General features: G+C 55.5%; 54 protein-coding genes, 2 pseudogenes and 1 riboswitch (2 of these 57 cut by a window edge). Of the genes and pseudogenes, 45 read left to right on the top strand and 11 right to left on the bottom strand.

Annotated features, from left to right (window positions below; genetic code table 11):
• The 5 genes from FPZ49_RS00505 to FPZ49_RS00520 all read left to right on the top strand — a co-directional run.
• Window positions 1-330, top strand: the 3' end of a protein-coding gene (locus tag FPZ49_RS00505; RefSeq protein WP_144842392.1) for a dihydrodipicolinate synthase family protein. Its footprint begins 834 nt before the window's first position; only the last 330 of its 1,164 coding nucleotides appear in the window; the start codon falls outside the window, past its left edge; the stop codon is at window positions 328-330.
• Between the two features lie 35 nt (window positions 331-365).
• Window positions 366-1,187, top strand: a complete 822-nt coding sequence (locus tag FPZ49_RS00510; RefSeq protein WP_144842393.1) for a sugar phosphate isomerase/epimerase family protein — start codon at window positions 366-368, stop codon at window positions 1,185-1,187.
• A gap of 40 nt (window positions 1,188-1,227) precedes the next feature.
• Window positions 1,228-1,362 carry a hypothetical protein gene (locus FPZ49_RS36555; protein ID WP_261381177.1) on the top strand — a complete coding sequence of 45 codons (135 nt, stop codon included), beginning with the start codon at window positions 1,228-1,230 and terminating at the stop codon, window positions 1,360-1,362.
• A 171-nt stretch (window positions 1,363-1,533) separates the two neighbouring features.
• The gene (locus FPZ49_RS00515; RefSeq protein WP_144842394.1) at window positions 1,534-2,352 is read left to right on the top strand and encodes an AraC family transcriptional regulator; all 819 of its coding nucleotides are present in this window, start codon (window positions 1,534-1,536) and stop codon (window positions 2,350-2,352) included.
• 88 nt (window positions 2,353-2,440) lie between these two features.
• Window positions 2,441-3,418: an aldo/keto reductase gene (locus tag FPZ49_RS00520; RefSeq protein WP_144842395.1), complete on the top strand. Its 978-nt coding sequence runs from the start codon at window positions 2,441-2,443 to the stop codon at window positions 3,416-3,418.
• Window positions 3,419-3,487: 69 nt separating this feature from the next.
• Here the strand turns inward: FPZ49_RS00520 and FPZ49_RS00525 are convergent, their stop codons facing one another.
• Complete coding sequence (locus tag FPZ49_RS00525) at window positions 3,488-3,829, bottom strand: cupin domain-containing protein (protein ID WP_144842396.1); 342 nt, start codon at window positions 3,827-3,829, stop codon at window positions 3,488-3,490.
• Entirely contained in the window at window positions 3,813-4,658 is an 846-nt protein-coding gene (locus FPZ49_RS00530; protein ID WP_144842397.1) for an EcsC family protein, read from the bottom strand. Before FPZ49_RS00530 ends, FPZ49_RS00525 begins: the two co-directional genes overlap by 17 nt.
• Window positions 4,659-4,979: 321 nt before the next feature.
• Between FPZ49_RS00530 and serC the strand changes: the two genes are divergently transcribed.
• From serC to FPZ49_RS00570, 8 genes are all read left to right on the top strand, one after another.
• Entirely contained in the window at window positions 4,980-6,071 is a 1,092-nt protein-coding gene (serC, locus tag FPZ49_RS00535; protein ID WP_144842398.1) for a 3-phosphoserine/phosphohydroxythreonine transaminase, read from the top strand.
• 165 nt (window positions 6,072-6,236) lie between these two features.
• Window positions 6,237-6,806 (top strand): DNA-3-methyladenine glycosylase I, encoded by a 570-nt coding sequence (locus tag FPZ49_RS00540; RefSeq protein ID WP_144842399.1) that lies wholly within the window; start codon window positions 6,237-6,239, stop codon window positions 6,804-6,806.
• A 702-nt stretch (window positions 6,807-7,508) separates the two neighbouring features.
• Window positions 7,509-12,143, top strand: coding sequence for a WIAG-tail domain (locus FPZ49_RS00545; RefSeq protein WP_186445527.1), 4,635 nt, complete (start codon window positions 7,509-7,511; stop codon window positions 12,141-12,143).
• 279 nt (window positions 12,144-12,422) lie between these two features.
• The gene (locus FPZ49_RS00550; protein WP_144842401.1) at window positions 12,423-13,145 is read left to right on the top strand and encodes a sugar phosphate nucleotidyltransferase; all 723 of its coding nucleotides are present in this window, start codon (window positions 12,423-12,425) and stop codon (window positions 13,143-13,145) included.
• Window positions 13,142-14,131, top strand: a complete 990-nt coding sequence (gene rfbB, locus FPZ49_RS00555; RefSeq protein WP_144842402.1) for a dTDP-glucose 4,6-dehydratase — start codon at window positions 13,142-13,144, stop codon at window positions 14,129-14,131. The genes FPZ49_RS00550 and rfbB overlap by 4 nt, the downstream gene beginning before the upstream one ends.
• Window positions 14,128-15,000 (top strand): dTDP-4-dehydrorhamnose reductase, encoded by an 873-nt coding sequence (rfbD, locus tag FPZ49_RS00560; RefSeq protein WP_144842403.1) that lies wholly within the window; start codon window positions 14,128-14,130, stop codon window positions 14,998-15,000. The genes rfbB and rfbD overlap by 4 nt, the downstream gene beginning before the upstream one ends.
• Complete coding sequence (locus FPZ49_RS00565) at window positions 14,987-15,457, top strand: dTDP-4-dehydrorhamnose 3,5-epimerase family protein (protein WP_144842404.1); 471 nt, start codon at window positions 14,987-14,989, stop codon at window positions 15,455-15,457. Before rfbD ends, FPZ49_RS00565 begins: the two co-directional genes overlap by 14 nt.
• A 27-nt stretch (window positions 15,458-15,484) precedes the next feature.
• Window positions 15,485-16,318 carry a sugar nucleotide-binding protein gene (locus FPZ49_RS00570; protein WP_144842405.1) on the top strand — a complete coding sequence of 278 codons (834 nt, stop codon included), beginning with the start codon at window positions 15,485-15,487 and terminating at the stop codon, window positions 16,316-16,318.
• A 185-nt stretch (window positions 16,319-16,503) separates the two neighbouring features.
• Here FPZ49_RS00570 and FPZ49_RS00575 read toward each other — a convergent pair whose 3' ends face one another.
• Window positions 16,504-17,748, bottom strand: coding sequence for a YheC/YheD family endospore coat-associated protein (locus FPZ49_RS00575; protein ID WP_186445528.1), 1,245 nt, complete (start codon window positions 17,746-17,748; stop codon window positions 16,504-16,506).
• A gap of 351 nt (window positions 17,749-18,099) precedes the next feature.
• Between FPZ49_RS00575 and FPZ49_RS00580 the strand changes: the two genes are divergently transcribed.
• The 12 genes from FPZ49_RS00580 (at window position 18,100) to FPZ49_RS00635 (ending at window position 32,321) form a co-directional block, all read left to right on the top strand.
• The gene (locus FPZ49_RS00580; protein WP_186445529.1) at window positions 18,100-19,002 is read left to right on the top strand and encodes an NAD-dependent epimerase/dehydratase family protein; all 903 of its coding nucleotides are present in this window, start codon (window positions 18,100-18,102) and stop codon (window positions 19,000-19,002) included.
• Between the two features lie 15 nt (window positions 19,003-19,017).
• Window positions 19,018-20,340, top strand: a complete 1,323-nt coding sequence (locus tag FPZ49_RS00585; protein WP_144842408.1) for a UDP-glucose dehydrogenase family protein — start codon at window positions 19,018-19,020, stop codon at window positions 20,338-20,340.
• 11 nt (window positions 20,341-20,351) lie between these two features.
• Complete coding sequence (locus FPZ49_RS00590; protein ID WP_144842620.1) at window positions 20,352-21,302, top strand: UDP-glucuronic acid decarboxylase family protein; 951 nt, start codon at window positions 20,352-20,354, stop codon at window positions 21,300-21,302.
• Window position 21,303: 1 nt separating this feature from the next.
• Window positions 21,304-22,188, top strand: a complete 885-nt coding sequence (galU, locus tag FPZ49_RS00595) for a UTP--glucose-1-phosphate uridylyltransferase GalU (protein ID WP_144842409.1) — start codon at window positions 21,304-21,306, stop codon at window positions 22,186-22,188.
• Window positions 22,189-22,248: 60 nt separating this feature from the next.
• Window positions 22,249-23,055 carry a hypothetical protein gene (locus FPZ49_RS00600; RefSeq protein WP_144842410.1) on the top strand — a complete coding sequence of 269 codons (807 nt, stop codon included), beginning with the start codon at window positions 22,249-22,251 and terminating at the stop codon, window positions 23,053-23,055.
• A 68-nt stretch (window positions 23,056-23,123) separates the two neighbouring features.
• Entirely contained in the window at window positions 23,124-25,151 is a 2,028-nt protein-coding gene (locus FPZ49_RS36560; protein WP_261381178.1) for a glycosyltransferase, read from the top strand.
• Window positions 25,152-25,214: 63 nt separating this feature from the next.
• Window positions 25,215-26,150 (top strand): DUF707 domain-containing protein, encoded by a 936-nt coding sequence (locus FPZ49_RS00610; RefSeq protein ID WP_186445531.1) that lies wholly within the window; start codon window positions 25,215-25,217, stop codon window positions 26,148-26,150.
• Between the two features lie 13 nt (window positions 26,151-26,163).
• The gene (locus FPZ49_RS00615; RefSeq protein WP_144842412.1) at window positions 26,164-27,060 is read left to right on the top strand and encodes a hypothetical protein; all 897 of its coding nucleotides are present in this window, start codon (window positions 26,164-26,166) and stop codon (window positions 27,058-27,060) included.
• Window positions 27,061-27,083: 23 nt separating this feature from the next.
• On the top strand, window positions 27,084-27,989 hold the full coding sequence (locus tag FPZ49_RS00620) for a DUF707 domain-containing protein (protein WP_144842413.1): 906 nt from the start codon (window positions 27,084-27,086) through the stop codon (window positions 27,987-27,989).
• A 209-nt stretch (window positions 27,990-28,198) separates the two neighbouring features.
• Window positions 28,199-29,299, top strand: coding sequence for a glycosyltransferase family 61 protein (locus tag FPZ49_RS00625; protein WP_186445532.1), 1,101 nt, complete (start codon window positions 28,199-28,201; stop codon window positions 29,297-29,299).
• Between the two features lie 49 nt (window positions 29,300-29,348).
• A complete protein-coding gene (locus FPZ49_RS00630; protein WP_144842415.1) occupies window positions 29,349-31,448 on the top strand; it encodes a glycosyltransferase in 2,100 nt (699 codons plus the stop codon).
• A gap of 15 nt (window positions 31,449-31,463) precedes the next feature.
• On the top strand, window positions 31,464-32,321 hold the full coding sequence (locus FPZ49_RS00635; protein WP_144842416.1) for a class I SAM-dependent methyltransferase: 858 nt from the start codon (window positions 31,464-31,466) through the stop codon (window positions 32,319-32,321).
• Between the two features lie 108 nt (window positions 32,322-32,429).
• On the opposite strand, the gene FPZ49_RS00640 is transcribed toward FPZ49_RS00635, so the two are convergent.
• Both FPZ49_RS00640 and FPZ49_RS00645 read right to left on the bottom strand, forming a co-directional pair.
• Window positions 32,430-33,638, bottom strand: coding sequence for a glycosyltransferase family 61 protein (locus FPZ49_RS00640; RefSeq protein WP_144842417.1), 1,209 nt, complete (start codon window positions 33,636-33,638; stop codon window positions 32,430-32,432).
• A gap of 18 nt (window positions 33,639-33,656) precedes the next feature.
• A complete protein-coding gene (locus tag FPZ49_RS00645) occupies window positions 33,657-34,256 on the bottom strand; it encodes a class I SAM-dependent methyltransferase (protein WP_186445533.1) in 600 nt (199 codons plus the stop codon).
• A gap of 249 nt (window positions 34,257-34,505) precedes the next feature.
• Between FPZ49_RS00645 and FPZ49_RS00650 the strand changes: the two genes are divergently transcribed.
• The 3 genes from FPZ49_RS00650 (at window position 34,506) to FPZ49_RS00660 (ending at window position 38,013) form a co-directional block, all read left to right on the top strand.
• Window positions 34,506-35,453, top strand: coding sequence for a GDP-mannose 4,6-dehydratase (locus FPZ49_RS00650; protein WP_144842419.1), 948 nt, complete (start codon window positions 34,506-34,508; stop codon window positions 35,451-35,453).
• Between the two features lie 134 nt (window positions 35,454-35,587).
• Window positions 35,588-36,664, top strand: coding sequence for a GDP-mannose 4,6-dehydratase (gene gmd / locus FPZ49_RS00655; RefSeq protein ID WP_144842420.1), 1,077 nt, complete (start codon window positions 35,588-35,590; stop codon window positions 36,662-36,664).
• Entirely contained in the window at window positions 36,661-38,013 is a 1,353-nt protein-coding gene (locus FPZ49_RS00660; RefSeq protein ID WP_144842421.1) for a sugar phosphate nucleotidyltransferase, read from the top strand. Before gmd ends, FPZ49_RS00660 begins: the two co-directional genes overlap by 4 nt.
• 37 nt (window positions 38,014-38,050) lie before the next feature.
• Here the strand turns inward: FPZ49_RS00660 and FPZ49_RS00665 are convergent, their stop codons facing one another.
• The 3 genes from FPZ49_RS00665 to FPZ49_RS00675 all read right to left on the bottom strand — a co-directional run bounded on the left by FPZ49_RS00665 (window position 38,051) and on the right by FPZ49_RS00675 (window position 39,004).
• Window positions 38,051-38,338, bottom strand: coding sequence for a hypothetical protein (locus FPZ49_RS00665; RefSeq protein ID WP_144842422.1), 288 nt, complete (start codon window positions 38,336-38,338; stop codon window positions 38,051-38,053).
• Window positions 38,339-38,340: 2 nt separating this feature from the next.
• Window positions 38,341-38,640 carry a hypothetical protein gene (locus tag FPZ49_RS00670; RefSeq protein ID WP_261381180.1) on the bottom strand — a complete coding sequence of 100 codons (300 nt, stop codon included), beginning with the start codon at window positions 38,638-38,640 and terminating at the stop codon, window positions 38,341-38,343.
• A gap of 73 nt (window positions 38,641-38,713) precedes the next feature.
• Window positions 38,714-39,004: a nucleoside-diphosphate sugar epimerase gene (locus tag FPZ49_RS00675; protein WP_144842424.1), complete on the bottom strand. Its 291-nt coding sequence runs from the start codon at window positions 39,002-39,004 to the stop codon at window positions 38,714-38,716.
• Window positions 39,005-39,201: 197 nt separating this feature from the next.
• On the opposite strand from FPZ49_RS00675, the gene FPZ49_RS00680 reads away from it, so the two are divergent.
• Window positions 39,202-39,672, top strand: coding sequence for a ferritin-like domain-containing protein (locus FPZ49_RS00680; RefSeq protein ID WP_144842425.1), 471 nt, complete (start codon window positions 39,202-39,204; stop codon window positions 39,670-39,672).
• A 48-nt stretch (window positions 39,673-39,720) separates the two neighbouring features.
• Here the strand turns inward: FPZ49_RS00680 and FPZ49_RS00685 are convergent, their stop codons facing one another.
• Window positions 39,721-40,758, bottom strand: a complete 1,038-nt coding sequence (locus FPZ49_RS00685) for a ketoacyl-ACP synthase III (protein WP_261381181.1) — start codon at window positions 40,756-40,758, stop codon at window positions 39,721-39,723.
• 248 nt (window positions 40,759-41,006) lie between these two features.
• Here FPZ49_RS00685 and FPZ49_RS00690 point away from each other — a divergent pair, with 248 nt between their 5' ends.
• On the top strand, window positions 41,007-43,058 hold the full coding sequence (locus tag FPZ49_RS00690) for a Na+/H+ antiporter (protein ID WP_144842426.1): 2,052 nt from the start codon (window positions 41,007-41,009) through the stop codon (window positions 43,056-43,058).
• Window positions 43,059-43,134: 76 nt separating this feature from the next.
• Here the strand turns inward: FPZ49_RS00690 and FPZ49_RS00695 are convergent, their stop codons facing one another.
• Window positions 43,135-43,707 (bottom strand): Uma2 family endonuclease, encoded by a 573-nt coding sequence (locus FPZ49_RS00695; RefSeq protein WP_186445534.1) that lies wholly within the window; start codon window positions 43,705-43,707, stop codon window positions 43,135-43,137.
• A 125-nt stretch (window positions 43,708-43,832) separates the two neighbouring features.
• Here FPZ49_RS00695 and FPZ49_RS00700 point away from each other — a divergent pair, with 125 nt between their 5' ends.
• The 14 genes and pseudogenes from FPZ49_RS00700 (at window position 43,833) to FPZ49_RS00760 (ending at window position 54,698) form a co-directional block, all read left to right on the top strand.
• On the top strand, window positions 43,833-44,648 hold the full coding sequence (locus FPZ49_RS00700; RefSeq protein WP_144842428.1) for a sensor histidine kinase: 816 nt from the start codon (window positions 43,833-43,835) through the stop codon (window positions 44,646-44,648).
• On the top strand, window positions 44,645-45,316 hold the full coding sequence (locus FPZ49_RS00705) for a response regulator (protein ID WP_144842429.1): 672 nt from the start codon (window positions 44,645-44,647) through the stop codon (window positions 45,314-45,316). The genes FPZ49_RS00700 and FPZ49_RS00705 overlap by 4 nt, the downstream gene beginning before the upstream one ends.
• A gap of 82 nt (window positions 45,317-45,398) precedes the next feature.
• Window positions 45,399-46,025 carry a YcnI family copper-binding membrane protein gene (locus FPZ49_RS00710; protein ID WP_144842430.1) on the top strand — a complete coding sequence of 209 codons (627 nt, stop codon included), beginning with the start codon at window positions 45,399-45,401 and terminating at the stop codon, window positions 46,023-46,025.
• Window positions 46,026-46,174: 149 nt separating this feature from the next.
• Entirely contained in the window at window positions 46,175-46,957 is a 783-nt protein-coding gene (locus tag FPZ49_RS00715; RefSeq protein ID WP_144842431.1) for a CAP domain-containing protein, read from the top strand.
• Between the two features lie 158 nt (window positions 46,958-47,115).
• On the top strand, window positions 47,116-47,577 hold the full coding sequence (mscL, locus tag FPZ49_RS00720; protein ID WP_186445550.1) for a large conductance mechanosensitive channel protein MscL: 462 nt from the start codon (window positions 47,116-47,118) through the stop codon (window positions 47,575-47,577).
• 91 nt (window positions 47,578-47,668) lie between these two features.
• Entirely contained in the window at window positions 47,669-49,486 is a 1,818-nt protein-coding gene (locus FPZ49_RS00725) for an APC family permease (protein WP_144842433.1), read from the top strand.
• Window positions 49,487-49,693: 207 nt separating this feature from the next.
• A complete protein-coding gene (locus FPZ49_RS00730; protein WP_010493958.1) occupies window positions 49,694-49,918 on the top strand; it encodes a helix-turn-helix domain-containing protein in 225 nt (74 codons plus the stop codon).
• Between the two features lie 180 nt (window positions 49,919-50,098).
• On the top strand, window positions 50,099-50,455 hold the full coding sequence (locus FPZ49_RS00735) for a nucleotidyltransferase domain-containing protein (RefSeq protein WP_144842434.1): 357 nt from the start codon (window positions 50,099-50,101) through the stop codon (window positions 50,453-50,455).
• Complete coding sequence (locus FPZ49_RS00740; RefSeq protein ID WP_144842435.1) at window positions 50,445-50,849, top strand: HEPN domain-containing protein; 405 nt, start codon at window positions 50,445-50,447, stop codon at window positions 50,847-50,849. The genes FPZ49_RS00735 and FPZ49_RS00740 overlap by 11 nt, the downstream gene beginning before the upstream one ends.
• 195 nt (window positions 50,850-51,044) lie before the next feature.
• Window positions 51,045-51,125, top strand: a riboswitch (ZMP/ZTP riboswitch).
• 62 nt (window positions 51,126-51,187) lie between these two features.
• Window positions 51,188-52,015 (top strand): annotated as a pseudogene (locus FPZ49_RS37375) (bifunctional 5,10-methylenetetrahydrofolate dehydrogenase/5,10-methenyltetrahydrofolate cyclohydrolase); the annotation flags it as partial.
• A 63-nt stretch (window positions 52,016-52,078) separates the two neighbouring features.
• Window positions 52,079-52,672: pseudogene (locus FPZ49_RS37380) on the top strand (cyclodeaminase/cyclohydrolase family protein); the annotation flags it as partial.
• Between the two features lie 20 nt (window positions 52,673-52,692).
• Complete coding sequence (locus tag FPZ49_RS00750) at window positions 52,693-53,208, top strand: GNAT family N-acetyltransferase (RefSeq protein WP_144842436.1); 516 nt, start codon at window positions 52,693-52,695, stop codon at window positions 53,206-53,208.
• A gap of 15 nt (window positions 53,209-53,223) precedes the next feature.
• The gene (locus FPZ49_RS00755; protein WP_144842437.1) at window positions 53,224-54,108 is read left to right on the top strand and encodes an alpha/beta hydrolase family protein; all 885 of its coding nucleotides are present in this window, start codon (window positions 53,224-53,226) and stop codon (window positions 54,106-54,108) included.
• Entirely contained in the window at window positions 54,105-54,698 is a 594-nt protein-coding gene (locus tag FPZ49_RS00760; RefSeq protein ID WP_261381182.1) for a glycerol-3-phosphate responsive antiterminator, read from the top strand. Before FPZ49_RS00755 ends, FPZ49_RS00760 begins: the two co-directional genes overlap by 4 nt.
• Here the strand turns inward: FPZ49_RS00760 and FPZ49_RS00765 are convergent.
• Window positions 54,695-56,371: a glycerol-3-phosphate dehydrogenase/oxidase gene (locus FPZ49_RS00765; RefSeq protein ID WP_144842438.1), complete on the bottom strand. Its 1,677-nt coding sequence runs from the start codon at window positions 56,369-56,371 to the stop codon at window positions 54,695-54,697. The genes FPZ49_RS00760 and FPZ49_RS00765 overlap by 4 nt on opposite strands.
• Before the next feature lie 296 nt (window positions 56,372-56,667).
• On the opposite strand from FPZ49_RS00765, the gene glpK reads away from it, so the two are divergent.
• Window positions 56,668-57,182, top strand: the start of a protein-coding gene (gene glpK / locus FPZ49_RS00770; protein WP_144842439.1) for a glycerol kinase GlpK. Its footprint extends 964 nt past the window's final position; 515 of the gene's 1,479 nt are visible here — the first part of the coding sequence; its start codon is at window positions 56,668-56,670; its stop codon lies beyond the right edge, outside the window.

Raw genomic sequence — 57,182 nt, forward strand, 5'->3', positions numbered from 1 at the left:
AGCGCGATCGGACCTGTCGCTTCGGAAGCGCTGCACCAGCTGGATGCAGGGAACATCAGCCGCTACCATGAGCTGATGGATAAGACGCTGCCGTTGTCGCGCCATATTTTCCAAACGCCAACGTTCGCCTACAAGACCGGTATTGTGTTCATGGCCTATCTGAACGGGCATCAATCCCACTTCCGGATGCTGGGCGGAGCCGAGGGCGCGAGAAGCGCCATCCACTTGTCCGATCTGTTCGTGCTGGCAGATCAAGCCGGGTTGTTAGTGGATCCGGAGCTCGCGGCGAAGCGGATGAACCTCATATTGTCCTTGTCCGGCATGGAATAACCTTATTTTAGCTAGCGTAAAGGAGATTGGCTGCTATGGAAATGATCGGATCTACGGATCGGTTAAGCTTAAATCAGATCACCACGGAGCGCTGGACGCTGCAGGAGGCGGTCGAGGGCTGCGCGAGAGCGGGCATCGGCTGGATCGCGCCTTGGCGCAACCGCGTAGCGGAAGCGGGGCTGGCTCGAAGCCGGCAGCTGATCCAGGATGCGGGGCTGCGCGTGTCCAGTCTGTGCCGCGGCGGGATGTTCCCGGCGGCGACGGCGAGCGAGCGCGAAGCGCGCATCGAGGACAACCGCCGCGCGATCGAAGAAGCGGCCGAGCTGGGCGCGGAGGTGCTGGTGCTCGTCTGCGGCCCGTCCGGGACGAAGGATATCGCCGAAGCGCGCAAGCAGGTGCAGGAGGGCATCGAGCGACTCGTTCCTTACGCTAGGGAGCACGGCGTGAAGCTTGGCATCGAGCCGCTGCACCCGATGTACGCAGCGGAGCGCTCGGTTATCTCCACGCTGAGCCAAGCGAACACGCTGGCTGAGCAGTTCGACCGGCAGGATGTAGGCGTCGTCGTCGACGTGTTCCACGTCTGGTGGGACCCTCAGCTGTATCCGGAAATCGAGCGCGCAGGTGAGCGCATTCTGGGCTTCCACGTCTCCGACTGGATCGTGCCGACGCCGGATATGCTGCTGGGCCGCGGAATGATGGGCGATGGCGTGATTGAAATTCGCAAAATCCGCCATGCCGTAGAAGCTGCAGGGTATCGCGGGCCGATTGAGGTGGAAATTTTTAACCGTCAGATTTGGGATCAGCCTGGAGACGACGTCATTGCCTTAATGAAAAACCGATATTTAGAGCACGTTTAAGAAGCTTAAGCCAAGTCCGACTAAAGGATGGTGGAGCGGGTTGCTCGACACGGAATTTGTTTGCCAGTATTTGTTTTGGCCCGAGGAAGGACAGGACAGCGATGCGCAGAGGGATGCCGTGGAGCCGCAAGCCGCTCGATTCCCGGATGCAGAAGCTGAAGACGAATCTAACTAACGTTAGAAAATGATTTCCCCAGCCCACCCTTCGGCCATAGTTCGCTGAGTTGTGGGCTGGTCGGCGTGTCGCTCGAATTCTACAATTTAAAAACTCACCCTTCGTAGCAATTTGCTACATTGAGGAGTACAATGGTACTTGTACCATTGAAGTGCCTTGGGGGAGTTAAGGATGGAGCTCAAGATGATTGATCTGCCGGAGAATGGAATCCTGCTCTATGAAAGCAAGCATAGTGACGGCAACGTAGTGAATGAGCATCGGCATCAAATTCATCAGATTTTATATGTGATTGACGGCAACGGCACGCTCAAGCTGGATGGGGAGCATTCGGAGCTCAGGCCCGACCGGCTCGTGATGATTGTGCCGAATTCGAACCACGCGATTACCGCCGAGGAGAAGCTGACGATTCTCGTGCTGGCCTTCGATGAGCAGTCGCTGGGGCCAGTTGTGCAAAGCGAGATTTTGAGCAAACGGTTTCAGAGCTCGTCGGTACTTGCCATGAACCCGTTTATTGCGACCGAGCTGCGGCAGCTGCTGCGCAAAATGATGTTCGAGCAGGGGAGCAGCGATTCGCTCGGCGCGTGGGCGCTGCGGATTTACTTGCAGGAAATTTTGCTGCTGCTGTCGCGGCAGAAGCCGCATGTGCCGATCACCGATTCCAACGGAATTCGGGCAGAGCGGATGCGTAAGTATATTGACGAGCACTATTTTGAGCAGGTCACGGCCGGGGAGATCGCCTCCAGTATGGGCATCAGCGCCCGGTATGTGAATAATATTTTCAAAGATTCGTATGGGACGACGCCGACGCAATATTTGACCGAGGTGCGGATTGGGGTGGCGAAGAAGCTGCTCTCCGAGACGGACAAGGATATTGTCACCGTCTGCTTTGAGGTCGGGTATGAGAATTTGCCTACCTTTTACCGGGCGTTTCGGAATATGGTCAAGCTGTCGCCCATGAAGTTCCGGAAACAGCAGCAGAATCAATTATAGGATGGATGCAGAAGCAGGAGGGCCTGAGAAGCGGCTCTTTTTGCTTTTTTGGCGAAAATGGATCTGATCTGATGAGGGAGGGCTTCTTGTGAGAAAACGAAGCATACCAGGTACGGCGTTGACTCCGTCGGTCATTTGTTTGGGGTCATCGCATTTTGGCGATACGATCTCCCGCGAGCTGGCGTTTGAGCTGATGGATCGGTTTGTGGATTGGGGCGGCACGTTTCTTGATACGGCCAAGGTGTACTGCGATTGGGTGCCGGGAGAGCGGAGCCGGAGCGAAAAGATCATCGGCGAGTGGCTGAGCGCCAGAGGCAGCCGCAGTGAGGTCGTGCTGGCGACCAAAGGGGCGCATCCCGAGCTGGAGTCGATGCAGATCAGCCGTCTGAGCCGTGCAGACATTCAGTCTGACGTGGAGCAGAGCCTGCGGAATCTTCAGACGGACTACATCGACCTGTACTGGCTGCATCGCGATGATCCGGAGCGTCCGGTGGAGGACGTGATCGAGACGATGAACGAGCTGGTACGGGAGGGAAAAATCCGCTATTTCGGCTGCTCGAACTGGCGCTCACAACGGATTGAGGCGGCTCAGCAGGCGGCTGTGCGGATGGGTCTGCAGGGCTTCGTCGCCAGCCAGACCAAGTGGAGCCTCGCGTCCTACCCTCCGGCCAGCGATCCGACGCTGGTTTCCATGGACGCGAAGGAGCTCGCGTATCACCGCGAGACGGGCTTGACCGCGATCCCTTACAACGCGCAGGCGTCGGGCTTTTTCAGCGGGCGGTACCGGAGCGAGATGCTTCAGGAGCCGACGGCGGCGAACCAGAAGGTGTGGAAAATGTGCAGCGAGGACAATCTGCGGAAGCTGCGTGCGGTCGAAGCGCTCTCGGAGGAGCTGGACTTGTCGATGACGCAGGTGGCGCTGGGCTATTTGCTCTCGCAGCCGTTCCCGGTGTTCCCGATTAGCGGCTGCAAGACGGTCGCCCAGCTGGACGATTCCTGCGCCGCCGGCGATGTGGTGCTGGATCGCGCAGCGCTGGCGGCGCTGGAGGGGAGTGCAGCGCGGTAGAGCCGCGTTAAATCGCCCTCGCGGTGCCGGGAGTGGCGAGTAAAGCGGAAAAAGCGCTAACTAGAGCACCTAGGCCTCATATCGATCGCCGCGTGTGGGCGGATCGGAGATGACTAGAAATTCCACCTCGGCTTCCGAGGTGTTTTTCATTTGGTGCGGAACTTCGGGCGGCACCTCGCAGCCCTCGTGCGGCAAAAGATGGTGCGTCTGCCCGTCGACCTCCAGCTCTGCGGTGCCGGACAGCACGAAGAAAAACTGCCGGGCCTGCTTATGGTAATGCCGCACCTCCTCCGTTCCCGGCGGCATGCGTTCATGGATGACGCTGAGCCCCGGCTGCTTCACGAGATACCAGCCGTCGCACTGCGCTCCCCAAAGGTAATGCTCGGCGGTCGCTTTACTGATTTTGGTCATGAGGTGGCGCCTCTCCTTCGGGATGTGATGTCGATGCGGGCTTCAGCCAGCCGCCGTCTTCGGTCACCGCGTGCTCTCGCTGCTTGGCATGGTAGAGCCAGCGCAGCCGGAAGCAGTTCATCCCAACGCGTCCCAGCTCCTCCAGCAGGCCGTAGTTCGCCCAAGCGCCGATGACGGCCCCGATTCCGGGGACGAGCTGCAGCATTTTGCGGAGGTCGATCGTATCGCGGTATTCCTGCTGCAGCTGCCGCCAGTCGATGTGCTGCGCGTATTTGTCGGCCGGCGGAAGGGACGGCGCGGTCTCCTCCCACTCGGCGATGGTGCGAAGCAGGGCAGGACGTTTGGTTTGCCCGGAGAAGGCCAACTGAAACACATACAGAATAAACAGCCGTTCCCGGTAATCGAGCGTGGAATGGCCGTAGACGTGCGCCAGCTCGAACAGGAACTTCATTTTGATGCCGATCAGGATCGGAAAATCAGCCAATCCCAGCAGGATGCCTCCGGCTCCAGTTCCAGCTCCTTCGGCGGCGGCCAGCTTTTTATAAAAGGAAAGAAGCTCCTCTGCCCGGTGATCTCGCAATGCAAGCGTCATTGTGGTGAGCGGCTCATTTTTCGGGATATAATCCATGCTGAACAACGCGGTCTGAACGATGCCCTTGACGGTGGCGGTGATCGTGGCATGCACCTTGTCCGGGATGACGTTGTTGATGCGGCTTTGTACGGCTTTGGAGGTCTTCTCAAGAAGGCCGGGGGGCTTCAGCAGCTCCTTCTCCCAGCGGATCAGTGCTTTGGCGACTTGCTGCTCGTAAACGGTGAGCCGCTCATTCATAGGGTTAATCACCTCTTGTACGGCATTCGATCTTGCTATATAATCATAACATAATTTCAGACCGTGACTATGCCGATGACGAGCATCCAACTCCGAGGCGTTTTCGTCAAGCGCATCCTGCTGTAATCGTTGCTGCGTGGGATGTGACCTAAGCTAACCGGCCCCGCCCGTTACCGCGGAACCAAGAGGATTGAGCCTGTACGGGCTCGGTCAAGTTGGGTGGCACCGCGAGCAAACGCTCCTCGTCCCAAACGGATGAGGGCGTTTTTTGTTTTTTTCCGTGTTGCAGTAGGGCCAACCCACTTGAAAGGATGAAGAAGCATGAGCATGGTGAGAACGTACAATTTTAACCCGGGTCCGGCGGCATTGCCTTTGGAGGTGCTGGAGCAAGCGAAGGAGGAGCTGGTGGAATATGAGGGGCGCGGCATGTCGATCACGGAAATGTCGCATCGCAGCCCGGTGTATGAGCGGGTTCACGAGGAGACGCAGGAGCTACTCCGGGAGCTGCTCCAGCTGCCGTCGACGTATCGGGTGCTGCTGATGGGCGGGGGCGCGAGTGCGCAGTTTGCGCTGCTGCCGATGAATTTTTTGACGCCGGATCGAGCTGGGGCTTATGTGCTGACTGGGAGCTTTTCGGAAAAAGCTTACGAGGAGGCTCGCACGGTAGGGACAGCGGTGGCAGTGGCCAGCACGAAGCTGCAACAATGGGCATGTCTCCCGCAGCCGGAGGACATCGTAGTGCCGCCGGATGCCGCATATGTGCATCTGACCACGAACAACACGATCGAGGGCTCGCAATTTACGGCGTTTCCCGAGACGGGCGAGGTGCCGCTGATCGGCGATATGACAAGCGATCTGCTGAGCCGGGACATCGAACTGAGCCCGTTTTCCATGATGTATGCGGGCGCGCAGAAAAATCTCGGTCCTGCCGGGGTGACGGTGGTGCTCCTCCGCGAGGAGCTGCTGGAGCAGGCTTCGGAGCAGATTCCGGCGATTTTGCGCTATAAGACGTTTGCTGCGAACAACTCGCTGTACAATACGCCGCCGGTGCATGCCGTCTACATGATGCGGCTCGTGCTGCAGTGGGCGAAGCGGCAGGGAGGGGTAGCGGCGCTGGAGCAGCGTAACCGGGAGAAGGCGCGACGGATTTACGAGGTGATCGATGGGAGCGGCGGCTTTTATCAGGGTGTGATCGAGACGCCGTACCGGTCGATGATGAACATCACTTGGCGGATGGCGAGTGAGGAGCTGGAGCAGCGGTTTGTGGCCGAGTCCGAGCAGCACGGGTTCGACGGCTTAGCCGGGCACCGGAGCGTGGGCGGCCTGCGCGCTTCGGCGTATAATGCGGTGCCGCTTGCGGCATGCGAGGCGCTGGCGGATTTTATGCGCGCGTTTCAAGAGCGGCATGGGTAGGGTGAGTGGGGCGTGAAGGCTGAACGGCTGAATGGGACGAACGGTGAACCGATTGACACTAAGTCGTAAGGTGTGGTTGGTGGGTGCATTTTTGCGGGTAATGGGGTATAATACAGGAACTAATGTTCTTGTTTTAGCATCGCACCAAACCACAGGAGGACGAGCATGGACACGATAACGATTTGCCGCTGCGGCTGGCTGAATGAGGATCCGCTCTATATCAACTATCACGATGAGGAATGGGGCTTTCCGGTCCATGACGACCGGCAGCTGTTTGAGATGCTGACGCTGGAAGGGGCGCAGGCGGGCTTAAGCTGGTACACGGTGCTCAAGAAGCGGGACCACTACCTCGAAGCGTTCGACGGCTTCGATCCCGAGCTGGTGGCAGCCTATGGCGAGGACAAGATTCAAGAGCTGCTGGCCAACCCCGGGCTCATCCGCAATCGGTTAAAAATCCGCGGGACGGTGACCAATGCGTGGGCATTTCTTCGGGTGCAGCAGGAGTTCGGGAGCTTTGACCAGTACATTTGGGGGTTCGTGGGAGGTAAGCCGATTCAGAACCACTGGCAGACCCTCAAGGACGTTCCGGCCAGCACCCCCCAGTCGGACGCGATGAGCAAGGCGCTGAAAAAAAGGGGCTTCACCTTTGTCGGCACGACTATCTGCTATGCGTTTATGCAGGCGACCGGCATGGTCAGGGATCATACAATGGATTGCTTCAAATATGAGGCGTGACCAATCACAGCCTAAAAACAACAGGAGCTCTCATCGGCTAGATGAGGGCTTTTTGGCACCCCACTCGGCAGCATGATAGCGCGTTTTAACATTGAAGATGTCCAATATAATATTTTTTCAAGTACTAACATAAGATCTGTAGAGTTCAACGAATCCTCCTAACGAGAGTGTGATGCAGGATGAAATCCCTTAAAACAAAGTTGATTTTGCTTGCTGCATGTTTTAGCTTAATGGCTCCGAGCGCCATAAGCGCGAGACTGGGAATCCACCGCCTTACACGGAGATCGACGGATTGATTCACACCAATGTCCAAGGCATTTATGTTCCTGGCAGGTAAACCATTGACGAAAATACAAGGGCAGCTTATATCCCCGGGGTGGGAGTCGTTGCGGTCAATAAGAATGCGGTTCTACCGAAAGGCTCTATCTTCTTAAAATAGATCTTCCAGGACCTCATTTGAGCATCGGCAGAGCCCGATGCTCTTTTGGTGTTTTCTTCGGCATCCTAGGACAAGTACTCGAGGTATTCACTACTCCAGCCGCTTTCTTTCTCTTGACCTCCCGTCTGTGCAGCCGCCTATTTTTGGGTAGACGGATGACCTCCTTATGGGTGAATGCATATGTTACAAGTGACTAGATGGATTCTTTTTCGAGCTTGTTAGATATTCAAACAAGGTCATTATTGAACATAGGAGGCCCCATCATGAAAAAGGAGTTTCGCCGGGATTCCGGTAAGAAGAGCAAAGACCTGCACAGCAGACGCATCGGTTCGTTTGTCAACGAGCTACGCTGGCTGGATGAAAAGACTGAAACGGAAAGACCGCGCCCCTCGCTCAAAGACAATATAAACATAAGCCACACTTCCACTGCGGAAGCCAAATCCGAAGCCGCACCGATACCGGAACGGCCGGTCGAAGCTCCGCCGGTAAAGCCGCTGCTGAATGAACGCAAAGCTGCTGCTCTAGCGCCGGGAGCGTCGGTTTATACGGATGATCTGGCTGCCGAGTCCGTTACGAATGAGAAAATCGCGCGCTACTCCATCGACGGAACCAAAATCAAACGCGGCAGCATCATCAAGGACAACTTGGCCGATTATGCGGTCGACTCTTCGAAGCTCGAGGACCGCAGTGTGACGCAGCAGAAGCTGGCCCCCCGCTCTGTCACGGAAGAGCATCTTGCCCCCAACTCGATTACCACGGAGAAAATTCAGGACCGTGCGATCACCGGAGAGAAGATACTGGATAACAGCATTACCTCCGACAAGCTGGCCGACAAAACGATCGATGCGATGAAAATTGCGGAAGGCTCCATTCATACGAAGCATTTTGCCGAAGAAGTCATCACGGGCGATTTGATTCAGAATCAATCGATCACGACGGAAAAAATCAAAAGCGGCGCCATCCAAACGACTAGTTTAGCCAACTACTCGATCAATACGGCGAAGCTGGCCGAAAGCTCCGTCACGACGGAGAAGCTGCGGGATTTGTCCGTGACTTCCGCTAAGATAGCGGATGAAGGCGTGACGACGGAGAAGCTGGCCAACCAAGCGGTCACGGACGATAAGCTGGCTCCATGGAGCATCACTTCGGAGCATATCAAGCTCAAATCCATCGTGCACGAACACTTGACGGCGGGACTGATTCGGGGCGTTAATATTTCGCCGAAGCAGATCGAGGCGCTGCATCTGACGGACGATGCGATTCAAAGCCTCCATTTGAAGGACGGCATCATCACGACCGAGAAGCTGGCCAAAAGCACCGTGCAAGGCGCTCATCTGCAGGAGGGAATTATTGAAAACAAACATCTCCAAGCCGGCATTGTGGAGAGCCGCCACCTGGCACAGCGCTCCGTGACGGCTGAGAAGCTAGCGGCGGCGAGCATCAGTGCGCTGCACCTGACGGATGCGGCGGTGACGGCGGAAAAGCTGGCGGAGCAGGCGATCACCTCCCGCAGTATAGCGAAGAAGGCGATCCAAGGTGAGCATTTGGCTCCCGGTTCGGTAAGCATAGGACATCTCGCGGACAAAACGGTACAGTCCGGACACATCGCCCCCAAAACCGTGCTGACCGAGCATTTGCAAGACCGGTCCGTGACGACCGATAAGCTGCTGGATCGGTCCATCACGTCCGAGAAGCTGGCGAACAGCGTAGTACAGCAGCAGCATTTGCAGGAAGGATCCGTGCTCACCGGACACCTTGCGAATCACAGCGTGACCACCTCGAAGCTGTCCGCGGAGTCTGTATCCACCGACAAGCTGACCAATATGTCGGTCACAACAGCGAAGCTGGTGCATGCCAGCGTGACCTCCGAGAAGCTGGCGAAGGATGCGGTGCAGGCCGAGCACATCTCGCAAGGTGCAGTACAGAGCGTGCATTTGGCCAACGCATCGGTAAAATCGGCGCACATCGCCACCGGCTCCGTGACGAACGATAAGCTCGTGGAAGGCGCCGTCACCTCCGAGAAGCTGGGCGAAGGCGCGGTGACCTCGCTGCATCTGTCCTCGGGTCTGATTCGCAGCACGCACTTGACCGAAGGCGTAGTCGGCAGCCCGCAGCTGGCGGACGGCGCAGTGACGACCGGGCATCTGTCGCCGGGAGCAGTAGGCGCAGGACAGCTTGCAACAGGCGCAGTCACGGAAGAGAAGCTGGCGAACGAAGCGGTCATCACCGATAAGCTTGCCACCGGCGCGGTGACGAAGGAGAAGCTGGCCGACACATCCGTGACCACGGAGAAGCTGGCGGCTGGCGCGGTCACCTCCGAGAAGCTGGCGGAGGAATCCGTGTCCACCGGTAAGCTCATCACCGGAGCGGTGACCGAGGAGAAGCTGTCGCCGGAAGCGGTCACGACCGACAAGCTCGCCTGGGGCGCGGTGACCACAGAGCGGCTGGCCGAGGAATCGGTCACCACAGTGAAGCTGGCGATTGGTGCCGTGACGGAGGAGAAGCTGGCTGAGAAAGCCGTGACGAACGGCAAGCTCGCAGAGGGCGTGGTAACGGCAGAGAAGCTGGCTGAGGAGTCGGTGACGACCGGTAAGCTCGCGATTGGCGCCGTGACCGAGGAGAGACTGTCCGAGGAAGCGGTCACAACGGAGAAGCTGAGAGCTTGGGCAGTCACGACTCAGAAACTCGCGGACGACTCGGTATCCACCAGCAAGCTTTCTACTGGTTCGGTGACGATGGAGAAGCTCGCGGAAGCGTCCGTGACGAGCGAGAAGCTCGCCGACTGGTCTGTGACGACGGAGAAGCTGGTTGATGAAGCGGTCACGACCGATCAGCTGGCGCTGGATGCGGTGACGACGGAGAAGCTTGCGGACGATGCCGTGACGATGGAGAAGCTGGCAGCTTGGTCGGTGACGACGGAGAAGCTGGTGGATGACACGGTCACCTCGGAGAAGCTCGCCGCCTGGTCGGTGACGACGGAGAAGCTAGCGGACGATGCCGTGACGATGGAGAAGCTGGCAGCTTGGTCGGTGACGACGGAGAAGCTGGTGGATGACTCGGTCACCTCGGAGAAGCTCGCCGCCTGGTCGGTGACGACGGAGAAGCTGGCGGAGCAGTCCGTCACCTCCGGCAAGCTGACGACAGGTGCCGTCACCTCGCAGAAGCTAGCGGAAGATGCGGTCACCAGCGAGAAGCTCGCTGCGGGCTCGATTATCGAGGAGAAGCTGGCGGACGGTGCGGTAACCACGGATAAACTGGCGGCCTGGTCGGTCACTTCCGAGAAGCTGGCGGATGACGCGGTCTCGAACGGCAAGCTGGCGGCCGAATCCGTTACGGAGAAGAAGCTGGCGGACGAAGCGGTGACGACCAGCAAGCTGGCCCAGGGCGCAGTGACGACGGAGAAGCTGGCGTATAAATCGGTGTCCGCCAATAAGCTCGCCGGCGATTCGGTGACGACGGAGAAGCTGACGGACGGCGCGGTCACGACTGCGAAGCTGGCATCGGGTGCAATCACGACGGAGAAGCTGGCGGACCAATCGGTGTCGACCGGTAAGCTGGATAAAGGCGTGGTCACGACCGAGAAGCTGGCGGACGAAGCGGTTACGTTAGGGAAGCTCGCTACCGCCTCGGTGACGAAGGAGAAGCTGGCGGACGGCGCCGTGACGGCCGAGAAGCTCGCCTCAGGCATCGTGACGGAAGCGAAGCTGGCGGATGGAGCGGTAACCGAAAGCAAGCTGGCCGCTGGCTCGGTGACGGAGGAAAAGCTTGGCGACGCGTCCATCACGACGGAGAAGCTGGCCGAAGGGGCGGTCACCTCGGAGAAGCTGGCTCAGGGAGCCATCGCCGCCGATAAGCTGGCTGCTGGCACCGTGACGGAGGAGAAGCTGGCGGACGAAGCGGTCACCGGCAGCAAGCTGGCGCCTCAAGCGGTAACGGAAGAGAAGCTGGCGGAAGGCTCAGTATCCACCTCGAAGCTGACAGCTGGAGCAGTCACGACTGTGAAGCTGGCGGACGAAGCGGTGTCGACCGGCAAGCTGGCTACCGGCGCGGTCAATGGCAAGAAGCTGGCCGATGACTCGGTGTCGACTAGCAAGTTGTCAGCCGGGGCCGTAACGGCGGAGAAGCTGGCGGACGAAGCGGTGTCGACCGGCAAGCTGGCCACCGGCGCGGTCACCGGTAAGAAGCTGGCCGACGAGTCGATTACCGGCAGCAAGCTGGCGAACGGTGCGGTGACGGCGGAGAAGCTGGCATTGCAGTCCGTCACGGGCGACCATCTCTGCAATGAAACGATTGACGGCCTCCACGTGAAGCAGGAATCGCTCTCGGGGTATCACTTGGTGCCGGGAAGCATTTCCGCCCTGCATTTGGAGCCTGTGCTTCAGTCGCTGCTGACCGAGCTGCAAGCCGGGCTCCGCGCGGCAAGCGTTGCGGCAGCCGAAGCCGAAGCGAAAGCCGACGCGCTGGCTGAAGCTATCGCTGAAACGGCGGCGAAGTCGGAGCCGGAGCTGGAATCGGAGCCGGAAATCGTGCAAGAAGTGGAGCCCGCACCGGAGGCAGCCATTGAGGAGCTGGAGCAGCTTGCGCCAGTGATCCGGGCGGCGGTCGCAACAACTGTACAGCTGTTCGGACTGGATGCTTTCGTTGTGGGTGAAGAGGAAGAGGAGATTACGATTACGCTGACCTTCAGCCAACCTTTTGCGAACACCAATTACGCGCTTGTAGCTACGGCGGATCAAGCCGGAGCTTACGCGGTCATCAAAGAGAAGCATACAAACGGGGCTGTGCTCGAATTGATTCGCAGGGAGAAAGGCGGAGCCAAGCGTTACCGCAAATCCGCGTCTCCTACCGGCGAGCTTCAAGGAACGGTCAACTGGATCGCCATCGGCGTTGTAGAATAATCTCATTTTGGTTGCAACTGGTACGTTCATGCTTCGTATCAGTTGCAGCTATTGCAACTGCCCTGTAGGCGCTTGAAGCTCTCGGCTTCCCCTGCAGGGCTCTTTTTTTACAAGACATACGGCGCTGCCAGGCTGACTGGCCCAATTTTTCTCTCCCATGGTAACCGTCCACTAGACGAGCGGAGCCCTTGCATATCATATCACCATGGCATTCATTGTACTTTGTTGCAAGCTGGCCGAAGAGGCGAAGCACCAGTTGCAACTGGAAGGAGTCGCGTGATGAAGGGGATTATTTTGGCTGGAGGGACTGGGACCAGGCTGCGGCCGATGACGCTGATTATGAATAAGCACTTGCTGCCGGTGGGGAAGTACCCGATGATTCATTACGCCATCAGTAAAATGGCCGCGGTAGGCATTGAGGAGATTATGCTGGTGACGAGCAAGCAGTCAGCGGGACTGTTTACGGAGTACATCGGAGACGGCCGGACGTGGAACGTGAGCGTGACCTATAAAACCCAAGAGACAGCCGGCGGCATCGCCCAGGCACTCGGATTGACGGAATCGTTCGTAAAACCCAGTGAGAAGCTGATGGTGTTGCTTGGCGATAATTTGTTTGAGGATACGTTAAAAGAAGCGGTGGACGCGTTCCGTCTACAGGGGCAAGGCGCGCACGTGTTTCTGAAAAAGGTGGACGATCCGCAGCGGTACGGCGTTCCCGAGCTGCTGAACGGGCGGATTGTCCGCATTGTGGAAAAGCCGAAGGTAGCTCCTACCAGCTTCGCGGTGACGGGGATTTATTTATACGACGGGGGCGTGTATGACGTTATCCGCAGCGTAAGGCCTTCGGCACGCGGGGAGCTGGAGATTACCGACGTCAACAACGCGTATGCGGAGCAGGAAAAGCTTTCCTACAATTTGCTCACTGGGTGGTGGACGGATGCGGGTACGCATCGGTCGCTGCTGGAAGCGGGCATTCGGCTGATGGAGCGTGACGGGACATGACTACGCTGCTGATTACCGGAGGCATGGGGTTCATAGGCAGCAACTTTATCCAGTATTGGATGAGCCGTCATCCGATGGATCGTGTGATCAATCTGGATTGGCTGACGTATGCCGGAAATGAGGACAATGTCGAGGCGGTTCGTCAGCTATCGGGCTATCGGTTTGTGCATGGCAATATCTCGGACGGGGCGACTGTCCGGCGGGTATTTGCTGAGGAGCCGATTGAGGTGGTTGTGCATTTTGCCGCCGAATCGCATGTGGACCGCAGCATTCTGAACCCCCAGGCATTTATTCAGACCAATGTCCTTGGAACGCAGCATTTGCTGGAGGCCTCCCGGCAAAAGAACGGGTTTCGCTGCTTCGTTAATGTGTCCACAGATGAAGTGTATGGTACGCTGGGGGCGGACGGGTTATTCACCGAATCGACGCCGCTGGCGCCCAACAGCCCTTATTCGGCCAGCAAGGCCGGTTCGGATCTAATCGCCCGCGCTTACTATGAAACGTTCGGTCTGCCGGTCCTGATCACCCGCTGCTCCAACAACTACGGCCCGCACCAGCATCCGGAGAAGCTGATTCCTACCGTGATCACCCGGGCGATGGCGGACCAGCCGATTCCCGTGTACGGGGATGGCATGAATGTCCGCGATTGGCTGCATGTGGAGGATCACTGCGCCGCCTTGGCGCTGGTCATCGACCGAGGTGTGCCGGGAGAGGTATACAACGTCGGTGGAAAAAACGAGCGGACGAATCTGCATCTCGTTCGGACGATCCTGACCGAGCTGGGCAAGCCAGAGTCGCTCATTCACTATGTCCCGGACCGTCTGGGGCATGACCGGCGGTATGCGATCGATCCGGCTAAAATCAGCCGTGAGCTTGGTTGGCAGCCGCAGTATCGGCTGGAGGATGGATTGAAGCGGACGGTCGCCTGGTATTTGAGCCATGAGGCCTGGTGGCGGAAGTTGATGCAAAGGGGCGGCGGTGTATGAAAATTCTTATTACGGGCGCCGGCGGACAGCTGGGCCGTGATCTCATCCGCGTGCTGGGGCAGGCGCATGAATGCATTCCGATGACGCGCGCTTCCCTGGATGTGGGGGACGAGGCTGCCGTGCGGGCTTGCTTCGAGTCGGTTCGCCCGGATGCAGTCGTGCACGCTGCCGCCTTCACACAGGTCGACCTGGCGGAGAGTCACTTGGAAGAGGCGTACCGGGTGAATGCGCTAGGTTCGTATTATGTGGGGCTCGCTGCGGAGGCCTTTGGCGCGAAGCTGGTCTGTGTGAGCACGGATTATGTGTTTGACGGGATGAAGGGCTCGCCGTACCACGAGGAGGACCGGACGAATCCGCTCAGCGTGTATGGCCGATCCAAGCTGCTGGGGGAGCAGTTTGTTCAAAAGGTTTGCCCGCATCACTTTATCGTCCGCACCTCGTGGCTGTATGGACGGGGCGGGAACAATTTTGTCACGAAGGTGCTCGCTTTGGCGGATCGGCAGCAGGAGCTGACCGTGGTGGATGATCAGTTCGGCTCTCCCACGTATACGTACGATCTAGCGGAATGCATCGGGCGGATGCTCGCGACGGAGCGCTATGATACCTACCATGTCGCTAATTCGGGCTATTGCTCCCGATGGGATTTTGCCCGGGCGATTCTCGAGCTGGCGGGGCGGACGGATGTCACGGCTCGGCCGATCACTTCCCAAGGGTTCGTCTTGCCGGCGCCACGGCCGCAGCACTCGGCCTTTGACGACCGCGGGCTGCGCAAGAACGGGTTTCCGCCTATGCGGCATTGGCGAAGCGCGTTGGGAGCTTTTATTCACACAGACTGGAAGCTGGAGGAAACGGAACATGAAACGAATTGAGGGAGTCCTGACCAAAATGCTCGTCAAGCATTGCGACGACCGGGGATTTTTTATGGAAATTTTGAGGGAGGACGATGTGCTGTTCGGCCAGTCGGGCCACTTCGGGCAAGCCTCCATTTCCTTATCGTATCCCGGGGTCATCAAGGCGTTCCATTATCATAAATTGCAGGATGACATCTGGTTTTTTCCAAACGGCAGCGCGCAGGTTGTCCTGCACGATCTTCGCGAGCATTCCCCGTCGTATGGGGAAACGAATGTCTTTTATATGGGCGAGGGCGCTCCCTATCTCCTGTTTATCCCGCGTGGCGTGGCCCATGGCTATCGTGTGCTGGGGGCGCAGCCGGCGACGATCGTGTATTTCACGAATTTAGCGTATGATCCGAAGCAGCCCGATGAGTACCGCTTGGCGTATGACGATCCGGAGATCGGCTTTGACTGGAACACCAAGTTCCGTTAATCGCTAATCGCTAGAGGGGAACCTATTATGCGAATTGTTGTCATTGGTGGTTTATCGCTTGCCGGACATCTGATCTGCCGTTATTTAGCTGAAGAGACGCCGCATGAGCTTCTCTACACCCATCAGGAGCGCGCCAATCGGCCACGCAGTCTCTACCTCGATGCTGGCGACCCGGTAATGGTGGAGCAGCTGATGCGGGCGGTTCGTCCGGAGCTGATTATTAACTGCCACAGCATCATGAACGATGCGGCCCGGCTGCGGGAGCGGGAGGCGTATCGGGTCAACGGCCTGTTCCCTCATCAATTGGCGGAGCTGGCCGACCAGCAGGGCGCCAAGCTGATTCAGATCAGCACGGACAGCGTATTTTTCGGCGACCGCGGGATGTATACGGAACGCCACGTGCCCGACGGCACGACCGTGTACGCTCGAACCAAAGCGCTAGGGGAGGTGCTTCGGCCCCCGCATCTAACGCTGCGGACCTCGCTTTTAGGGCCGGATCTGGAGGCAAGCGGACTGCTCAGCTGGTTTTTGGCTAAAAGGGGATCCGTCAAGGGCTTCGTGAACGTCGCCTGGAATGGCATCACGACGCTGGAGCTGGCGAAGTTCATTCGGTTTGTCCTCACCGAGGCGTTCTCTCTCAGCGGCGTCGTGCATTTGACTGCGAAGGAAACGACGGATAAGTGCAGGCTGCTCGAGCTGGTGCGAACCGTGTTCGAAAAGGACGATATCGTCATTCAGCCGGACGATGCCATCACACTGGACCGGACGCTGCGCTGCACCCGCACGGATGTGGAGTATCGGATCCCGACTTATATCGATATGCTGACGGAGCTGCGAGAATGGATGATCAGTCACCGATAGAAGGACGCTGAGCTTGCTCGGCGTCTTATTTATTTGAAAAAATAAAACGCCGCCCGCTCCAAAGGAACGGACGGCGTAAACTTGCATAGCGTTCGAGCGCCTCGGCGACGCGCGGACAGGGCTGCAACGCGGAAAACCTGCGTCTGAGCGTCCCGGCGTCGCCGAGAGTGGCGTGCATCGCGTGTTTACCGCGTCCGAGCGCCCCGGCGCCGTCGAGAGCGGCCAGCAACGCGGGTTTTCCGCGTCCGAGCGCCCCCTGCGCGGCGCGGAGAATCGCCAACGGCCCCCCTTTTTACACCTGCTGCCTCCGGTGCCGGTGGAGGGACAGGCTCCTCCACACTGCTCCTGTTCAACAAAAAGTGCGCGTAAGCCATCGGGTTCTCGTACGAGGCCTTCCACTCGCCCAGCATGCCCGCTTCACGGAAGCTGTAGCGCTGGTCCTTGCTGTTGCACTCGATGAACAAAGGCACGCCCTCGGTTGTGATGCCGATGTCGAGTCCGAGATCGGCCATCAGCGGCAGCTTTTGCTCCAACTGGACGGCCACCTTGATCGCAAACTCGTGGATGCCTCGAAGCACGTTCTCCAGGTCTAGGTACGAATATTCCTCACGTAAAATGTGCTCCAGCCGGTTCACGGTTCCCCCTTGGGCGACGTTGGTGATAAAGCTGCGGCCGGATGCCACCTTGGCGACGATGCCTGTAATCTGCCACTGACCCGTGCCCGCGCGCTGCACGGAGACACGCAGATCAAAGGGACGCCCTTGATAGGTGGCTAGCGGCAGGTATGGCTGGACAATGTACGGGATTTGCGCCAATCGGGCACGGAGCAGGCAGGGGAGGGAAGGGCCCTTGAAGCGGCGCGTCCGCCACCGCTTGTTATGAATGCTGAAGGTGACGGGATAGGTGAGCTGCCAAAAGCGCTGTTTTCGTTCCAGCTTCATGACGCCTCGTCCGATGCTGCTTTTGTCCGGCTTCAGGATGAGTGCCGGGTGCCGCTTCATCATGGCTTGGAGCTGAGCCGTCGTAGCCCGGACGGTTTCGGGCACCTGAGCTTGCAGCTCGGAATTGTCGCGCAGCACCGTTTGGATATGCAACTTGCTGTAGCGGTTCCAATGGTTGAACAGCGTGCGTCCTTCCCGCACCCATGCGTCCAGCTTGCGATGATCCTTAACGCTGGCATATATCGCCCGGTTATGAATGATCAGCGGAGAGGGGATGCGCTTCAAGGCGAAGTCCTTATCTTGCTTGACATACGCTTTCACATGGTTTCGCTGCACGCCTAAATCTTGAATGCGGAAAAAGGCCGGCGTAAACCCGTATTTCTGGCCTGCTTCAATATAAAACTCAATCGCCTCGTATTTGGTTTTCCCTACGGGGATGCTGCGGTGCATGCGATCATTTACTAGGATGCCCACAAAAGGAGGCAGCATCGCACTCTCTCCTTTTTTCATCTCAATTCTCGTGACTAGTACAGCATATGTGAGGAAGTTACGTCACGTATGGACAGGTGTCGTAGGCATGTTCAGCAGCATTCCATATGCCTATTTAGGCTGGTGGAATGCGGGTTAGTCATGAGCCAATTTTATACTCGGGATGTTATTAGTCTATGTCCATAGGAAGGACGGCGCATATCATTAATAGGAGTAGCTGTCGTGTACTGATTCATGAACCTAGTTTTTTTCGAGAAAACTTTAGTGAGAGTTCTTGTAAAACCGCACAGCGGATGCCCGCAAAGAAGCAAGTTATTAACTTCAGTCTAAAGCTTGGAGGAGGTAAGCACCTTGAAGATTGTCGTAACCGGTGGCTTAGGCTTTATCGGGTCGCATGTGGTGGACCGCTATGTGGCACTGGGGCACGAGGTGGTGGTGATCGACAATTTGTCCACCGGCTCGCTGCTCAACATGAACCCCGAGGCGCGGCTCACCGTGATGGATTTGCTCGATGACGAGCTGGAAGCATGGTTGTGCCGGGAGAAGCCGGATCTGCTGAACCATCATGCCGCCCAGGTGAACGTCCGTGCCTCGGTGGCCGATCCCGCGCTGGATCTGCGCATCAACCTGCTCGGTACCGCCAGGCTGCTGCATGCGGCAGGGCACGCCGGAGTGAAGCGGGTCCTCTTCTCCTCCTCCGGCGGGACGGTATACGGGCACACGCCGAGTATGGCCATCCCGGAGACATATCACGGCATGCCGATCTCGCCGTACGGCATTCATAAATTGGCCTGCGAGCAATATGTGGATTTTTACTCCCGGGTGTTCGGCTATGAATGGGTCATTTTGAGATATGCCAATGTGTATGGTCCAAGGCAAAATCCGCATGGCGAGTCCGGCGTCATTTCGATTTTTATGGAGCGGCTGCGTCAAGGGCTTCCTCCCCGGGTCAATGGTGACGGGACACAGGTGCGCGATTATGTGCACGTCAGCGATGTTGCGGAGGCGAATATGCTGCTTAGCGCTCCGGGAGCGCCGAGCCGGGATGTGTACAACGTGGGCACGGGGCACGGCACCACGCTGCTTCAGCTATTGGAGCTGCTGAGCAAGCACTTCCCGAACGCTCCGGCGCCGGTATTCGGCAGCCCGCAGCTGGGGGATCTGTCGTGGAACGTGCTGCGGACGGACAAATTGAAGGCACAGGGTTGGAAGCCAATGGTTGGCTTGGAGAAAGGGCTTTACGAGTTGGCTTAACGAAGGGTGGGTCTCATGAAAATTTGTATGGTCGGTGTAGGGTATGTAGGACTGGTTGTCGGTGCGTGTCTATCCGAGATGGGGCACGATGTCGTTTGCGTCGATAACCAAGAAACCAAGATTACCGCGTTGCAAAATGGACAAGTGCCCATTTATGAGCCGGGAATCGAAGAGCTTCTTCATCGTAATATACACGCAGGGCGGCTGCAGTTTACAACGCAGCTTCAAGAGGCGCTGGTCTCCAGCCTGCTCATCTTTATTGCCGTCGGCACTCCGCCCGCGCAGGACGGCTCTGCTGATCTGACCTACGTGCTGCAGGTGGCTGAGAGCATCGGTCAAGCGATGGAGGACTATACCATCGTCATTACCAAATCGACGGTGCCGATCGGCAGCGGCGAGAAAATCCGAGCTGTGATCCAGAAGCAGCTGCTTCACCGAGGGCGGCCGGAGCTTGCCTTCGATATCGTCTCCAATCCCGAATTTTTGCGGGAGGGCAGCGCTATCGACGATTTCCTGCACCCCGACCGGATCATCGTAGGAACGAGCGACGCCCGCGCCGTGCCGTACATGGAAGAGCTCTATGAGCCGCTCACGAGCCAGGGCTACCCGCTGCTCTTGATGGACATCGTCTCAGCCGAGCTTGCCAAATACGCATCCAATGCCATGCTGGCGGCACGCATCAGCTTCATGAACGAGATGGCCCGGCTGTGCGAAGCGACCGGCGCCGACATCGAGGCCGTAAAACAAGGCATGGGGCGGGATCGCCGCATCGGCCCTCATTTCTTATCTGCGGGGGTGGGGTACGGCGGCTCCTGCTTTCCCAAGGATGTTCGAGCGCTCATTCGGACCGCATCGGATCATCGGATGCTTGTAAGCATGCTGCAGGCGGTGGACCGGGTGAATCGGGAGCAGAAAACGCTGCTGCTGCAAAAGCTGATCGGTCATTTCGGCAAAACGCTGACCCGGCGGACATTCGCAATCTGGGGGCTGGCGTTCAAGCCGGGCACCGACGATATTCGCGAGGCGCCGGCCATCGAGACGATACGGGCGCTGCGGAGCAAGCACGCACGGATCCAGGCACATGATCCCGTGGCCATCGACAATGCGAAGCGGGCGCTGCAGGATCCGTTGATCCAGTACTGCGAGGACCCGTACGAGGCATTGGAGGGGGCGGACGCACTTCTTATTTTTACCGAATGGAACGAGTACCGCACACCGGATTTGGAGCGGATGAGGAAGCTGATGAACGGCGGCGTCATCTTCGATGGGCGCAATCTGTACTCGCCGGAGCGGATGCGTGAAGCGGGATTTGTCTATTACGGCATTGGGAGGAGATAGGATTGCAGCAGATGAAAACCATACTTGTGACGGGCGGTGCGGGATTTTTAGGTTCCTTTTTGTGCGAGCGTCTGCTGGGGGAAGGGCACCATGTGGTTTGTCTGGATAATTTGCAAACCGGCAGCTTGCGCAATATCGACACGTTGCTCCCGAACGGCCGCTTCACCTTCATGCCGCATGACATCGTACAGCCGGTATATCTCAACTTTGCGGTGGATGAAATTTATCATCTGGCCTGTCCGGCTTCGCCTCCGCAGTACCAGGCCGATCCGATCCGGACCCTCAAGACGAGCGTGCTCGGATCAATGAATATGTTGGGGCTGGCGAAGCAATGGAACGCCCGAATTATGCTCGCGTCCACCAGCGAAGTGTACGGCGACCCGCTCGTTCACCCGCAATCGGAGAGCTACCACGGCAATGTGAACCCCACTGGGCCCAGAGCTTGCTACGACGAAGGGAAACGATGCGCGGAGACGCTGTTTTTCGATTATTACCGCCAGCATGGCGTCAGAATCAAGGTAGTGCGCATCTTTAATACGTACGGACCGCGAATGCATGAGCAGGACGGCAGGGTGGTGAGCAATTTCATTACGCAGGCGCTCAAGGGCCACAATCTAACGGTGTACGGAGACGGCTCGCAGACGAGGTCGTTTTGCTACGTTGACGATTTAATTGAAGGCTTTATCCGGATGATGCATAGCCCCGACGATTTCGTCGGTCCGCTCAATTTGGGCAACCCTGGGGAGTTTACCGTCCAGGCACTGGCCGATAAAGTGATTCGGCAGACGGGCAGCACGTCGCAAATTACGAGAAAGCCACTGCCCAAGGACGATCCGGCCAGACGCAGACCCGATATAACGCTTGCGGGGGAGAAGCTGGGCTGGAAGCCGACTGTCCCCCTGGAAGAGGGACTCAAACGAACAATAGCATATTTCCAAACGCTTTTAAAAGAGGGTGGCTGATTTGAAGGTTCGTAAAGCAATCATTCCGGCGGCCGGTTTAGGTACGCGGTTTTTACCGGCTACCAAAGCGATGCCTAAAGAAATGCTGCCGATTATCGATAAACCGACGATTCAATTTATTGTGGAAGAAGCGGTGGAATCCGGCATTCAGGACATCATCATTGTGACAGGCAAAGGGAAACGGGCGATTGAGGACCATTTCGACGCCGCCTTCGAGCTGGAGTACCATTTGCTGCAAAAGGGGAAGCTGGAGCTGTACCAGAAGGTGCAGGAGCCGACCCAGATGTCCGACATTCACTACATTCGGCAAAAGGAGCCGAAGGGTCTCGGGCATGCCATATGGTGCGCGCGCAAGTTCATCAAGAACGAGCCGTTCGCCGTGCTTTTGGGGGATACGTTCCTGAGCGCCGATCCGCCTTGCCTGAAGCAAATGATGGATTATTACGACCGGTACAAAACGTCGATAATCGGCGTCCAGCCCGTGGCGAAGCACGCCGTATCCAGCTATGGCATCATCGATGCCAAAGCGATGCAGGATCAGTTCTACACAATTAAGAAGCTGGTGGAAAAGCCGAAGCCCGAGGATGCGCCGTCCAATCTGGCGATGATTGGAAGGTACATTCTCACCCCCGCGATCTTCGACATCCTGGAGCATACGCAGGCGGGGGTCAATCAAGAGATACAGCTCACCGACGCCATCTCGAGGCTCAATGAGATTGAAGCGGTGTATGCCTGCGAAATCAATGGAGTTTGGCATGACGTCGGCGACCAGATGGGATATATCAAAGCCATGCTGGCGCTTGCCGCTGAGCGGGAGGATTTGAAGGTCCCGCTGATGGATTATTTACAAAACGGCTTTAATAAGGCGTCCGACCATACAAAGTAAGAAAATGGGACATATGCTATACCAATGGGTATACATGCTTACCAGGAGGAGTGAACAGCAATGATTTTTTGCACCATGGCAGGAAAGGAGCAGCTTGCTCACGCCGTTGTGCTCGCCAAATCGGTGAAGGCGCATCATCCTGGGGCGCAGATGCACCTTTGCTTGGTCGAGTCCCATATCCCTGCGGAAAAAACTCAAGATTTTGATGAGATTGTGCTTGTCACTAATCAGGGGGCGGCTGTAGGGTCGCCGGACAGCTTTTGCGCCGCCAGAGCGTTTTTCATTAGGCATCTGCTCCATGCGGGATACGATAAGCTAATCTATTTGGATCCCGAGACCAATGTTTACAGCTCCTTGAATGAAATCGAGGAGCTGTTAAATCATCATGAGATTATTGCCTGTCCTTACCATTTGGAGCCATGCCATTGGGATGATTTCAAGCCGGAAATCGAATGCCTACGCAACGGGTTTCTTCACGCGGGCTTTCTCGCGCTTCGTAACTCGGATCACAGCAGACGGTTCGCATCATGGTGGTGCGAACGGATTGAAGCCAGCTTTTTCGGTCCGGAGAAGGATGCAATGGCGGGCCATAAGTGGTTGAGCCTCGCGATGGTGCCGTTTCAAATCTATTTGCTCAAGAATCCGGCTTACCACATTGCCGCTTGGAATTTGCGTGCTACCGGGCGGAGCATTGCCTGGGGGACAGAGGGAGGGTATGCGGTCGACGGAGTCAGCTTAAAAACCTTCTGCTTTTCGAATCCGAACGGACTGCTTGATCATAATGCAAGCTTATTTCTCTCCGACCCGAGCAGCGCAGGCCACGCCTTGATTCAAAGCTACAAACGGGAGCTCGAGGCGGTGAGGTAGCTTGGCTCCGGCATATTCTGGCTTCTGCACTCGAAGTCCATCTTTAGGAGTTTAGGAGGGGACGATCATTGATCATCTGCACCATGACCACGGCCAGTTATTTGCACCGGGCGAAGATTATGGCCAGGTCTGCCAAGCAGCATCATCCGGATGCCGTCATCGTCGTTTGTTTAGTTGAAAAGTCAATGCATCCCGCCGCCCGGAACGTCCCGCACGTTGATCACATCGTACTGGCGAAAGACCTCGGCATCCCCGAGTTTCCGAAATTTATGTTTAAACGCAACGTCCACGAAGCCGCCTACGCACTAAAAGCCCATTGTTTAAGTTATTTGTTTCAGCTGTATCCTCAGGAGAACCAGTTGATCTATCTGGATACGGATATCCTGGTGCTGGGGCCTTTCGAAGAAGTCTTACAGGCGCTTCAGACACATTCGATTGTTCTTACTCCGCACGAGGTGTCGGGAACCAAAGAGGGCTATCTTTTTCACGGGGTGTTTAATACCGGCTTTTGCGCACTTCGCCGATCGGATAACACAAGCCGATTCTTGGAATGGTGGCGCAGCAGGGTGGATCGATATGGATATGACGAATATAAGGCCCAGCAGCTTTTTTATGAACAGACTTGGATGAACCTGGCAGCTTGTTTTTTCGATGTGCACATTTTACATCACGCGGGATACAACGTTGCCTACTGGAATTTAAATGAAAGAGGTCACTCTCTCCAGCGGCTTCCTGATAGAACGTACCGTGTGCTTGGTTTGCCGCTTCGCTGCTTTCATTTCTCTAACGTGTCGGTCGGACTCCGTACAGCGCTGAAGAAATATTCGAGCAAAGCGCTTCATCAGTTATACCGTCTGTATGTGGCAGAGCTTCGCAGGATGGGGGAGTTTAAGCTAAAACGGACGCGCTGGAGCTACAATCATTATTCAAACGGAGCTTTGATCGGGCAGGGGATCCGAGTCAGCTACCGGTACAGCGAGAAGCTGCAGAAGGAGCATTCCGATCCGTTTGAACAAACCAATCAAGGAATGGTTCAGAAAGGCGTACTCAGGGTCGCGCAGATCATTTCGAACGCCCCTGCTGCTTATCCGCTTCCTCCGGTAAACCAAGGCGGTACGGAAAAGGTGGTCTATGAGCTCACCGAGGAGCTCGTCAGAAGAGGAATCGAGGTGTATCTGTATGCGGCCAGGGGCAGCAGCAGCCATGCCAAGACGATCTGGTATCCTACCCATTTGAAGGAGGCCGGCATTCGAAGGTTCGTAGCCCGCACCCTGCCTAAAGGGGTCAATCTGGTCCATGATCATACATTCAGCTCTGCCATAGCCCGAAGAAGGTTCAAGGTGCCGACGCTCTGTACACAGCACATCGTCCGAAATAACGGAGCGAAAAATTCGGTTTACGTCAGCAAACGCGCGCTTCAGATCGTCGGGAAAAACAAAGGGGATTTTGTATACAACGGGATTAATATCAACGAGTACGAATTTAGCGCAAAGAAAGGCGACTACCTGCTGTTTATGGGAAGAATCGTCAAGGAAAAGGGAATCCTGAAAGCCATCGAGGTGGCCGAAAAAACCGGGCTGAAGCTCTTGATTGCCGGCCCGATTAAAGATCATGGATTATTTGAAAGGGAAATTAAGCCTCGACTTCAATCCAACATCGAATATGTGGGCGCCGTCGGCGGGGCACATAAGCAGCATTTATTAAAGCATGCCCGGTGTCTCCTGTTCCCTTCGCTTTGGGAGGAGCCGTTCGGACTGGTGATGATTGAAGCGATGGCTTGCGGGACGCCGGTTCTTGCCCTGAGAAACGGCTCCGTACCGGAAGTGCTTGGCGGATTTCCGAATTTGATTTGCGACTCGATGGAAGAAATGGCTCGCAAAGTCTTGTCTGAGCCGCTCCCTTCTCCAGAAAAGCTTCGAAGCTACGTGGAGAGTCATTTTACCAATCTAATAATGACTGATCGATATCTCGAAATTTACCATCGGGTCCGAAGCCAGTCAGGACGATCGAAGCGGGCCGGCAGACGGAAAGGGAGGAATGGAGGTCGTGCCAAGATCCCGAGAAGGCTAAGGCGAAATGCTCCGGCCAGAGCGTAACGAGTGAAAGGCAAGGGTATGCCGGGCTCCTGCGGAGTGGAAAAACGCTTGGGAGGAAAGGGAATGGGAAATCATCGCTATTTAGTGATCGCGCGGGTAGGTGACGGATCTCTTCACCGGGAATGGCTGCAGCCTGCAGAGCATAAAAACTTCGACCTTTGTCTCAGCTATTACGGTAACGAGCCTGGGCGCTACGCGAACGAATGTGATTATTATGTCGAGAGTAAAGGACCTAAGTTTATCAAGCTTCACGAACTGATTCAGTCACTTGGAAGCCTAGTTTTCCAATACGATGCCATATGGCTGCCAGACGATGACATCAGTACCAATGCCTATAACATTAGCCGAATGTTTCAAATTTTTAGTGAGCAGAACCTGCAGCTCGCCCAGCCTGCGCTCACGAAACATGCGTTCTTCCAGGTCACGGTCCGTCACATAGACTATAAGCTGCGATACACCAAGTTTGTGGAGGTCATGGTACCTATCTTTTCGAGAGAAGCTTTGCAAATTTGCTGGCCTACGTTTAACAAAAGCTTGACAGGCTGGGGGCTTGAGCATGTATGGGCCAAGCTGCTGGGCTATCCGAATAAAAAAATGGCCATTATCGACGAAACGCCGGTGAAGCATACTCGGCCGGCGGGGGGCGGGGAGCTTTACCGCAATATTGAAGCCGAGTACGGAATCAATGTATGGCAGAACACGGAGAATTTGCTGAATGAATACGGCATTGTAGCGCCGCCGCCTCACGAAATTACCTTTTACGGTGGAATCAAGCTATGGAATCCCATAGGGGCTAAGCGTGCCCCGGCGAAGAAGGTGCGCGGCCGCAGATCGAAAAGGCGGGGCAGGCCGCTGCGAAGAAAAGGAAGCGCGGGCAGAAAGCGTCGTCTTTATCGGCCCGGGAGGGCGATTTCCCGGAGGTCCGGTCTGAAATTCGGCGGAAGAGGGAAAGCGGCGGCACGCTCGAAACGGATGAACACGAAATTTAAAGCGGCATGAGGAGAGGAATCCGATGATCCTATGTACGATGACCACGGCCGGCCATTTATACCGTGCTAAGGTGATGGCCCAATCTGCCAAGCGTCACCACCCCCAAGCCAGAGTCGTTGTATGTTTGGTTGAGGCTCAAATGCACTCCGCAGCCGCAAGCGACTACTTCGACCAGGTTGTGCTTGCCGGGGAGCTTGGTATTCCCCGCTTTAGGCAGCTCGTCGGCAGCCGTAATGTCCACGAAGCCTCGTTTGTATTAAAAGGCCACTTCCTGAAGTATTTATTGCGCACTTATCCTGAGGAAAACCAATTCATCTTTTTAGATACGGATACGCTGGTACTGAGCGCCTTCGATGAGATCGAGGAGGTACTGCAGACACACGCTGTCGTGTTGACCCCTCATGAGCTCTTCGACCAAAAGAAAGTGTACCTGTTTCACGGCATTTTTAACATTGGATTTATTGCCCTGAACCGATCAGAGGAAGCCGCCCGGTTTTTGGAGTGGTGGACGGCGAGGGGAGACCGGTATTGCTATGACCGGTACTTGTCGGGGGGGATATTCTTTGAGCAAAATTGGCTGAACCTCGCCCCCGCTTATTTTCAGGTCCACATCCTGCGGCATCCGGGCTATAATGTGGCCTTCTGGAATTTTGGGGAACGGGGACGGTCGATCGTGCGAGCCGGCGACGGGAGATATTACGCGAATGATGTGCCGATCCGATTTTTTCATTTCTCCAAATTATCGGGTGCGCTGGTGAAGGCCATAAAGAGACACACGCTAAGAGGAAATCGGGCATTGTCCATTCTGCGCAGCGCCTATATCAGGGAATTAAACGCAATGGGGAGAAAGGGCGCAGCCAGGTTTCGTTGGAGCTTTGGTAAATCCAGAACCGGCAGAAGAAAAGCTGCCGGCCGGTAGACTTCCGGTAAGGGGCGTTCAGCATGTATGGATTCGGTGAAACGAGCGATAAGCGGTATTTGGTCATCGCCAACGTCGGGGACGATTCCCTTCATCATGAATGGCTGGTGCCGGGAGAGCACAAAAATTTCGACTTGTGCCTATGGTATTTCGGCCAACAGCCGGGACGCTATGAGACGGAATGCGACTATTACTTTGCTGCTCCGGGATACAAATACCCCACTTTAAAGCGATTGGTGGAGTCGTATGGAGAGCAAATATTCCGCTATGACGCGATCTGGCTTCCAGATGAAGATATCAGCGCAAGCGCAACGACGATCAACCGCATGTTCGAGCTTTTTCGAGAGCAGGGCTTTCAACTGGCTCAGCCGGCTTTGACCCGGGACTCGTATTATTCCCACCAGGTCACAGTCGTCAATGAAGCTTACCGCTTTCGCTACAGCCACTTTGTGGAGGTCATGGCTCCGATCTTTTCAAGAGAGTCGTTTATGCTATGCTGGCCGTCGTTTGACTGGTGCGAATCGGGCTGGGGTCTCGACCTGATCTGGCCCATGGTGATCAGCCATCCTCACCGGATGATCGGAGTGCTCGATGAAACCCCGGTTAGACACACCAGACCGATTGGTGGCGGAATGCTGTATAAGAAGCTGGCCCGGTCGCCGGTGGAGGAAATGAACGAGCTCTCCCGGCGGTTCGGCTTTGCGATTTCCACTTATGGGCTGCCCCATTATGACGGCGTTCCGAGCGGGCTTCCTGCGGCGGCTCCGGCGGGTGGGCCAAGTCGCAAACGCAGGAGGAAGGGAAAGAAGATCCGTAAGAACCTAAGAAGGAAATACCCACGCCTCCTTCGTAATGGAAAAGCCAAGGCTAGAAAGGGCCGCCGGAAGCGGCGCAAACGTGAGCTTAAACGAAAGGAGTGGAGAGGGTGAAGCGCAGAGCAAGACGGCGAGCCGGGAAAGTCCTCCGTCCCCGTTCACGCAAAAAAAACAAATTTTTGGGCAGTGGGAAGAAGGTTCGGCGCCGGTTAGCCAGAGGGATCTCCAGAAGACGGCCTATGAGGGCAAAGAAGGGTCAACATCGCCCGCGCTTGCGGTTGATCCGGAGAGCTCGAAGACGGGGGCTGCGAGAGGAAAATCCCATGGGCATCCATCCGCCAAAGGGGCACTACGAGCTCGCCAGAGATTGTATCGCCCGACTGGAAAAGCGCCGATTTCACGAGTTTTACAAGGAATTTTATACGGGAGAGCTGCTGTCCTGCACCGAAGCGAAAACATGGAACCAACCACTGCAAAGCCAATTCCAGGCCGTCTCTATCCCTCAGCCGCCTAGCTTTACCGCAGTCGTTCGAAAGGGCCGGGTCTGGGGCGGGGGAGGAGCGATTGTCGCGCGGGATAACCGCCTAATCTCCGATGTCTCGATCGAATGGGACGGCGATTTGAAAATGGGCAGAGACCATCCCATTTTTAAAGCGTGGTCGCCTTATCCGCTGGTCACGACGAACGAAACGATCGGCGTGCTGGCCTTCTGCGGAAGCAACAATTATTTTCACTGGATGTACGATGTGCTGCCCCGGCTTGATTTGCTCCAGCGAACCGGCGTCTCCATCGACCGGTATTTGATCAAGCATTGCGATGCCCCGTATCAAACGGAAACGCTTGCGGCGCTGGGCATACCCAAGGAAAAGCTGCTGCCGGTTCACGATGAAACCCATCTGAAGGCCAGGAGGCTCGTCGTTCCTTCCTCCAATGTGAAGCAGGGCTATGCGCGATGGAGCTGCGACTATTTGCGCCATGCGCTGTTACCGCATGGCAGCACGGCGAATATCGAAACCTTTGAGCGCATTTACGTCAGCAGGGCAAGCTCTCAGTACCGAAGGGTTACTAACGAGCAGGAGCTCTGCGAGCTGCTTTCCCAGCACGGCTTCAGGACGATTCAGCTGGAGACGTTGACGGTTGCCGAACAAATTCGGCTGTTCGCTGTGGCCAAAGCGATTGTCTCGCCTCACGGCGCGGGACTGACGAACCTGACGTTTTGCAGTCCGGGCACGAAGGTGATTGAGCTGTTTTCGCCCGATTATGCCCCCAGCTTATATTGGCTCATTAGCAACCATGTGAATCTGGATTATTATTGTTTGTTCAGCGATCAGTTTGAGCCGGGGCCTGCATGGGCCGGAGCATCCAATCTCACCGTCGACGTGGCGAAATTGACAGAGCTGCTGCGATTTGCGGGCATCATTTAAGGGAATTGCGCTCATGATGTAATTTAAACAGCAGGCAGGGAGGTTTAAAATGTTAAAGAGAAGCAAGAAGCGGGGGGTGACTCCTCCTAAACGCTGGGCTGCTTCGGGAAAAGGCATCCAAGCGAAAAGAAAGGGATTAGGAATGGGTTCGAGAAAAGGTCCTTTCGTTCGTAAACGTCTGCTGAAGGGGCCGTTAGTCCGGAGAGGTCGGTACCGGAGGCTGGTGTTGCCCTACGCAGAAACGCCGCTCGTCAGCATCGTCATCCCGGCCCACAACCAATGGAGGTACACATACGCTTGTTTAAAGTCGATTCAAAGGTGGACCCATGACATTCCGTATGAAATCGTCATCGCTGACGACGTCTCTACGGATCAGACGAGATTTACGCCCCGTTGGACGCACAATATTGTACACGTTCGGAATCGAACGAAACACGGGTTTGTGCTTAACTGCAACCGGGCGGCCGGAAGAGCGCGGGGAAAATATATTTTCTTTCTCAACAATGATACGAGGGTGACGGATGGTTGGTTGACAAACTTGACCCATCTCATGGAGGGCGATCCCCAGATTGGGATGGCGGGAAGCAAATTTGTATACCCAAGCGGCAAGCTCCAGGAGGCCGGGGGGATTGTATTCGTCGACGGAAGCGCATGGAACTACGGACGATTGGATGATCCGGAGCAGGCGCCATACAGCTACCTGAAGGAAGTCGACTACGTGTCCGGCGCCGGAATCCTGATCCGCGCTGATTTGTGGAGGGAGATCGGCGGGTTTGACAGAAGGTATAGACCAGCCTATTACGAGGATGTCGACCTGGCGTTCGAGGTCCGTAGACGCGGATTTAAGGTGGTGTATCAGCCGCTCTCCAAAATTGTGCATTTTGAGGGCGTTTCGCAAGGGAAAACCGTCGTTTCCGGCATTAAGCGGTACCAGCTCCGCAATCGAAGGAAGTTTTATCGGAAGTGGGCGGATATCCTGCAAAGGGATCATTTTGAGCGGGGAAATAGTCTCTTTTTGGCCCGGGATCGGGGAAAGCATAAAAAAACGCTGCTGGTCATCGACAATTCCATGCCTACGTTCGATAAGGATACCGGATCCAGAAGCTTGTATCAATATTTAAAGCTTTTTCTGGCCATGGGGCTGAATGTGAAGTTTATTTCGGCCAGCTGCTACCATATTGAGCCCTACACAACCGTGATTCAGCAAATGGGCATTGAGGTCGTATCCGTTCGATCGAATAAAGAGCGGCTGCACAGGTGGGTCAAGGAGAACGGGGCCCATCTGCACTATGTGTATTTGCTTCGTCCGGGGGTCGGCACCGAATACATCGATGTGATCCGGCAGTCTGCTCCTTCGGCCAAAGTGATCTATAACGGCGTCGATTTTCACTTTCTTCGGGAATCCAGACGGTATGAATTCGATCGGAATCCCGCCACGCTGCAATATGCCATGCAGTTAAAGCAAGAGGAGTTTGCGTTGTTCGCGAAGAGCGATGTCGTATATACCGTCAGCGAGTATGAGAGGGAAATTTTAAGCCACGAAATGCCGGAAAAGAGAACCGTCGTCATCCCCACCTATATTTACGATCAGCAGTTTCCTATAGGCATCGAGCGCTCCTTTGAAGAGCGTAATACGATTACGTTCGTGGGCGGATTTTCCCATCTTCCTAATGTCGACGGGGCCTTGTGGTTCGCAACCGAAATTTTCCCCAAAATTAGAGAAAAGCTTCCGGACACCGTGCTCAATCTGATCGGCAATAATCCGCCGCCGGAAATCGCCGGCTTGCAGTCAGCCAACATCCATGTCAAGGGCTTTGTTCCCGACGATGTGCTGGAGCATTACTACGCGAGCTCCAGGGTCGTCGTGGTTCCGTTGCGGTATGGGGCTGGTGTCAAAGGGAAAATTATCGAAGCCGTAGCGCACGGCATCCCGGTCGTGACAACGCAGGTCGGAGCGGAAGGGATTGTGGACGCCGACGGCATTATGCGGATCGCCAACACTGCAGAGGAGTTTGCGACGAAAGTTGTCGAGCTGTACCATTACGAAGCCATCTGGCATTCGATCCGGGAACGCCAAATTGGCTATGCCCAAAATTATTTAACATCGCACCACGCAAGGCTAATTATTGAGCAGGACATTCGTCCCTAGAACGGGGGAAGAGCGTTGGACTCCACGAAGAATAATTTTAGAGATCCCTACACCATCATTAAACAGTTCAATCAGAAGCTAGCAGCCAGAAAATATCACCCCATCCATCTCGAGATTGTGCAATCGGAGCAAAATCAGATTCATTTTACCGGCGAGCGGCTCGTTATTAATCAGGAAGTCAAGCAATCGTGGCTGCACGTGCTGGTGGAGCATCTGTCCCGCTATGAGCTGGCCTGCGAATTCGTGAAGGGCGCGCGGGTGCTGGATGCGGCTTGCGGTACGGGCTACGGGACCAAAATGCTCGACGAGGCCGGTGCGAAAGAAGTGATCGGGGTCGACATCTCGACAGAAACCATCGGGCATGCCAAAGCCGGTTATACAGGCAGGAACACCCAATATATGGTCGGGGATATTCTCCAGCTGCCGTTTAAAGACCGGACTTTTGACGTCATCGTGTCATTTGAAACGATCGAGCATGTTCCGGATGGGTCGGCCTGGATCCGGGAGGCTTCAAGGATGCTTACCAACAATGGGCTGTTTCTGGTCTCCACTCCCAATCGGTACGTCAGCAATCCGGGGGTCTACTATCAAGAACGCGCGTCCTACAATCAATTCCATTGTTTCGAATATTCCATCATTGAATTTATGGGCGAATTATTGAAGAGCTTCGATATTCTGGAGCTGTACGGTCATCCGACGATCTACGATGATGATTCGCCTCTGGTCAGCATGGTAAGAGCGGCCCGGCAGCTGCAGGTAGATTATCGGCTGGACCCAGCCGTTAAGGTCAGAGGGAACAACCTTGTCCCTCTGGGGGCAGTGAAGGATGCTCAACCGGAATATGTGTTGGCCGTGTGCAGGAAAAAAAAGTAACGCAGCGAACCGCTGACTCAGCAGCGGCAGAAGCCCGCGCGAATAAAGAAAGGCTCCGGAAAGAGGCACATGGGTGCCCTTCCGGAGCCTTTGTTGCTTATGTCCCTTTTACATGCCCGCTAACCGCAGTGTATCTGCCAGGAGGGCGGGATTGATCCATACGTTAAGGTTGCCGCTATCGGCCCCGAACAAGTAATAATACGACAAATCCATGTATTGGCTGAATATCCAGTAGAGCGGGCTGACATACATATGGGAAAAAAGCTCGATGACCTTCGTGCCGGGATGGCAGAAAACAAGATTGCAGAGCGCTGCGCCGTGCGCCGCCACGATGGCGTCAGCGGAGGCGAACAGCTTGGCCTGCTCTGTTACCGGCATCGAATCCATAACGACATGCTGGAAGCCGAACCTCGCAAGGATCTGCATAATCTCATCCTCATTGGACACCTTTCGGAAGGGAGCGGTGGCTCGGCTGACATAGATTCGCTCACCTTTAGGAGTCTGGAACTGCTGGGGGAGAAAATGTCTTCGCAAAAACTCGCACGGCCATTTCGGGAAGACGGAGCGGCCGGACCACGAGCCGACGACCAAATGCTTGACCTGCAGATGCATATGCGGATGGGCTTGAATTAACTGCTCATTTCGAATGCCTAAAGCATTTAGCGTTTCCAGCTGAAACGGGCGGGGAATCGAATTGACAACATATCGCTGAATGGGAATCGGACTGTGGCGGTACAACTCCAGCCGGGGAAGCACATCATACATCCAGTGGAAATAATTTCCGCTGTCCCGGTAGGTTAGCACGCCGACCGGCTCGGTGGTGTACAGCACGGGGTCCAGGCGGGCTTCTTGAAACACCGGGTGCTTCCTTGGAGAGTCCAGGTAATCATCGGTCACATCCCATAAGAGCTTATTGTCAGCGCTGATGACCGCCCCGGAAGCCCCCCAGATCCGCCCCTCCGGAATAACGGATACAAAGCTGGGCAGCGTCGTCAGCTGCGGGGATGTAAATTCCCTATGCACGTAGCCGTCTACCGATCGTGGGGGCTTGAGCGGGTAGGTCTGGGAGGCATAGATGTGCTGGTAAAAAGGGCGAGGGGTTTGCGACTGCGTCCACTCCTCCGTCGTAAGACTGTATCCGAACGGCGGCGGAACGTAAGCCTTCTTTCTTGATGCTGCCGCTTTGGTTCTCGTGGATAGACGGAAGCGGCGTTTTCGTCTGGCCCTGCGGCTGCGGGAGCTTCCACTGCGCGCTCCGAGGAGCGGTGTGCCCTTTCGGATACGGCGGAAGCGCAATCGTCTGGTTTTGACGGCCACGTTTGAACAACTCCTCTCTTAATCCTTACGCTCCAGCAGTACCGCTCCTCGTAAATCGTTCGCCGCAAATGGATTGGCAGCTTGAACATAGCGGGGATGCGCCGCCAAGATGGCAGCTACGACATGGGGAAGATCGGGCGCGCCGGGAAAGGCGACGTCATCGATGGCAATATAAGGAACGCCAAGACGAATAGCGTGCATAATATCGCTATAGGCCGTATCCCACTGGTGGCCGCCGTCAATCCAGGCGAACCCGATGCCTTGCTGATGAAAACGAAGGAGCGTTTGTCTCGTATCTCCGAGCTGGAGGTGAATGCGTACATTCGATTGGCATTTGTTGAGGTAATCGACGCACGCTTTGGAGCGCGGATCGATATCAAACGTGTATAGATCGACATCCTTAATCAGATGGGACAGCAAAAAGGAGAAAAACCCTTTGTTGGTACCCGTTTCTAGAATTTTTTTCGGTTTGGCCAGGCTAAGAGCATACTGAAGAAAGTGAATTTGAGCTTCCGAGGTTTGCGGCTCAGAATGCAGCAAGTTTCCTTCGATGCTGTTGTGAAGCGTGTTCAAATGGGCAACGACAGGGTGAGCTTTTAAATAATCGGCCATGCTCATATAGTAAATCCTCCTATCTCGTAACTTGCTTTTTTTATTAGTAACATAGTATGTCATTGGCTAGGAACTTCGGAATAAACGAATTCATTAATTCTAATTAGCGGGAGAAGATTTGGACGCACTGCGGAGAGGAGGGGGACAAGCCGATTTTTACGAAAATAGGTGGATGCTCGGTTGGACGCAAACGTGCGCCGGCATACTATATGCCAAGGCGGGATGCTTCTGAATTTCAAATGAGGTGAGAGCAGGATGAAGGCTTTGATTACGGGGATTTCCGGGTTTGCCGGCAGCCATATGGCCGAATATCTCCTTCAAAACAACGTAGAGGTGGCGGGGACGATCCGTCAAGGAAGCCAGATGCATCACCTTATGCATTTAAGCGGGCTTCAGCTCGTAGATTGCGATCTGCGAGATTCGGCGGCTGTAGCGGCAGTGGTAGAAAGCACGTGGCCAGATATCATCTTTCACCTTGCCGCCCAGAGCTACGTCCCCGTTTCTTGGAAGTCCCCTCTGGAGACGCTCTATAACAACATAGCCGGACAGTTGAATTTGTTCGAGGCTATACGGCATCTGCAGCTGCCATGTAAACTATTGCTCGCCTGCTCGAGCGAAGAATACGGCCAAGTAGCTCCGCACGAAGTGCCGATCAAGGAGACGCATACGCTGCGGCCCTTGAGTCCTTATGCCGTCAGCAAAGTGGCGCAGGAGCATTTGGGTTATCAATATTATAAAAATTACGGGATGCACGTCGTAGTGGCACGTACGTTCAATCATACCGGACCGCGTGGCGGGGAGCACTTTGTCCTGTCCAATTTTGCCAAACAGATTGCGGATATTGAGAAGGGAAAGCAGCCTCCGGTGCTGTGGGTGGGCAATTTACAGGCCAAGCGTGATTTCACCGATGTGCGGGATGTGGTTCGCGCTTACTGGCTCGCGCTTGACAAGGCGGTTCCCGGAGAAGCGTACAATATCGCCTCAGGCACCTGCCACAGCATAGAAGAAATGCTGCGTATACTGCTGTCGTTTAGTGCGGTAAGCATTGAAGTAAAGCCAGATCCGTCACGTCTTCGTCCATCCGATGTACCGATGGTGATCGGCGATTATACGAAATTTCATCAAGCTGCCGGCTGGAAGCCGGAAATTCCATTGCAGCAAACGCTGAAGGATTTGCTTGAGTACTGGCGGACGCAGCCGTAGTGGCTGATTGCCGTTCCGCCGCCGCCTCTCAGGCAAAAATAGGGGGATGTCCCGCTGCTATTCGTCCACTCGAATTCTCTTTCTCATCCATATGATGTTACTAATTGAAAAATCAGTAGGAAAGGAGTAGTAATATGCGAGTGGCACTAATCACCGGCATCACCGGCCAAGATGGCTCTTACCTCGCGGAATTGCTGCTTGAAAAGGGCTATATCGTTCACGGCTTACAAAGAAGGAGCTCGCTTCACCATACGAATCGGATCGACCATTTGCTGGAGGATGCGAGCGTATTCGACAAGAGGCTGTTTCTCCATTATGGGGACCTTACTGATTCTATGAACCTGATCCGATTGATAGAGAAAATTCGACCGAATGAAATATATAATTTGGCGGCGATGAGCCATGTCCATGTCAGCTTTGACACGCCGGAATATACTGCGAATGCCGACGGAATCGGGATGCTGAGAATTCTAGAAGCGGTTCGCATTCTTGGCCTTACGGACACCACGAAAATTTATCAGGCTTCCACCTCGGAGCTATACGGCCTGGTGCGACAAACGCCGCAGAACGAGCAGACACCGTTTCACCCCCGCAGCCCTTATGGAGTTGCCAAGCTGTACGCTTATTGGATTACAGTGAATTATCGGGAAGCCTACGGCATGTTTGCTGCGAACGGCATTTTGTTTAATCACGAAAGTCCTCTTCGCGGAGAAACGTTTGTTTCACGAAAAATCACAAGAGCCGTTTCTCGCATCGCGCTGGGTCTCCAGGATAAGCTCAATTTAGGGAATCTGAATGCGAAGCGAGACTGGGGGCATGCCAAGGATTATGTCGAAGCGATGTGGCTCATCTTGCAGCAGGAGAAGCCGGACGACTATGTCATTGCTACCGGAAGGACGACGGAGGTACGTGAATTCGTACGCCTTGCGTTTGCAGAGGTCGGCATTGAGGTCGAATTCCAAGGGCAGCACGAAGCGGAAAAAGGGTTTGTGAAGAGATGCCTTCATCCGGATTACCAGCTCCCTGTCGGTCAAGAGATCGTAGCCGTCGATCCCCAGTATTACCGCCCTGCGGAAGTGGAGCTGCTGCTCGGCGATCCGACGAAAGCCAAACACGCGTTGGGCTGGGAGCCGAGATACGATTTGCAGGCCCTCGTCAAAGAGATGGTCCTTCATGACCTGCAAGCGGCTCAAAAGGATCGGTTCGGATGAGGATCGTTTTATTATCCGGGGGATCGGGCAAACGGCTGTGGCCCTTATCGAGCGGATCTAGAACGAAGCAATTTCTTAAGGTACTGGGAAGCGGGAAGGGCGAACGAAAGTCCATGGTGCAGCGAGTGTGGGGCCAGCTGAGGGAGGCAGGCCTGGCGGATTCCGTCTATATCGCCACGAACGCCTCTCAAATCGATCTGATCCGTAGTCAATTAGGCGATGAGGTGCCTCTCATCATCGAGCCGGAGAGAAGAGATACGTTTCCGGCTATCGCCTTGACGACCGTGTATCTGCTCTCGGAGACGAATGCTTCGGAGGAGGAGACCGTATGCATTCTTCCGGTCGATTCCTATGTAGAGAGCAGCTTCTTCCATAGGATCAAGCAGCTGGAAGAGGTTTTGCAAGCACCGGATACGGAAGTGGCTCTGATGGGCTCCCAACCGACGTATCCTTCTGAAAAATACGGCTACATGCTCCCGGCCGATCGGTCGGAGACGGGGCACCTCGACATTCAAGCGTTCGTCGAAAAGCCGGATCGGAAGGAAGCGGAGAAGCTGATTGAAGCAGGGGCGTTATGGAATTGCGGCGTCTGTGCCTTTAAGCTGCGGTTTCTTCTCGACTGGCTGAAGGAGCGCGGACTGCCGTGCACGTATGAGGAGATGATCCGCGAATACAGAACACTGCCGGCCAAAAGCTTTGATTATGAGGTGCTGGGGCAGATGAAGCGCCTGAAGGCCGTCGTATATCATGGGCCTTGGAAGGACTTAGGCACCTGGAACACACTGACGGAAGTGATGGATGGGGCCGTAGTCGGCAAAGGCATGATCAGCCCCGATTCGGTGAACAGTCATGTGGTGAACGAGCTGGAGGTGCCTGTCATGCTGCTGGGCCTGTCCAATGTCGTGGTGGCCGTCAGCTCCGATGGGATCCTGGTCTCCGACAAAACGGCTAGCCAGCGGATCAAGGATATGGCGGAGCTCTTCGATCAAAGGCCGATGTACGAAGAGCTTCGTTGGGGTTGGTACCGGATACTGGACTATTCCAGCTTGGAGGAAGGGCAGGAAACGATGCTGAAGAAGGTGGTCATTAGAGCAGGCATGAGCACCGGAATCCTACGGCAGCCTAAGCGGAGAAAAATTTGGACCATACGATCCGGCACGGGTCAAGTCATGGTGCAGGATCAGATTTACCCGGCGGGCCCGGGTGACTGCTTCCAGATTGAAGAGGGCATGAAGCATAGCATGCTGGCCTTGGAAGAGCTTACAGTGGTCGAAATTCAGACCGGCAGCTCGTTGTTCGAAGACGAAGAGGAACAGGAACTAAGGGAGGATAACTCCGACGGATCGTGATATTTTCTTATGAAAAACAGCCTCCATGACAGTTCAGTCATAGAGGCTGTTTTGGTTTGCGCCGGACCATCGGATGGATCCAGGGCTTCATAGTCACTCGGCCGTACGTTTTGCGACGGAGCCTGATGCCCATCATTTTGGAGGATAATTGGCGTTGATACTTGCTGATCGCTTCAATATGCTCCGCCAGCTTCTGGGCTGTCGGTTCCGTGCCCTCCACCACATCGGCGATGCTCTCCATAATCCGGGCGAGCGCGCGCTGACTGCGGGCCAGCGAGTTCAAAATGTGCAGCTTGGTTCGGTTCTCCTGCTCCTGCCAGCTCATGCTTAATTTCCTCCGAGCGGAAGCATATCCCCGAGGCTGCCGCTGTCCGGAGCCTCGGGCTCGCCCAGCAGGGCCTGCATGTTTTTGGCGAGTGCTTGCTCCATTTTCGTCAGGCCATCAATGACATCCAGCACGTGATCGTGAATTTCCACAGACCGTTTCACCTGCTCGCCATGATTCTGGCCAAACTGCGCAGCGGACAGATGATGGCACAGCCACTGGCTGGAACGGGAGGCCTCCAGCGCTTTAGCCTCCAGAATAAGAGCGATATTATGTTGAAAATGGGAGACGGACATCAGCATTTTATGGTAAGCATCGGCTCTGCTCAGAGTAACACCCTCTTTCTCATGTGCAGCATAGGAAAACTAAGGAAACCTATTCTTCCCCGTCCGGTACATTAACTTCCTTCATGACGAGGCTCAAATTATCGCCGATGGCGTCTTCCAGATCCGCGAGGCTGTTTAAATAGGCCGCTACGTTTTTGGCTACGCTTAGGGCGTTGTCGGTGAGCAGCTCGATATCGCCGAAGGACGGATTTTTGTGCGGAATCTCGATCGTCATATGGGCGATATGCTCGGTAACGTGGCGGTTAGCCTCAATAATTTTGGCCATGTTCCACTGTGAAGCGGCCATCGCTTCGATGATTTTGGTCACTTGACGCTGCATCGGTCGCCATTCCCCCTTAAGCCAACTCTTTCTTATAATATGCAGCCGGAGATGACACGGTCCAAGGCAAACGCCCAGTCCGGACTGTCACACGGGCAAGCTGTGATGAATAGGATGAATCAAACTAGCAAAAAGCTGACAACTGTGATTGGCGGATCACGAGGGGCCGCTTGCTTAAGCAGATTGGAGGAAGTTGCATGGATTTGAATGCGCTTCACGCATCGGAACGGTTGTCCGATCCGGGCAAGCTGAAATATCAGGATGTCAGGCGATTTTTGGAGCAGCTGCAATGGAGCTTGAACCATATCGCAGGCGCGGTGAGGACGTATGCAACGCTCGCGAAGCTGGCCCCGGAAGGGGAGGCGGCCGATGAGGTGGAACGGATGCTGCGGCAGGAAAAAAAGCATTTTGACCTCGTACACGCCCTATATTTGGAGCTAAAAGGAACGGAGCCCGTCGTCACCCCGGAGGCCCCGTGGTTCGAGACCTTTCGGGAAGGGCTGCAGCAGGCGATCCGCATGGAACGCGAGGCGATGCACCAGTATCGCGACACGTACCTGCTCACGCCGAGTCCGCGGGTGAGGGATTTGTTTTTTTTGGTAATGAGCGATGGGGTGGATCAGCTGGCGGCGTTGTTTTTGATGCAGCAAAGCCTGCTGCTGTCGTAAGGCAAAAAGCCGTTCCCGCTTCAATAAAGGGGGAGCCGGCTTTATTCTTTAGTGCGGCAGCGCACGCCACTGGAGCAGCAGGCCACCGTAGACGAAGCCGCCGCCGAAGCCAAAGAGCAGCAGGCGGTCGCCTTCCTTCAGCTGCCCGGCACGGACCGCTTGATCGATTGCGAGGGGGATCGTCGCGGCAGAGGTGTTGCCGAACTGCTCGATGGTATGCAGCGTCTTCTCGAGCGGAATGCCGGTTTTCTCGCAGACGGATTCAATGATGCGAAGGTTGGCGCTGTGCGGGACGAACCAGTCGATCTCAGCAGCCGTAAGTCCGGTCTGGCGGAGCAGCTCCTCCACACCGCGAGGAACGGTTTGAACGGCGAACTTGTAGACCTCTCGGCCGTTTTGGACGAGCTTGCCTGCGGCACCTGCGAGTTCCTGCCCGCTCCATGATTTGGCGGTGTAAGCATTATACAAATGCTTGCCGCCGCTGCCGTCGGAGCCGCCCGTATACGCTAAGAAGCTCGCCGGTCCACCGCCGTCTGTATCGCGCTCTATGAGGACTGCCCCCGCGCCGTCGCCGAACAGGATGCAGGTGGTACGGTCGGTATAATCGGTAATTTTGGATAGAGCTTCTGCGCCGATAACCAGCACTTTGCGATGCACCCCGGAAGCGATCATCCCGTTCGCCACATTCAAGCCGTACACGAAGCCCGCACAAGCCGCGCACAAATCCCAAGCCGTCGTCTGTGGGATGCCAAAATGCGTCTGAACAAGACAAGCCGTGCTCGGAAAAGTGAAGTCTGGCGTGCTGGTGCAGACGAGGATCAGCTCCACATCGTCCAGCGTGACGGGGTAGCGGTCGAGCAGATTTTGCACAGCCCCGATGCACAGGTCGCTCGTATATTGCTCGGGACCGCAGATGCGCCGCTCGCGGATGCCGGTGCGCTGCACGATCCACTCGTCGTTCGTATCGACCAGCTGCTCCAAATCGGCATTGGTCAGCCTGCGCTCGGGGACATAGCTGCCGATGGCCGTGATGCGGGAACGGTAAGTCTGCGGAGAAGACATCGATGACAGCGGTTGGAGTGACATAATGGAATACACCTCGTTTTTAGTTTATAATCAGATTATATAATCAAGTATTAGTACCAGATACTAAATTTACGATACCTCAGTTTCCGGCAGCTGTCAATCGGGGAGCAGCTATTTTGTGGGGCCCGCCGAACGGAAGATTGGAAATTTGCAGCTCAGGGAAATATAGGAGCGAAATAGCTGGACTATGCGTGTAAGCGTACATATGCGTGATGCGGGAAGCCAGCATTTGAAACGGGGGAGTCGGGTTGGAAGTTTTCATTGTCGTTCTATTCATGCTTGTTCTGATCGGCGTCTCGAATGTGATTTACCGGTTCGTGCCGTTCGTGCCCGTACCGCTCATCCAGATCGCGCTGGGCGCTTGCATGACCATGATTCCGCGGGGCATTCATCTGCCGCTGGAGCCGGAATTATTTTTCATCTTATTCATCGCACCGCTGCTGTATAACGATGGGAAGCATACGCCGCGGGAGGAGCTGTGGCGCCTTCGGGCCCCGATCCTGCTGCTGGCTGTGGGACTCGTATTCGTTACGGTGTTCGTCGTCGGCTATACGATCCACTGGATGATTCCCGCGATTCCGCTGCCGGCTGCTTTTGGCCTGGCTGCGATTTTGTCGCCGACCGATGCGGTTGCGGTGAGCGCGCTGGCCGGCCGCATTCACCTGCCCAAAAGCCTGATGCGCCTCTTGGAAGGCGAAGCCTTAATGAACGACGCCTCGGGCCTCGTGGCGTTCAAGTTCGCGATAGCCGCTGCCGTGACCGGCGTGTTCTCGCTGCAAAAGGCCGCCTTGGACTTCGTTCTCATCGCTGTGGGAGGGCTCGCTGTAGGGGCGTTGGCCGCATTCCTCATCATCGGCATCCGTCAGCTGCTGCGGCGCGCTGGGCTGGAGGACGAAACGATGCACATGCTGCTGCAGCTGCTGACCCCGTTTATCCTCTATTTGGTCGCAGAGCACTTGGGGGTGTCGGGCATCCTGGCTGCTGTGGCCGGCGGGATCGTGCATGCGGTCGAAAGCGAGCGCATGGAGCACGTCATGCCGAAGCTGAGACATGTATCGGCGAGCACGTGGTCGGTGCTTTTGTTCATTTTAAACGGACTGGTCTTCGTCATTCTGGGCACCCAAATTCCCGGCGTCACGTCGATCATTTTTAAAGATCCGGGGTTCAACAACGTGGTGGTGATCGGCTATGCCATCGTTATTTTTGTGCTGCTGCTGGTGCTTCGTTTCGTGTGGACACTGCTGTTTACTAAGGGCGGGCGAATATTCGGAGCGGGGGTGCCGGGTAAGGAAGCGCCGAGCTTCAAGGTGCTCGTGATGACGACGATCTCGGGCGTGCGTGGTGCGGTGACGCTGGCAGGGGCCTTCTCGATCCCGCTGTTCCTGCAAACAGGGGAGCTGTTCCCGGAGCGCGATCTGATGATTTTCCTGGCGGCGTGCGTCATTCTGCTCTCGCTGCTCACGGCCAGCATCCTGCTGCCGCTCATTGCCAAGAAGCGCGTGACGGCCGACGAAGCCGAAAAAGCCAAAATGGAGCAAGAATGGCAAATCCATGTCATGAAGGCCGCCGTACGACAGCTGCAGCAGGAGAGCAATGAGGAGAACGAAGCCGCGGTAGAATCGGTCATCGCCGAATATACCCGGCTCATTCAGCTGCTCAGCATGAAGGATAGGGATAGCCCTGCAACACCCATTTCGCGCGTGCGGCAGGAGGAAGTGGCGATGCGCCTGGAAGCGCTGAACATGGAGCGGGAGTACATCCAAGAACGCCTGGAGCGGGGAACGATCAGCGAAAAGCATGCGGAGTTCTATTACCGAATGCTCGATCACGTCGAGCTTATTTTGGCGAATCGGGTTCATCTCGGCGTAGTGGTGGTCAAAAAGCTGTGGGGCCGTTTAAAAGCCTGGCTCCTCGGCGATAAAGGGGCATGGTCCGCCTCTTTCACGGAGCAGGATGCGGAGGCGCTAAGGGGGCTGCGAATCCAGTGCGGTCAAGCGGTGATTCAGCAAATGGGTCCGCTTTGCACGCCGGATACGGCGGATGATCCGACCGAATGCGTCGTTGCTTACTACAATCAAGTCATTTCCCGGCTAAAAGCGTTCCAGCGGCATGCCAGACGCAAAGAGCACGCCTTGGACGAGTCCCGCAAGGAGCTGCACTGGATCGCGGTCCAAGCGGAGCGGGATGAGGTGCAGCAGCTGTACGAGCAGGGCACGATCGACCGCGCTCTTGCAGGTGAGCTTCGGCGCACCATTCGCGATCGGGAGGCGTCGATGTACGAGCAGGATGAGTTAGGGTAAAGAGACAATAGAAAGCATTAGATAAACCAAGAAGCCTTGGCATCAGAGAGAATCTCTCATGCTCAGGCTTCTTGGTTTAAAATCGGGCAATCGCCGCGAACAACGAAGCAGCATCGATTGAAATACAAGAGAACCGATCCGACTTCAGCGTGTCTCCTTTGCCGTATGTGGCATGCAGCTGCAGCTTTACTCCATCATGAGCGAATTGATCGATCGTATGCAGCACCGGATCAACGATCCAATATTCTTTGATGCCAAACCGCTCGTATAGCGCTTTTTTGCGAATTTTATCATGGCTTCCGGAGCTCGGGGACAAGATTTCCACGAGTAAATCAGGAGCGCCTTGAATAATGCCGTCGACAATAATGTGTACGTTCTCATCCGCAATGAAGATCAGATCAGGCTGTACAGTGTTGCGATCATCCAGCTTGACGTCCATCGGAGCAACGACAATAATGCCGTTCTGGTTGCAGGTGATACGGATGGCTGAATATAATTCCGTCAATAAAATCTGATGCTGAATGATAGGCGACGGTTTCAAATCATATCGAATACCGTCAATGATTTCATACCGATCGTTCGGATCGTAAATTTCTTGCTGCTCTTTAATGATTTGAGATGATGATTTCAGCTGCTTTTTTTCACTCATAACAAGGCCCCCTTTTTTCCAATACTTGTAATCAGTATACCATAGCCTCGTACCTCTCTTAAGGCCGTCCATGTAATGTAGTATAATGGAGGCAATAACCTGCGAGTGAGAGGTCTGTGCCATCCATGTCCATGAGATCGTTAAAAATATTGTCCATCCTGCTGCCGCCGGCTTTGATCGGGGGCTTCGAATATTTCCGCCACCACATGCTGCTTAACGAGCTGTCCATGGAGACGGGCAACCTCTATATCACCCTTCTGACCTTGGTGCTGTCCTTTTTGTTCACCAGCTGGATGTTCGACCGCATTCGCGTAGTGAATGAACGGCTGTCCAAAGAGCAGTCAAGACGCGCGGTTTATGAGGAACGGGAGCGGCTGGCGCAGGAGCTGCACGATAACATCGCGCAAATTTTATTTTTCCTGAACGTCCAGCTGAAAAAAGGCCAGCTCGACGAAGCGCGCTCCGCCGTATCCGAGATCGACCACCACCTTCGGCAGGCCATCTTCAACCTGCGCACAGCACCGAAGGAAGGGGCGAGCTTCGCTACCCGGCTTCAGACGTGGCTCGATGAGTGGAGCGTCATCAGCGGCATTGCCGCGGAGTACCATATTCCGGAGGAAGCGGAATCGATCCCGCCGTCGGCGGAGGTACCGCTGTTTTCCATCATCCGCGAAGCGTTCACCAATATCCGCAAGCATTCTCGCGCAGACCATGCCGTGATGGAGCTGGGGATGGATGGAGCAGGCCGGTGGCAGCTTCGGATTAGCGACAACGGCGTAGGGATGGAGCAGCCGCCGGATGAAGCGCCGAACCGGTACGGCATCTCGATTATGCAAAAGCGGGCCCAAGAGCTCGGCGCCGAGCTGGACATTCGCACCGGCCTGGATCAAGGCATGGAGCTGCTGATTACCGGCTCGTTCCAGGAGGGGAAACGAACATGAAATACAATGTACTTATTGCCGACGACCATCCGCTGGCCCGCAGAGCGGTTCGTTCCATGCTCGACGGGGAAGCGGCGTTCGAGATTGCAGGGGAAGCGCACGACGGCTCGGAAGCGGTCCGGCTGTGCGGCGAGCTGCTGCCGGATTTGGTGCTGATGGATATTCAGATGCCGGTTATGAACGGACTGGAGGCCACCAAACGCATCAAGCAGCTATACCCCCAGATTCGCGTCGTCATGCTGACTGTCTCAGACGATGCAGCCGATCTGTTCACGGCGATCCGGCACGGGGCGCAGGGCTATTTGCTGAAAAATATGGACCCTGACGACTGGATCAACTACCTGCGCGGACTGCTGGATGACGACAGCGAAATTTCGCGGCGGATGGCGGATCGGCTGCTGCACTCTTTCCGCTTGCCCCAGGAGCCGCCGATATCCGAGGTGAAGCCGAGCGTGCTGTCCGCGCGGGAGGGCGAGATCGTCTCCTGCGTCGCCAGCGGTCAAAGCAACCGGCAAATCGCCGAAACACTGATTATCACCGAGAACACGGTCAAAAATCATATCAAGAACATTCTCGCCAAGCTGGAGCTGGAGAACCGGGTGCAGCTGACCGCGTATGCGGTGCGCCACGGCTTGACACAGATCAGTCATAAATCCGGGGAGAAATAGCCCGGTTGAGCCATTCTGTCCCACAGCGGTTTACGGTACATTAGTAATGGAAATAATGACCGCAGAAAGGCAGGAATCATAGATGAAGAAACTATCCATCCTATTAACTTTGGGCTTGCTGCTCTCGATGCTGGGAGCCGGCATGGCAAGCGCCCACGTTTCGGTTTTGCCGAAAGAAACGACACAAGGAGCCTCGGAGAAATTTACGGTTCGAGTCCCTTCCGAAAAAGACAGTCCAACCGTGAAGGTGGAAGTAAAGTTCGCCGTAGACACCGTTAATGTATCGCGCTTCGAGCCGAAGCCGGGCTGGAAGTATGAGCTGGCCAAGGACGCGTCCGGTAAAATTACGGGCGTTACCTGGACCACTACCGGCGATGGCATCGGCCCGACCGAGTTCGCCGAGTTTAACTTCCAGGGCAAGGTTGCCGACACAGCCAAGGCCATCTCATGGAAGGCTTACCAAACCTACAAAGACGGCTCGGTCGTAGAGTGGGTAGGAGCCGAGGGCTCCGATAAGCCTGCTTCGGTGACCAAGGTGAACCCCAAGCCGGCGGGCACGGCTACCGACAGCCATGGCAACACTACGACGGCTGCACCGGCAGCCGCTCCAGCGGGAGCATCCACTTCGGCCACACCGCTGTACTTGTCCATTGCGGCTGTAATCCTGGGCGCACTCTCGCTCGTCGTCTCCCTCACACGAAAAAAATAACTTGTCTGCATCACAGGTCGCCTTCAAGCAGTACGCTGCTTGGAGGCGACTTTTTTGTGCGGCGCGATCGCAGGATTATTTTTCATAAAAAGCGGTTCATTGGGGAAACTGGAACAGGATGAGATTTCACCACGAGGAGGAAACACCGCATGCTGCAAAGCTTCCGCAAAAAGAAAACAGCCTTGCTGCTGATCGTATGTCTCTTGGTAAGCTTGATGGCCTCCGCTACCGCGTTCTCCTTTGGCAAAGGAGCGAAAGGACCGGACGTCTATGCCGTACAAGGGATGCTGAAGTCACTGGGCTATTTTTCAGGGGATATTACCGGGTATTACGGTCTGGTCACGGAAAATGGCGTCAAGCAGTTCCAACGTGCCTACGGCCTTCCGGTCACCGGTGCAGTAGACGATAAGACCTTGCAAGCCATTCTATGGGCGTACGGCAATATGAAAATTCCAAAGAAACCGACACCAACGCCCCAGCCAAATCCAGCGCCTCCAACGCCAGCGCCAACCCCTGCGCCGACGCCAGCACCTCAGCCTCAAGCGGGCTTGACCGCCGAAGAGCAGCAGATGGTGGATCTGGTGAACCAAGCTCGCGCGCAAGCCGGGCTGCCTCCGCTCACCGTCGATGCCCAGTTGTCCAAGACGGCACGGCTCAAGAGTCAGGATATGGTCGATAAAAACTACTTCTCGCACCAGTCGCCGACTTACGGCTCGCCATTCGATATGATGAAGCAATTCGGCATCAGCTATCGGGCGGCCGGTGAGAATATCGCCTGCAACCAAAGCGTCCAAGCGGCGCATCAGGCGCTGATGAACTCGGAGGGGCATCGAGCCAACATTTTGAGCAGCGACTTTACTCATATCGGTATCGGCATCGTGGATGGAGGCCCTTGCGGCAAAATGTTCACCCAGCAGTTTATCGGCAAGTAACCGCAGTCCAATCCGCCTCCTAGCCGCTTTGGTTAGGAGGCTTTTTTTGCGTTGAGGGAAATGAACTTCCCCCTTGTAGAGTTGTCGAACATTGTTATAAAATATGTTAATTAATCGCTAGGCGAAATGCGAAGGGGGATAAGATTATGGCATTGAAAGTGATTAAGGAATTTAAGGAATTCGCGATGAAAGGCAACATGATCGATTTGGCGATCGGGGTGATTATCGGAGGGGCGTTCGGCAAAGTCGTCACCTCGATTGTTAACGATGTCGTTATGCCGCCGATCGGGCTGCTGCTGGGGAAGGTTAACTTCTCCGAGCTGTTTATCAGCTTGAACGGGACCCACTACGATTCGATGGAAGCGGCCAAAGCCAAGGGCGCGCCTACGCTCAACTACGGTCTTTTTATCAACACGATGCTCGATTTTCTGATTGTTTCCTTCGTCATCTTCATTGTGGTCAAGCAGTTGAACCGTCTGCGCAAAAAAGAAGAGAAGCCGGACCCGAAGGCGAACCTCAAGGAATGTCCGGAGTGCTTGTCGGAAATCCCGAAAAAGGCGACCCGCTGCAAATTTTGCACCGCTCCTCAGCCTTACGTAAGCGATTCGGCGGTCCAGTAGCAGGTACATATTTTCGCCTTGGAGGCGGATAATAAGACCAAATTAGAAATAAACTCGCGGTTTTGGAACACCCAGAAGGATGATGAAGGTTATGGTAAGTAAAGTAAAACGATTGTTGATCGGCAAGCCGATGAAATCGACGGCGATCGAGGATGAGAAGCTGGGGAAGCTCAAAGCGCTGGCAATCCTGTCCTCCGATGCGCTTTCGTCGGTGGCCTACGGCACGGAGCAAATTCTGATCGTCCTTATGACGCTCGGCTTCGCGGCGCTGTGGTATTCGATTCCGATCTCGATCGCGGTTTTGGGACTGCTGACGATTCTTGTCCTCTCCTTTCGTCAGACGATCTTTTCGTATCCTCAGGGCGGCGGGGCGTATATCGTAGCCAAGGATAATCTCGGCGTCATGAGCGGATTAACGGCGGGAGGGTCGCTGCTCGTCGATTATATTTTGACCGTGGCGGTAAGTTCTTCGGCAGGGACGGACGCCATCACCTCGGCGTTTCCCCAGCTGCACGAGCATCGAGTGCTGATTTCGCTTATTATGATCGTATTTTTGACCTTGATGAATTTAAGAGGCGTGACCGAATCCGCTTCGGTGCTAGCGCTTCCGGTGTATATGTTTGTTGTTGCCATTTTTGTGTTAATCATTTGCGGTACTATCAATTATTTTCTCGGAGATGTGCAGGCGGCTGCGCCGCAATTTGGAGCAACGATCTCGAATATTAGCTTGTTTTTGCTGCTGAAGGCGTTCAGCTCGGGCTGTTCGGCATTGACGGGGGTGGAGGCGGTCTCGAACGCCATTCCGAACTTCCGACACCCGGCCGAGAAAAATGCCGCCGCCACCCTCATCATGATGGGGGCGATCCTGGGGGCGATGTTCATCGGGATCAGCCTGCTCGCGTATTGGTACGGCATCATGCCGACGGAGAAAGAAACCGTGGTATCGCAGATCGCTGGGGCTACCTTTGGGCGTGGCTTGATCTATTACATCATTCAGGGCGTGACCGCGCTGATCTTGTTCCTGGCCGCCAACACAGCGTACTCGGCCTTCCCGCTGCTGGCGTTCATGCTGGCGAAGGACAAGTTCATGCCGCATATGTTCATGGTGCGCGGCGACCGGCTCGGGTTTTCCAACGGCATCATCATGCTGGGTGTCTTGTCCGCACTGCTCATCGTTGCCTTCCACGGGGATACGGAGAACCTGATTCCGCTTTACGCCGTCGGCGTATTTATCCCGTTCACCTTGTCCCAGCTGGGGATGATGGTGCGGTGGATTAAGCTGAAGCCGTCCGGCTGGGTGGTGAAGCTGCTGATCAATACAATCGGCATGCTGACGACGTTGTCGATCACCTTGATTTTCATTATCACCAAGTTCAGTCAAGTGTGGATGATTTTTATTTTCCTGCCGCTCGTCATGAGGTTCTTCAGCCGCATTCACAGGCACTACCAGAATACGGCCGATGAGCTGCGGATCAACATCGCGACGGACAAGCCGGCCATCAAAGGGAGCACGATGGTCATTCCGATCGCCGGCATTACCCGGGTGGTCATGTACACCATCAGCTACGCCAAATCGCTCACTGATAACGTCGTGGCCGTCTATGTCGGCTTTGACGAGGAAGAGATTCGGAAGCTGGAGGCCAAGTGGGAGGAATGGGATCCCGGGGTGCGCCTGATCGTCTTGCGTTCCCGGTACCGCAGTGTCATGAGGCCGCTGATGCGGTTCATCGATACCGTGGAGTGGAAAACCGCGGAGACCGATCACATCACCATCTTGATCCCGCAATTCATCACTAAGCACTGGTGGCAAAATATTTTGCACAACCAAACCAGTCTGCTCATCCGCGCGGTGCTGTTTAAAGAGAAGGATATCGTCATCGCAACGGTGCCTTACCATTTGAATCGGTAACGGAGACGGCCTGAAACGGGCTGTCTCTTTTTTTATATCAAAAAGCCCACTTTTCGTCCTCAACCACCCATAATGCTCGGCATTCGCCCATTTTTTGTACAGCGCCCCTCCGCACCGCACCAATATGGTTGCCCCTACATAAACTGAATTGACTGTATCCCTAGACCTTGTAAATGAAACAAAAACCCGGGCAAGGAGGGGTGACACTTGAAGGGCAGCGACCATAAAAGTAAATTTTTGCTAACCAACCGCGAACGCGAAGTTTTCGAACTGCTGGTGCAGGACAAAACGACGAAAGATATCGCGCAGCAGCTGTTTATCAGTGAGAAAACAGTGCGTAACCATATTTCCAATGTCATGCAAAAACTCAATGTAAAAGGACGTTCGCAGGCCGTTGTCGAGCTGATTAAGCTTGGGGAGTTGCAGATCTGAGGAATAAACATGGACCGAGCAAAGCCTTCTTTTTACGAGTTCCTAGATATGGGGAGCGTAAGAAGAGGGCTTTTTGGTTCTTACTTATGAAGAAAAAGATCGTTTTGAGCGCTAAGCCAAGATTTGGTATAATTAAAAGAAATTATCCGCGGACGAGAGTAACTGAAAGGAGTGGACCAAGTGAATACATTATCCCCATCCAAGATACCAACACTAACCGATATGGAAAAAAAATCAATTAGTAAGCTTAAGGAACGCATAGCGGTGTTGTTTAAGTTAAAGAGCATGATTTTATTTGGTTCCAAGGCAAGAGGCGATTATGAGGAATGGTCCGATGTTGATCTATTAATTCTAGTCGATGAAGAAAAAAACTGGAGTAACAGAGAAAAGCTTTCAGATATCACGCTAGACATTAATATGGAATTCGATACTCAGCTCACTTGTATACTGGAGAATGCGACTAATTGGGAGATGGAGAGCGTGTGGCTCCCCCTGAAGGATAACATCATTCAGGAGGGGATCGCCATTGAGATATAGCAAAGCTGCTGAAACCATGCTTCGAAAAGCGCAGCAGAAATACAAACTTGCTGAATTATCTTTTGAAAACGGATTATATGATGGCTGTGTAAGTGAATTGTATTATTCTGCTTTTCAGACAGTGACTGCTCTCATCCTTCTCAGGGGTGAGACGGTCAGCAACAAACATACATACGTTAGAGGCTGGGTCAATAAAAATTTAGGTCAAACGGGGCAATTATCACCTCATTTGGTCAAAGTATATAACCGATTAATGGATCATCGAGCGGATGCCGATTACAGTGCGGAGGTTTCTTTTGGACAGGTAGAAGTCTCGGGGCTGATGGCGCAAGTCGAAACATTTAATGAAGCCGTGTTACAAATCATTAACAATGAAAAGGGGAATCAAGAGTAATGGGATCAAAGCCTTCTTTTTACGAGTTCCTCGATTAGGGGAGCGTAAGAAAAGGGCTTTTTGGTCTGTATGGCAGTCGGATGGTACGGAAAGGTCCTCCGGCTACGGTTCGAAAACTAAGTCAAGTGTTCATTCTTGGACCACGAACCTCTCATTGACCTTCCCCACCAGATCCGCTAAGATAAAAGGAACTGAACAACCGCGCGCAACTGGCGATAAAAGTGGGCAACCACAGGGGAGCGTGCGGCATAACCGCCGGTCGCCTGGGCAAAGTATTTGATTCTTCGGAGTCGAATACTTTTTTTGTTTCAGCAACAATCGCCGGGAGGGATATACGGATGGGAATATGGATGAAGGGCAAAGAAACGGCCGACCAGTTGGCTGGCGAGATTAGCCGTCAGGTTGAGGCTTGGAAGGCACAAGGGATAAGACCGCTCATGGCGACGATGCTCGTCAAAGGGGACCCGGCTTCGGCTTACTACGCCCAGGCGAAACGGAAAGTGGCGGAGCGGCTTGGCATCAGCTTTGAGCTTCGAGAGTTCGAGCCGGAGGTGGAAGCCGAGGTGCTGCTGCAGCAGATCGGCGAGTGGAATACCGATCCGACCGTGCATGGCATCATGGTCGAGCTCCCGCTGCCGCCTCAGGTGGATGCGGCGCGAATTACGGCGGCGATTGATCCGGGCAAGGACGTCGACGGTGTAACACCGGCGAATAAGCTGGCGGTGCAGACAGGCGCCGTCGGCTTGTACCCGGCCACGCCGCAAGCGTGCATCCGATTGCTGAAGCAATATGGCTACCAGCTGGCGGGCAAGCACGCGGTCGTCATAGGCCGCGGCGAAACGGTAGGCAAGCCGCTAGTCCAGCTGCTGCTGCGGGAAAATGCCACCGTAACGGTATGCCACTCCCGTACGACCGATTTGGCGCGCCACATCCGGCAGGCCGATGTGGTGTTCACAGCTGCGGGCTCGCGGGGACTGGTCAAACCGGACATGGTGCACCCCAAGCTGATTATCATCGACGCGGGGATTAACGAGACTGAAGAGGGGCGCATCGCTGGAGATACGCTGCCGGAGACCATTGACTACGTGGAAGCGATGTCGCCGGTTCCCGGCGGGGTGGGAACCGTCACGACCATGATGCTGTTCCATAATCTCATGGAGGGTATGAGCCGCCGGCTGGAGCCGAAGCCATCCATCCAACGACCCTATGAGCAAAGCGTAGGTGCCTTCCTAAAAGCGGCCGCTTCCTCCGAGCCCACGCCAGGCGGCGGCGGGGTGGCTGCAATCGCCTGCGCGCTGGGGGCATCCATGGGCGCCATGACCGCGAAGCTAACGACCGGGCCCAAGTTCGCCGCCGACACGGAGCAAGCGATGAACGAGTCGGCGCAGCGTCTCGATGGTATCATCAGGGATTGCGAGCGGATTGCAGCAGACGATGCACGCTCATTTCAAGCGTTCATGGAGGCGCTGAAGCTGCCCAAGGCCACCGAAGAGGATAAAGCCAAGCGCAAGCAGGCGCTGGAGCATGCCGCGATTCAAGCCACGAACACGCCAATGGAGCTCATTCGTCTGTGCAGCGTAGCGGTGGAAGTCATGGGGCGCATGGCGGAAGCCGCGAACCGGAACGTCATTTCCGATCTTGGCATTGGCGTGCTGCTGGCGGAAGCGGCTGCGCAATCGGGAGGGCTGACGGTGCGGATCAATCTGCCTTCCATTCAAGATGACGAGAAACGGCAAGTCTTCATCCGCGCTGCTGAAACGATGCTGAACAACCTCCAAACGCAGAAAGAAAACACACTCGCGATCGTCCATCGCAGACTTTAGGAAGGAAGGGGAGGAGAGCTATGCTGCATATTCGACGAGCCGAACCGGCAGATGCGGACCGCATTCTAGCCGGGCTTCAGGAGGCGGCGCGCTGGCTGCAAGGGAAGGGCATCGATCAATGGAGGCCGGAGCGTTTTGAACGGAAAGAGGTTTGTTCTAAGATAGAGCAAGGCGTACAATACATCACCTACCTGAAAAAGGAAGGGACATGGGCGGGCAGCTTCAGTGTTCATCCTCCCGATGACTTGGACCGGCTGCTGTGGCCCGATGCGGGAATGCAGTCAGCCCTCTACCTTCACCGCTTCACGGTCAATCGCAGCCTGCTCGGGCAGGGCATCGGCAAGCAGATCGTGGCATGGGCTCTGGCGCATACTGCAGCTAGCGGGATTCCCAAACTCCGTCTTGATTGCATGGGGGATAACCCGGGCCTCAACGCGTATTACACGCGGCTTGGATTTATTTTTCAAGGGAGAAAGGAAGCCAAGGGCTGGACGGCCAATTTATATGAGATAGAAACGGTAAATTCTTGTACATAAAGGTGGTGCGTTGCGATGAAGCAAGCCGAACATCTGCGGGTGGAAGCGTTCGAGCAGCCGCTCGGGGGCGATTTGATGCTGCGCGGCAAGGTGGCAATTTACTCGCATGGAGAAGAGGCGGTGGCGAACCCGAAGCCGGTGGTTATTTTGGTGCACGGGTTCAAAAGCTTCCAGGATTGGGGCTTCAATCCCTACGTCGCAGAAGAGCTGGCCCGTTCCGGCTATTACGCAGTGCAGCTGCAGCTATCCTGTAACGGGGTGCATAAAACGGATTTTGACGAGCTCGACAAATTCGCCCAGAACACGTACTCCCGGGAGCAGGAGGACCTTGCGGTGCTACTGCGGCTGCTGCTTGAGCGCAAGCTTCCGTTATCCGACTCGGCGGATTCGAGCCGGATTGCTCTCCTAGGCCACAGCCGGGGCGGGGGCAACAGCATCATTTTTGCCGCGGAGCATCCCCAAATCAAAGCCGTCGTCACCTGGAACGGCATTGCAGCGGTCAACCTGTTCGACGCAGCCTTTCGGGAGGAAGCGATGAATAACGGCGTAGCCTACGTGCAGAACGCGCGGACGAAGCAGCAGATGCCGATCGGTCGGACGTTTTTCGAGGATTTGGATCGCAACGTCGAGCGGTTCGATATCGTAGCCAAGCTGGCTGAGCTGAGCGTGCCCGTGCTGTGCATTCAAGGTGATGAGGATACCGAGAGGCTGAGGGCAGGCTTTCAAAAGCTTCATGAGGCCGCGCCGCACCAGACGTTTGTTACGATTCACGGCGGCACGCACACCTTCGGAGCGGTCCACCCGTTCACTTCCACGACCCCGCAGCTGGAGGAAGCTTTACAGGCGACACGGCGTTTCTTGGAGGCGGCGATAGGAACGGAAGGGAGTTCGAGCGATTGAGCGCAGGTCAAGTAAGCCACTTTAACGGACAACAGGTGCTGCCGGCCATTCGAAAAATGAAGGACCTGGAGCACCTGCTTCAAACTAGCTATACCACCTTGGTGCTGCTGGACACCCATATCGCCCAGCTGGCCAGCATTGCGCAGCTCGTCCGTCAGCATCGGAAGCAGCTGCTCGTCCACGTGGATTTGATTCACGGGTTGAAAAATGACGACCACGCCATCGAGTTCTTATGCCAAACGGTGAAGCCGGCGGGCATTATCTCGACGCGGGCGAGCGCCGTAGCGACCGCTAAGAAGCATAAGACGCTGGGGATTCAGCGGCATTTTATTCTAGATTCTACCGCGCTGGAGATGACCTACAAGCAGTCGGAAAAAAACCAGCCCGACTACCTCGAGGTCATGCCGGGCGTCATGCCGCATATCATTGCTGAGATGCGGCAGCGGATCGGCATTCCGATTCTGGCAGGCGGGCTGATTCGAACGCTGGAGGATGTACTGCAAGCGCTGCAAGCAGGGGCCATAGCGGTGACGACCTCCCGCAGAGAGCTATGGGATGCCTTCGCACCCGCTTCGAAGGTGCAGGGCTAAGCCTGCGCCTTGAGCGGAGTCACAGCATAATCGAGCATCGTGTCGAGCGTGCGGCGCTGGGCTTCTCTTTGCTCAGATGACCATCCGAAGCGCTCGGCCATGTACTGGACAACCTGTGCTTTCCACTGATGCGCCCATGCAATATCGAAGTAGGCTGAGCCAGTACGGCGGATGAAGAAATCGACGGGTGTAGCCGCCATTTCTTCTTCGATGGCGTAATCGAGCGCGGCGAACACCTCCACCGGCAGCCCGGAGCGCTCCGCTTCCGCGCGCTTGCTGTCTACGCGGCTAAAAATACGTGCCGCATTCGAGCCGTAGCGGCGAGCAAGCACGGACGACTGTTGACGGCTGAGCCCACGCTTGACGCCTTCCTCGGTTTGTGCGGAGACGAAAGCTTCATAGCCGCGCGAGCCGCCGACGTCGCCGCCGGAGAGCTTGATTTGATCGGTCGTGCAGCCAGGATACTCGCGGCCGGTTTCCTGCTTCAGCTGCGCAGCGACGAGGTCGACGATGCGCTCCGCCATTTTGCGGTAGCCGGTCAGCTTTCCGCCGGCGATTGTCATGAGGCCCGATTTCGCCAGGAAAATTTCATCCTTCCGCGACAGCTCCGACGGAGACTTGCCGTCTTCGTGAATGAGCGGGCGCAGGCCGGCCCAGCTCGATTCTACATCAGCAGCCGTCAGCTTAAGTGTCGGGAACATGAAGTTCGCGGCTTTCAAAATATAATCGCGATCCTCGTTCGTCATCCGCGGATGCACGATATCTCCCTGGTAATTCGTATCGGTTGTTCCGATGTAGGTTTTGCCGTCGCGTGGAATCGCGAACACCATGCGGCCGTCCGGCGTATCGAAGTAGATCGCTTGCTTGAGCGGGAACCGGCTCGCATCCACCACTAAGTGAACACCTTTGGTCAAATGGAGACGTTTGCCCTGCTTGGAGCCGTCCTTTTCGCGGATCGTGTCAGCCCAAGGTCCGGCGGCATTGACGATTTTGCGGGCATAAATCTCATACGACTCGCCGCTCAGCTGGTCTACTGCACGAATGCCAACCAGCTTCCCATCCTTATACAGCAGCTCTTCGGCTTTCGTATAGTTCACGGCGAGTGCGCCTCGGCCAACCGCAGCTTTCATCGTCTCGATGGTCAGACGCGCATCGTCCGTCCGGTACTCGACATAGTACCCGCCGCCCTTCAGATTGTCAGTGCGAAGCAGCGGCTCCCGGCGCAGCGTGTCCTGCTTGGAGAGCATAATGCGGCGCTCGCCGCGCTTAACCCCCGCGAGCAGATCGTACACCAGCAGCCCCACCGAGGTGGCCAGCTTGCCATAGGTGCCGCCCTCGATAATCGGCAGCAGCATCCATTCCGGCGTCGTCACATGCGGCGCATTTTCGTACACGATCGCACGCTCTTTGCCGACCTCCGCTACCAGCTTGAATTCAAGCTGCTTCAAATACCGCAGTCCCCCGTGAATCAGCTTCGTCGAGCGGCTCGACGTCCCGGCGCCGAAATCCTGCATCTCGACCAATCCGACGTTCATGCCCCGCGTACGCGCATCCAGCGCAATCCCTGCTCCAGTAATGCCTCCCCCGATGACCAGCAGATCGAGCGGTTCCGTTGCCATTTGCTCTAACAGCTGCGCTCTCGTTTCACTTGAAAAAGTACCCAATTTCCCCATAAGTCATTTCCCCTTCCTACGGCCTGATAGAAATGCAAAAAAGAAGACGCGAGACAACGCTCCTCAGCACCCATAGGATGCTAAGCAGTGTGTACCCGGTCTTCTCTTGATCTCTGACCTAGTGATTAACTTGTTGGCACCAATATACCATAATTAGGGGGAGCCCTGCAAGGAGCAAATTGCACTACAACAGGGGGCTATTCGGATCACGAAAAATAAGCTAAAATAGGCACCAAAGTGCCTGTCTGACGAAGGGGTTCTTCCGTTAGACAGACTCTAGGAGAGGTGGAACGAACATGAGTGGGCATCAATATATTATGGCCTTGGACCAGGGAACGACCAGCTGCCGCGCGATTTTATTCGATCATGAAGGCGCTGTCATACACGTTGCACAGCAGGAGTTTCAGCAGATCTTTCCGCAATCCGGATGGGTGGAGCATGATGCCGAAGAAATTTGGCGGGTACAGCTTCAGGTGATGAAGCAGGTGGCAGCCCAAGTGCCGCTGGAATCGATCGCCGCAATCGGGATCACCAACCAGCGGGAGACGACGGTGGTATGGGACCGCCTCACAGGCAAGCCGCTGCATAATGCCATCGTATGGCAGTGCCGCCGTACCAGCGAATTATGCAGGACGCTGAAGGAGCAAGGGCTGGAAAGCACGATCCGCGAAAAAACGGGGCTTGTGCTCGATCCGTATTTTTCAGGAACGAAGCTGATGTGGCTGCTGGATACATTTCCTCACATCCGGGAGAAGGCGGAGCGGGGAGAGGCGCTGTTCGGCACGATCGATTCGTGGCTGATCTGGAATTT

It is taken from the genome of Paenibacillus cremeus, from assembly GCF_007786445.1.
GTDB lineage: Bacteria > Bacillota > Bacilli > Paenibacillales > NBRC-103111 > Paenibacillus_G > Paenibacillus_G cremeus.

What these genes read in the sequence shown, in the direction of transcription:
- FPZ49_RS00510 (WP_144842393.1), top strand. Translation starts at nt 366, where the DNA reads ATGGAAATGATCGGATCTACGGATCGGTTAAGCTTAAATCAGATCACC.
- FPZ49_RS00515 (WP_144842394.1), top strand. Translation starts at nt 1,534, where the DNA reads ATGGAGCTCAAGATGATTGATCTGCCGGAGAATGGAATCCTGCTCTAT.
- FPZ49_RS00525 (WP_144842396.1), bottom strand. Translation starts at nt 3,829, where the DNA reads ATGACCAAAATCAGTAAAGCGACCGCCGAGCATTACCTTTGGGGAGCG.
- FPZ49_RS00530 (WP_144842397.1), bottom strand. Translation starts at nt 4,658, where the DNA reads ATGAATGAGCGGCTCACCGTTTACGAGCAGCAAGTCGCCAAAGCACTG.
- serC (WP_144842398.1), top strand. Translation starts at nt 4,980, where the DNA reads ATGAGCATGGTGAGAACGTACAATTTTAACCCGGGTCCGGCGGCATTG.
- FPZ49_RS00540 (WP_144842399.1), top strand. Translation starts at nt 6,237, where the DNA reads ATGGACACGATAACGATTTGCCGCTGCGGCTGGCTGAATGAGGATCCG.
- FPZ49_RS00545 (WP_186445527.1), top strand. Translation starts at nt 7,509, where the DNA reads ATGAAAAAGGAGTTTCGCCGGGATTCCGGTAAGAAGAGCAAAGACCTG.
- FPZ49_RS00550 (WP_144842401.1), top strand. Translation starts at nt 12,423, where the DNA reads ATGAAGGGGATTATTTTGGCTGGAGGGACTGGGACCAGGCTGCGGCCG.
- rfbB (WP_144842402.1), top strand. Translation starts at nt 13,142, where the DNA reads ATGACTACGCTGCTGATTACCGGAGGCATGGGGTTCATAGGCAGCAAC.
- rfbD (WP_144842403.1), top strand. Translation starts at nt 14,128, where the DNA reads ATGAAAATTCTTATTACGGGCGCCGGCGGACAGCTGGGCCGTGATCTC.
- FPZ49_RS00565 (WP_144842404.1), top strand. Translation starts at nt 14,987, where the DNA reads ATGAAACGAATTGAGGGAGTCCTGACCAAAATGCTCGTCAAGCATTGC.
- FPZ49_RS00570 (WP_144842405.1), top strand. Translation starts at nt 15,485, where the DNA reads ATGCGAATTGTTGTCATTGGTGGTTTATCGCTTGCCGGACATCTGATC.
- FPZ49_RS00575 (WP_186445528.1), bottom strand. Translation starts at nt 17,748, where the DNA reads ATGCTGCCTCCTTTTGTGGGCATCCTAGTAAATGATCGCATGCACCGC.
- FPZ49_RS00585 (WP_144842408.1), top strand. Translation starts at nt 19,018, where the DNA reads ATGAAAATTTGTATGGTCGGTGTAGGGTATGTAGGACTGGTTGTCGGT.
- FPZ49_RS00590 (WP_144842620.1), top strand. Translation starts at nt 20,352, where the DNA reads ATGAAAACCATACTTGTGACGGGCGGTGCGGGATTTTTAGGTTCCTTT.
- FPZ49_RS00600 (WP_144842410.1), top strand. Translation starts at nt 22,249, where the DNA reads ATGATTTTTTGCACCATGGCAGGAAAGGAGCAGCTTGCTCACGCCGTT.
- FPZ49_RS00610 (WP_186445531.1), top strand. Translation starts at nt 25,215, where the DNA reads ATGGGAAATCATCGCTATTTAGTGATCGCGCGGGTAGGTGACGGATCT.
- FPZ49_RS00615 (WP_144842412.1), top strand. Translation starts at nt 26,164, where the DNA reads ATGATCCTATGTACGATGACCACGGCCGGCCATTTATACCGTGCTAAG.
- FPZ49_RS00620 (WP_144842413.1), top strand. Translation starts at nt 27,084, where the DNA reads ATGTATGGATTCGGTGAAACGAGCGATAAGCGGTATTTGGTCATCGCC.
- FPZ49_RS00625 (WP_186445532.1), top strand. Translation starts at nt 28,199, where the DNA reads ATGGGCATCCATCCGCCAAAGGGGCACTACGAGCTCGCCAGAGATTGT.
- FPZ49_RS00630 (WP_144842415.1), top strand. Translation starts at nt 29,349, where the DNA reads ATGTTAAAGAGAAGCAAGAAGCGGGGGGTGACTCCTCCTAAACGCTGG.
- FPZ49_RS00645 (WP_186445533.1), bottom strand. Translation starts at nt 34,256, where the DNA reads ATGAGCATGGCCGATTATTTAAAAGCTCACCCTGTCGTTGCCCATTTG.
- FPZ49_RS00650 (WP_144842419.1), top strand. Translation starts at nt 34,506, where the DNA reads ATGAAGGCTTTGATTACGGGGATTTCCGGGTTTGCCGGCAGCCATATG.
- gmd (WP_144842420.1), top strand. Translation starts at nt 35,588, where the DNA reads ATGCGAGTGGCACTAATCACCGGCATCACCGGCCAAGATGGCTCTTAC.
- FPZ49_RS00660 (WP_144842421.1), top strand. Translation starts at nt 36,661, where the DNA reads ATGAGGATCGTTTTATTATCCGGGGGATCGGGCAAACGGCTGTGGCCC.
- FPZ49_RS00665 (WP_144842422.1), bottom strand. Translation starts at nt 38,338, where the DNA reads ATGAGCTGGCAGGAGCAGGAGAACCGAACCAAGCTGCACATTTTGAAC.
- FPZ49_RS00670 (WP_261381180.1), bottom strand. Translation starts at nt 38,640, where the DNA reads ATGCTGATGTCCGTCTCCCATTTTCAACATAATATCGCTCTTATTCTG.
- FPZ49_RS00675 (WP_144842424.1), bottom strand. Translation starts at nt 39,004, where the DNA reads ATGCAGCGTCAAGTGACCAAAATCATCGAAGCGATGGCCGCTTCACAG.
- FPZ49_RS00680 (WP_144842425.1), top strand. Translation starts at nt 39,202, where the DNA reads ATGGATTTGAATGCGCTTCACGCATCGGAACGGTTGTCCGATCCGGGC.
- FPZ49_RS00685 (WP_261381181.1), bottom strand. Translation starts at nt 40,758, where the DNA reads ATGTCACTCCAACCGCTGTCATCGATGTCTTCTCCGCAGACTTACCGT.
- FPZ49_RS00695 (WP_186445534.1), bottom strand. Translation starts at nt 43,707, where the DNA reads ATGAGTGAAAAAAAGCAGCTGAAATCATCATCTCAAATCATTAAAGAG.
- FPZ49_RS00700 (WP_144842428.1), top strand. Translation starts at nt 43,833, where the DNA reads ATGTCCATGAGATCGTTAAAAATATTGTCCATCCTGCTGCCGCCGGCT.
- FPZ49_RS00705 (WP_144842429.1), top strand. Translation starts at nt 44,645, where the DNA reads ATGAAATACAATGTACTTATTGCCGACGACCATCCGCTGGCCCGCAGA.
- FPZ49_RS00710 (WP_144842430.1), top strand. Translation starts at nt 45,399, where the DNA reads ATGAAGAAACTATCCATCCTATTAACTTTGGGCTTGCTGCTCTCGATG.
- FPZ49_RS00715 (WP_144842431.1), top strand. Translation starts at nt 46,175, where the DNA reads ATGCTGCAAAGCTTCCGCAAAAAGAAAACAGCCTTGCTGCTGATCGTA.
- FPZ49_RS00725 (WP_144842433.1), top strand. Translation starts at nt 47,669, where the DNA reads ATGGTAAGTAAAGTAAAACGATTGTTGATCGGCAAGCCGATGAAATCG.
- FPZ49_RS00750 (WP_144842436.1), top strand. Translation starts at nt 52,693, where the DNA reads ATGCTGCATATTCGACGAGCCGAACCGGCAGATGCGGACCGCATTCTA.
- FPZ49_RS00755 (WP_144842437.1), top strand. Translation starts at nt 53,224, where the DNA reads ATGAAGCAAGCCGAACATCTGCGGGTGGAAGCGTTCGAGCAGCCGCTC.
- FPZ49_RS00765 (WP_144842438.1), bottom strand. Translation starts at nt 56,371, where the DNA reads ATGGGGAAATTGGGTACTTTTTCAAGTGAAACGAGAGCGCAGCTGTTA.